The following is a 57,671-nucleotide window of genomic DNA, read 5'->3' as shown; positions in this document are numbered from 1 at the left end:
TTACAGTGTCCCCGCCAACGTGGACCGAATACGTGGCAACATTCATCTCCAACCCATTCAGGGTGCGCACATGGTCGGTGTCGTCGGGGGCACCGGTTTCGGCGCCCGACGGGTTTTCGACCGGCACTGTACCCTGGTGAACCGTGGGGAGCGCCGTGCGCCTGCGCATGATCGCATCAACCCTGGCGCGAAGTTCGCGGGGGCGAAATGGCTTGGTGACATATTCGTCGGCGCCGGATTCCAGACCCAGAACAGTGTCGATCTCATCGGCCCTCGCCGTCAACATGAGGATGTGCGCATCCGAGATCGTGCGGATCCGGCGGGCGGTTTCGAATCCGTCAATGTCCGGCAAGCCGATGTCCAAGGTCACCAGATCGGGATCGTGGAACTCAACCATTTCCACACCCGAAACCCCGGAGTCCGTGGAGTGCACATCAAATCCTGATTGCTGCAGGACGACCTCGAGCAATCCTCGGATGTCGGCGTCATCCTCCACGACAACTGCGGTACGGGGTTTGGTCACCACATTCACCTCTTAAGCTGAGTCCAATCGGCGAATCAGGTGGCTCGCCAAGGGCATATTCGTTAGTCTAACGATTTTCCAGCTTATAGGCGCTGCTTAAACGAAATCGGCCTTGACGAGATTTCTCAAGTCAAGACCGATTCCGTATCCGCGGAGGATGGGGGATTTGAACCCCCGAGGGCGTGAACCCAACACGCGTTCCAGGCGTGCGCCATAGGCCGCTAGGCGAATCCTCCAGCTTGCTCCAAAGAGCAGGTTCCAGCATAGCGGACATTTTCGGTGACAACTAATCGATGCGTGAGGAGCGGATCGATTTAGCCATTCCGTGTCACTGAAGCACTCATCCGCACATCCCTGGGCCAGGGACGCCCCCGATTCACAGGCGGCACTTGACCCGGACCGCCCATGGCTTCGCCGGGCTGTACTTGATTATGGGAAAGTTCGCGGCTCATCAGAGCAATATGGGACCCGAGGGCGGTGGCGTGCCGCAGGCGGGGTTACGCTATTACGCCGGATTGGACGGTGCCTGGACGGCCTGCGTGGAGGGTTTTCTGGAGCGAAATCCACTCATGAGGGCCGTTACGAAGCTCACATCCTCCCAGTGTCCCCGGACCCCGGCGCAGGGACTTGGGCAGCTCCGTGAGCTCGGCCGGATCAGGGCCATGATCGACGGGCTGGAATCGACGCTGTTGGCAGACACCAGCGAAATGGTGCAGCGCGGAATGCCCACCCCGCTTTCGGAGGAAAACCCCACGCTCTTTGACTACAAACGCGAGATCGAGGAGCACGGCTATCCACTCTCCCGGGCGGACCAGGACTTGAACCGCTCCTCATTTGTCGCCGAGGCCGCCTTGGCCACCCGAACCTCCGAGCGCTCGGCGTTCAACCGCCTGACTATCGCCGAGGGCCTGCGGTACGTGCATGAGGAATCCCTCTTCGCCTTGTACGCCGGCAACATCACCTCACGAACCGCGGCCACACTCGTCAAACAGACTCGCGGCATCCCACGCGCGACCGCCCGGCAAATCGAGGCGAGCACGCTGCCCACGGCGACCTCGGCCTCCGATGCCTCGATGGCCTTGCGGATCAAGCGGGCACGGGAGCGACTACACCCCCAACCGGCCGCGGACCGCCGCACGCGGGCCGAAATGGGGCGTTCGCTGATGTGGTGGCCCGAAGAGGACGGGATGGCTGTGTTGCAGGCCTACCTGCCGGCCGAGGACGTGCTGTCGATCTACAACACCGTCTCGGCCCACGCCAACCTGCTGCTTGCCGGCGAACAGGAACGCCCCTTGGGCCAGTTGCGGGCCGATGTCTTCCGGGACTCATTGGTCGACGGCTGGCCGGGGCAAGTCAAGAGGAAGCCCCCGCTCTTTGTGGGGCTGACGATTCCGGCGCTGGAGCTACTGACAAACCCGGAACGCGGCGTTGCCAACCTCGAGGGATACGGCCCGATTCCGTTGGGGATTGCCTTGCGCCTTGCCGCCAAGGCGCCCTCCCTGAAGCCCATTCTCACCGATCCGTGGACGGGTTCGATCCTCGACCTGGGCCGCAGGCGATACAAGCCCTCGAAGGCATTGCGTGATTTTCTGCGGGTGCGTGACGAGCATTGCCGCTTTCCCGGCTGCCGGCGGGCCCCGGAGCTGTCCGAGTTCGACCACATCGACGACTGGGCGGCCGGCGGTGGGACGTCGGTGCAGAACGCGCAGCTACTGTGCAAGAGGCACCAGATCTACAAGCACGTGCTGGGCTGGCAGGCGGTCTACCTGGGCAACGGATCGCTGCAATGGCGCACTCCCCACGGGGTGACCCAGCTGGAATTGCCAGATGGGCTGCTTTACCCACGTCCGCTGGGGCCCAATCCGCCACCGGTCCAGTTGATGCTGCCGGGAACCTCGATCGACGCGCAGACCAAGAGGTTGCTGGGCTGGGACGATTCCGAAGGCGTCCCGGGGTTTCCGGACGATTCACCGAAGCCGTGATCCGGCTAGACGGGCGGACCAAGGGGCGCGGATTTCGGGCCAAGGCCCTACCTCGGGTAGACTACTTGTCGGCCCCTCATGTGGTGTCATCCTGTTGAACTCCCCCAGGACCGGAAGGTAGCAAGGGTAGATGGGCTCTGGCAGGTGCATGAGGGGCCTTTACTATTTGCCCGGGGATCGTTGACCCATTCACCTCGGATCCGGGAGTCGAAAGGGAGTATTCCATGGGTGCCGGTCGGTTCGCCCCAAGCCCCTCGGGGGACCTGCATCTGGGAAATCTGCGCACGGCGATCCTGGCTTGGCTCTTTGCCCGGTCCACCGAGCGGGCGTTCCTCATGCGGATTGAGGACCTTGACCGCGCACGTGCCGGCTCCGAGGAGCTCCAGCTTGCCGACCTCGCCGCCATCGGCCTCTCATGGGACGGCGACGTCGTAAGGCAAAGCGAACGATCCGGACACTACGCCGGCGCGCTTGACGAATTGCGGGCCCGTGAACTGCTCTATGAATGCTTCTGCACCCGGCGCGACATCGCCGAGGCTGCCAGCGCGCCGCACGCCGCCCCCGGGGCCTACCCCGGAACGTGCCGGGATCTCACCGAGGCCGAACGCGCCGCGAAGCGCGAACTGCGCCCCGCGGCGTTGCGGCTCCGGACCGAGGTGGGATCCTTCGCCGTCGCCGACCAGTTGCACGGCACATACACCGGGGCAGTTGACGACTTCGTGGTGCTCCGCAGCGACGGGGTTCCCGCATACAACCTGGCAGTGGTGGTCGACGACGGACTCCAGGGCATCGACCAGGTCGTCCGCGGCGACGATCTGCTCTCCTCTGCCCCGCGGCAGGCGTACCTGGCGCAACTGCTCGGTTACGGCATCCCGGGTTACGCCCATGTCCCGCTTGCCCTGAACTCGCACGGCAAGCGCCTGGCCAAGCGGGACGGCGCGGTCACACTGGCCCAACTTGCGGCCCTGGGCATCGACGCCGATGGGGCGCGCAGCATGATCCTGGCCTCGTTGGGACTGCCCACCGCCTCGCTGGACGCCGCACTGGATGCCTTTGAACCAACATCGCTGCCCACCGACCCGTGGGTATTCACAACTGATCCGAATGCGCTTGGCACCGGAAAAACGATAGGGTGGCCATCGTGAGTACAGCTCTTTACCGTCGCTACCGTCCAGACAATTTTGCGGACGTGATCGGGCAGGAACATGTCACCACACCGCTGATGACGGCCCTGGAAAAGAACAGGGTCAACCATGCCTACCTTTTCTCGGGTCCGCGCGGCTGTGGCAAGACCACATCCGCCCGCATCCTTGCCCGCTGCCTGAACTGTGCCCAGGGACCGACGCCGACCCCGTGCGGCACCTGCCCCAGCTGCATCGAACTGGCCAGCGGCGGCCCGGGTTCCCTTGACGTCATCGAGATTGACGCGGCTTCCCACGGCGGCGTCGACGACGCCCGCGACCTGCGAGAACGCGCGACCTTCGCACCGGTGCGCGACCGCTACAAGATCTTCATCATCGACGAGGCCCACATGGTCACCTCGGCCGGCTTCAACGCCCTGCTGAAGATCGTCGAAGAGCCGCCGGAGCACATCAAGTTCATCTTCGCGACGACCGAGCCGGACAAGGTCATCGGCACGATCCGCTCGCGCACCCACCACTACCCGTTCCGGCTGGTGCCGCCCGAGCCGCTGATCAAGTACCTCGAGTACCTGTGCACCGCCGAGGGCGTCGAGGTGGCACCCGGCGTGCTTTCCCTGGTCATCCGGGCCGGCGGCGGGTCCGTCCGCGATTCGCTGTCCGTGCTCGACCAGCTGATTGCAGGAGCGGGGCCCAACGGCCTGGACTACGAGCTGGCAGTTTCACTGCTCGGCTACACCCATGCCTCGCTGCTTGACGACGTGGTTGACGCCTTGGGCGCCGGCGACGCCGCAACGGTGTTCGCGGCGGTGGACCGCGTGGTGCAGACCGGGCACGACCCGAGACGATTCGTCGAGGACCTGCTTGAGCGCTTCCGCGACCTAATCATCGTGCGCGCGGTGCCCGAAAACGCCTCCCAGATCATTCGCGGCCTGCCCGAGGACCAGCTCCAGCGCATGCACGCCCAGGCAGCGGGGCTTGGCCAGGCCGAGCTCAGCCGCTGGGCGGACGTCACCAATGCCGGACTGACCGAGATGACCGGCGCCACGTCGCCGCGCCTGCACCTCGAGCTGCTCTGCGCCCGCTTGCTGCTTCCGGCATCCGATGCCACCGAGCGCGGGTTCAATGCGCGCATGGACCGGGTCGAGCGTCGTCTGGCCTATGCCGGCGGCGATCTTCCGCCGGCGCCGTCCGGCGACGGCGAATACGCACACGCCGGGGGTTCGCCGGGCGCCTCCGGATTCGAGGGTGAGAACGCCGGTCAAGGTGCGGCGGCAGTGCGCGAGGCGCTGCGTGCGGCCCGGGCCCAAAAGGAGGGCGGCACACCCGAGGCACCGTCCGCACCCGAAGCAGTGCCTGCCGCCTCGACGGTCCACGAGCCGGAGGCCGCCCAGGCATCCGAACCTGCACCGGAACCGGCCTTGGCCGGGCCCGATCTTGCCGAGGCATCCGTCCCGGCCGCCACAGCGCCGTCGACAGCCGTCGAGGAAACCCCCTCCGTGGAGGAATCCACCGGGCACTCCGCCGATTGGGGCGGCACCTGGGGCCCCGTTCCCGACGCCCCGGTCAACCCTGTCACCGAGCCGGTGTCCCCTGCCCAGGGCTCCCCGGTGCAGCCTCCGGCAAATGTTCCGCCGTTCAGCATCCTGCCCGATCGTGCCGCCGAAGCAGAGGTCGAGCCCGCCGCCCCCGCGACCGAGCCGGCACCGATCCAGCAGAACCAGGCCATGGCCGACTTCGCCAGGAAGGTCAAAGAGGAGCAGGCCGCCAAGGAGCGTGCTGCCGCCGAGCAGGCAGCTGCCCAACGCGCGGCGCAGGAAAAGGCGGAAGCCGAACAGCGCGCCGCCCAGGAACGCGCGGCGCAGGAACGTGCCGCAGCCGAACAGCAGGCCGCGCAACAGCAACAACAACAGGCCTCCGCCCGGCCGCAGCATGCGCAGCCATACGCCGCGCAGCAGCAGAACCAGCCACCGCAGCAGCAAGCCCCCGGCCAGCAAGGCCAGCAGCCACCGGTGCAAGCCCGGCAACAGGGGCAGACCCAGGGGCAGATGCCTCCGCAGCAGCAGGCACCACGCCAACAGCAACCACCGGAGGCACAGCTGCAGCAGGGCCAGGCTCCGTCGGCGCACTCCGGCGGCACCGGCTCGGTGGAAATGTTCCGCCGGGCATGGCCCGACATCCTGGAAGAACTGAAGAGCAACAAGAAGTTCGTCTGGATGATGGTCGCGCCAAATGCCTCGGTGACCGGGTTTGACGGCCGCACGTTGACCGTCAGCTTCGCGCACAGCGGCGCACTGACAGCGTTCACGGCGCGGCAGGAAAATGTGGCAATCCTGGGGCAGAGCATCAACAAGGTGCTCGGCGTGAACGTTGAGTTGGCCATCGCAGCGGGAGGTTCCGCACCGGCGGGTGGTTCTGGCCCAAAAGTTGATCGCCGGCCCGAGCCGGCGGTGACCAATGGTCCAGCTGAAACCGCACCACTGCAGCACACCGCCCCCTCCCCCTCCAGTGCGCCCGCTTCCACCCAACCCGGACACGGCAGCGCACCGCTTCCGGCGACCGTGACGGATGCGGCACCGCCTGCCTCCCGACCCGAACCGGTGGCACCGGCACCCCTGGCGGAACCGGCTGCGCCGCGGCCCGCCGCCCCAAGGCCCGTCGTCCACCAAGCCCCGCCGCAGGCGGCCGCGCAGCCCGCGGCCCCAAGACCCGCCGTTCGGCAGGAATCCGCGCGACCGCCGGCCGAAATCGTACGCAGGGAACCTGCGACGGAACCGCCGGTCCAGGTGCCGGCCCCGTCGGACGAGGATCCGGGCTTTGGACCGGAACCCACCTGGGATTCGGAGCCGTGGGACGACGGCGGCGGCGACTGGGATGCTTCCTCGGTCCCCGTGCCCGACTGGGAGGCCGACCTCGGCACCTCCACGGCGGAGCCTGCCCGCGACGCAGGCCCGGCGGCACCCGCCCCCGCGTCCGGCGAAGTCTCGCGCCCGGCCGCCCCGGCCCCGGCCGCCCCCAAGGGCTATGTGGCACCGGCGCCGTCGCTGGGCGCTGCCGATCGTCCGGTGGCCCCGCGCCCCGGCGCGTCGGCCGCAACCTGGGGGATGCCAGTTCCGGAACCCGTGGCCGAAACCGTCGAGGTGTCGGGCGCACCCGCCGGTCCCGTCGCCGGGGCCAACGGCGGAAAGCTCAGCCGCTACCAGCGGCTGATGAACCGTGCCGCGGGGATCACCGGCCAAGGTCCGTCACCCGTGCCCGCCCCCATCGCCACGGACCCGGCTGCCGGGGCGTGGGGCAACCCCGACGACGCCCCGGACTTCGCCCGCCCCCGCCCCGCCGCACCCGAGGAAAATTCGCGCGCCCCGGAACCGGCCAGGGCCGTAGAATTGGATGACACGGAGTTCGTCCCCAGCGACGACGACATCGCGATCGAGGATTCCTCGCTGATCGGGGTCCCCGCCATCGAACGCATCCTCAATGGCCGCATCATCGAGGAACGCGACGCCGCCGGCAACGTGATCGAGCGGCCCAACCGGCCCCGCTGACCGCCGGGCCCGGGCCCGGGCCCGGTATCTAGCGTGGGAGCGGGCGTGTAGTGTCTGGTGCACGCAAACATAGTTGCAGCGAACAGCAAGATTAGGCAGTGTGAATCCAAGTGTACGAAGGCGCAGTCCAGGAACTGATTGACGAGTTGGGAAGGCTTCCGGGCATCGGCCCCAAGTCTGCCCAGCGCATTGCCTTCCACATCCTCGAGGCGGATCCGGAGGACATGAAGCGCCTGGCCACGTCCATCTCCGTGGTCAAGGAGCGGGTGAAGTTCTGCACCGTGTGCTTCAACGTCTCCGAGTCGGAGACCTGCTCGATCTGCCGGGACGAGCGCCGCGGCGATGACATCATCTGCGTGGTCGAGGAGTCCAAGGACGTCATCGCCATCGAGCGCTCCCGCGCCTTCACCGGCAGGTACCACGTGCTGGGCGGGGCCATCAACCCGATCAACGGGATCGGCCCGGAGCAGCTGCACATCCGCGAGCTGATCGCCCGGCTGGGAGATGAGCGCATCACCGAGATCATCCTGGCCACCGACCCCAACCTGGAGGGCGAGGCGACGGCCACCTACCTGGTGCGCACGCTGCGCCCGCTGGGCATCAAGATCAGCCGGCTGGCCTCCGGGTTGCCGGTGGGCGGGGACCTCGAGTACGCCGACGAGGTCACCCTCGCCCGCGCCATCGAGGGCCGCCGCAACACCGCGCCGGCGGCCCCCGCCGCACCCCTGGTGCGCACCGCGCTCCCGGCCCAGGAACCGGTGTCGGCCTCCTAGCCGCGCAGGCGCTCCATCTTCGGATCGAAGAGCGGATCGGCGGCCACCGTCGCGGGAATCCTGCGGCCAAAGTACTCGATCTCCACTTGGTCGCCCTCCACCGTGGAGGCCGGCAGCCAGGCGTAGGCCAGCGGGGTGCGCACCGTGTAGCCGTAGGCCGCCGACGTCACGTAGCCGGCCGGGGCGCCGTCGAGGTACACCGGTTCCTTGCCCAGCACCATTGACTTCCCGTCGTTGACGGTCAGGCAGCGCAGGGCGCGCGTCGAGGGCTTGTTGCGCAGCACGTCCACCGCCTCGGCACCCACAAAGCCCGTCTTGTCCTTGGCGATGGAGAAGCCCAGGCCCGATTCGAACGGGTGGTGCTCCGGGGTCACGTCGGTGCCCCAGAGCCGGTAGCCCTTCTCCAGGCGCAGGGAGTTGAAGGCCCCGCGCCCGGCGGCGATGATCCCGTGCTCCTCACCGGCCGCGAAGAGCACGTCCCAGAGCCGCTGCCCGGTCTCGGCGCTGGCGTAGAGTTCCCAGCCGAGCTCGCCCACGTAGGACAGGCGCATCGCGGTGACCGGGATCCCGCCGATGACCACCTCCTTGCTGCGGAAGTACCTCAGCGACTCGTTGGAGAAGTCGTCCTCGCTGACCTTGGCCATGACCTCGCGGGCCAGCGGCCCCCACAGCCCGATGCAGCAGGTGGACCCGGTGATGTCCGCGACGTGCGCCCACCTCGCCGGGTCTTGTGCCGCCTGCCGGCGCGCTTCCACGGTGAAGTAGTCGAGGTCGATGTTGCCGTTCACGCCCAGCTGGAAGCGGTCCTCCCCCAGCCGCGCAATCGTCACGTCCGAGCGGATCCCGCCGTCGGCGTTCAGCAGCAGGCAGTACGTGACGGCGCCGGGCTTCTTGGCGATGTTTCCGGTGCTCAGCCGCTGCAGCAGCGACAGGGCCCCGGGGCCGGTGATTTCCAGGCGCTTGAGCGGGGTCATGTCGTACATGGCCACCGCGGTGCGGGTCCGGTGGGCCTCCGCCGCGGAAATCTCGGAGTGGAACTGGTTTGACCAGGCGTCGCGCTCCGGGGAACGCCATTGGTCGGGCAGCGACTGGAGCAGGTGCCGGTTGGCCTCGAAGAAGTGCGGACGCTCCCAGCCAGCGGATTCCAGGTAGAAGGCGCCCAGCTCGTCCTGCCGCGCCCGGAACGGGGAGGATCGCACGTCGCGCGGGGAAGTCCGCGGTTCCAGCGGGTGGCGGATGTCGTAGATCTCCACGAAGTTCTGCTGGGAGGTTTCGCTGACGTATTCCCTCGTGGTCTGCACCGCCTCGAAGCGGGTCACCTCGCCCTCGTGCAGCGAGATCGAGGACTGCCCGTCGATGAGCAGCTCGGCCACGGCCCGCGCGATGCCCGCCGAGTGGGTCACCCAGACGGCCTCGGCCAGGTAGAAGCCCTCCAGCTGCGGGGCCGCGCCCACCAGCGGGCCGCCGTCGGGGGTGAACGAGAAGATGCCGTTGAAGCCGTCCTCGATCGACCGCTCCCCCAACGCCGGAAGCAGCGCCTTCGAGTCCTCCCAGGAGGGCAGGAAGTCCCCTTCGGTGAAGTCAAGGCGCGAGGGCATCTCGTGCTCGCTCATCCGATCCGCCGGCACCTTGGCCAGCGTGTCGAGCTCCACGGGCATCGGGCGGTGGGCGTAGGAGCCGATGCCGATCCGCTCGCCGTGCTCGCGGTAGTACAGGTCCTTGTCCTGGTGGCGCAGGATCGGCAGGGAGGCGCCGTTGGGCGCCGGGTTGTGCCCGGCCAGCTCCGGCAGCGCGTCGGTGGTGACGTATTGGTGGGCCAGCGGCAGCAGCGGCACGCGCATCCCGATCATGTCCCCGATGGCGGGGCCCCAGAACCCGGCGCAGGAGACCACGATATCCGCCTCGATGACCGTGTCGTCCCCGATCCGCACCCCGGTGACCTTGCCGGCATCCTGCTCGATCCCGGTCACCGTCGTGTCCCCGAGGAACCGCACCCCGGCGGCGGTCGACTTCTCGATGAGCAGCTGCACGGCCCGCGCAGCGGACGCCAGTCCGTCGGAGGGAACCAGGAAGCCGCCCAGCACCGCATCCTCGTCCAGCAACGGGTAGAGCCGCTTGCATTCGGCGGCATCGACCAATCGCGACTCGAGTCCCCACGAGGTGGCGAATCCGTGGCGGCGCTTGAGCTCCTCCAGGCGTTCGGGGGTCGTGGCGATTTCCAGCCCGCCGACCTGGTTGAAGCAGGAGGTGCCGTCCTTCTGCAGGGAAAGCAGCTTTTCGACGGTGTAGCCGGCGAACTCGGTCATCGACTTCGAGGCGTTGGTCTGGAAGACCAGGCCCGGGGCGTGCGAGGTGGAGCCGCCGGCCAGGTGCAGGGGCCCCTGCTCGATGACGGTGGTGTTTGCCCAGCCGCGGGTCGCCAGCTCGTCGGCAAGGTTCGCGCCGACGATGCCGGCCCCGATGATGACGACGCGGGGTGCTTGGTTCATGGAAATGCTCCTTTTCGGGGGGTGTTTAGCGGAAGACGACGGTGCGGGTGTTGTTGAGCAGGATGCGGTGCTGGCAATGCCAGGTGATGGCACGGGCCAGTGCCTGGGCCTCGGCGTCGCGCCCGATCCGTGCCAGCGCGTCTGCGTCCGGGACGTGGTCGACCCGGAACACCTCCTGTTCGATGATCGGGCCCTCGTCGAGGGACTCGGTGACGTAGTGCGCGGTGGCCCCCACCATCTTCACGCCGCGGGCGTATGCCTGGTGGTAGGGCTTGGCGCCCTTGAAACCGGGCAGGAAGGAGTGGTGGATGTTGATGGCCCGTCCGTGCAGCGCGGCGGTCAGCTCGTTGGAGAGGACCTGCATGTAGCGGGCGAGCACCACCACGTCCGCCCGGTGGTCGGCGATGACGTCCTGGAGCCGGGCCTCGGCGGCGGGCTTGGTGTCGGCGGTGACCGGGATGTGGGTGAAGGGCAGACCGGCGGCCTCGGCCATGGGACGCAGGTCCTCGTGGTTGGACACGACGCCGACCAGTTCGGCACCGAGCGTGCCGGTCCGCCAGCGGTAGATCAGGTCGTTGAGGCAGTGCCCGAACTTCGAGACCATGACCAGCACCCGCTGGGCGCGCCCGTCGTGGAATGCGAAGTCCATGTCGAACTGCCCCGCCAGCTCCCCGAATGCCGCTTCCAGTTCCCCGGCGGTGACGTCCGGGTCCCCTCCGGCCAGCGCGGTGCGCAGGAAGAGCCTGCCTCCGACATGGTCGTCGAATTGCTGGTGCTCGGCGATGTCAAAGCCGGCATCGTCGAGGAATCCGGTCACGGCCCGCACGATGCCGGGCTTGTCGGGGCAGGAGAGGGTGAGGACGAAGCGGACGCTGCGCGGGTGCGTGGCATCGACGGTCACTGGCTGCTCGTGGGTCATGGTGGTCACGGTGTTTGCTCCCTTGGCTCGCTGAAAGGTGGATTGAGATGGGTTGGTGGTGATGTGTGCCTCGCGGAAGAGTGTCACGAGTCGGCGCCCCGGCCCGGACACTGGTCCCCGGAGGCACACGCGTCGGTGCAGTCGTGCCTGGTGACCAGCTCGAATGGCACCCCGCCGTGTTCGTCAACTCCGCTGCGGATGGCCCTCTCGACCACCGAGTCGGCCAGCTTCTTGCGCAGTGCCAGCGGGTCGCGGCGCAGGTCCTTGACCAGGGCGATGCACAGGATGAACATGACGACGGCGAAGGGAAGCGCGGAGACGATCGTGATGTTCTTCAGTCCGTTCAGCGCCTCCCCGGGGTCGTCCCCGCCGGCCAGCAGCATGATGGCTGCAACCGCACCCGTGAGGACTCCCCAGAACACGATCACGCGCTTGGAGGGTTCCAGGCGCCCGTTGGTGCTCAGCGAGCCCATCACGATCGAGGCGGAGTCGGCCCCGGTGACAAAGAAGATGCCGACCAGGACCATGGCCAGGATGGCGATGGCCAGGGTGACGCCCGGGGATGCGCCCAGGTGGTGGATCAGGTCGAACATGGCGCCCTCGAAATCGATGGAGGGTTCCCCGTCGACCATGTCCACCATCGAGCCGGTGGCACCGTTGGAGGCCTCGGCCTTGAGCTGGACGTCGAAGGCGGCACCGCCGAAGATCGAAAACCAGATGACGGAGACCAAGGACGGGACCAGCAGCACGCCGGTGACGAACTGGCGGATGGTACGTCCGCGGCTGATCCGGGCGATGAACATGCCCACAAACGGGGCCCAGGAAACCCACCAGGCCCAGTAGAAGATGGTCCAGCCCGACATCCACTCGCGCACCGCTTCATCGCCGGCTGACTCGGTGCGCGAGGCCATGGAGGGCAGGTCGCGGACGAAGTCGCCGATGGCCGAGGGAACCAGGTTCAGGATCAGCAAGGTCGGACCCAGCACGAAGACAAGCACCGCCAGCAGCAGGGCCAGAACCATGTTGATGTTGGAAAGCCATTGGATTCCGCGGGAGATCCCCGAGACGGCAGAGATCACGAAGCAGGCAGTCAGCACCGCGATGACGCCGACCAGCACCGGCGAGGCGACATGGCCGACCCAGCCGTTGAATTCGATGCCGCTGGCGATTTGCATGGCTCCAAGCCCCAGCGAGGCGGCGGTGCCGAAGAGCGTGGCGAAGATCGCCAGGATGTTCACGATCTTGCCTGCGGGTCCCTCGACGCGCGGGCCGAACAACGAGGTGAAGGCGGAGGAGATCAGCTGCCGGCGCCCCAGCCGGAAAGTCGAGTAGGCCATCGCGATGCCGACCACCGCAAACATCGCCCAGGGGTGGATGCTCCAGTGGAAGATGGACGTCGCCATCGCCGTCTGGATGGCCTCCGGTGTGCTCCCTTCGACGGTTCCCGGCGGCGGCGAAACATAGTGGTAAAGGGGTTCGGCCACCCCGTAGAAAACGAGTCCGATGCCCATGCCGGCGCTGAACATCATGGAGATCCAGGAGACGGTGCGGAACTCGGGCTTTTCCCCGTCGCGCCCCAGCGGGATGTTTCCGAACCGGCCCAGGGCCAGCCAGAGGACAAAGACCACGAAGAACGAGGCCAGCGAGACGAAGAACCACCCGGTGTTCTCGGTGACCCAGGAGAGCGCCACGTTGGAGGCCGCCGAGAGCGAAGCGGTGTTGGCCAGACCCCAGACCACGAACCCCAAGGCGAAGGCCCCGGCAACGCCGAAAGTGACCTTGTCCAGCCCCTCGGGCAGGCGTGCGATCATCCGGGTGGATTTCCGCTCCGACTCGCTGTCCTTCAGCTCCTGCAGGATCGCGGTGTCGTCCGGTGGCTGGTGCAATGCGTCAGGGTCCTCGGCCAGGTAGGTATCCGGCCCCTCCGGTTCTTCGGACAGGGTTTCGTCGGTGTTCACTGCCATGGGGTAGTCCTTTGCCTGGGGGATGCGAATCGTCAGTGGAGCCAGGTGGTGCCGTGGGCCGAGGCGGTGTGCCCCTTGCCGGACGCTATCCGGGGCGGAAGCTGCGCGAGGGAAAGATCCGGCGCCGAGGGCGGATGTCGGGCACTCCCGGCCGCATCCTCGACTTCGAGTCGAACAACGGGAACAGGGCATTCGCGGATGCGCTATCCGGGCGAAGGCCGTCGGCAGGGACCGCATGGCTCAAGGTGCAGGCTTCATGCATCGCGCGTCCATCCCCGTTCGGTGGTTTGTCAGGTGGTCCAGATGACGAAGAGTGTCTCGCAATGATCAACAGACTGCGTCCTGAGCAACAACAGTGGCGCATCTCACTTTGTAAAGTCAAGGGTTTCGTTCACGCGGCCTACCCCTTGAATCACTGCCTTGGGCGCCAAATGGGGCCCCACGACTGCCTTCGGGCCCCCTGCTCCGGGATTAACGCAATGGCGTAATACGTGTGAATTGCGCTAAATGACGCTTGTTGCGTCTAGCGCAATCCAAACCGTTGGCCTCCATTGCAGCGCGTTGCGATTCCTGCGGGATGGTCCAGGCGGACCCGGCCAGGTCCGGAAGTTGGCCGCAACGATCCGGGCGCCTGCCGGATCCGGGGCAGCACAGAAGGTGCGTCGGGGCCCATGCACGGGGGACGCCGGGCACGAATGCCATCGAAGTCAGATCACGCGGTCATGCCGGGCGCACTCGCGACGTCGCACGGGTGGCAACCGGGCCGGAGATTCAGCCGGAGGTGTATCCCAGCGAAGCGCTGACCTCTAGCCCCGCCCTCTTGAGTCCATCGATGAGGCCCTGATCCTTCTCGGGGTCGAAGCGGAACGTCGGGCCCGAGACGCTGAGGGCCCCGACGACCACACCGAGGTGGTTGCGCACCGGCACCGCAATGGAATTGATGCCCATCTCGAATTCCTCGCGGGCCTGGGCATAGCCGTTCTTCACAACCTGCAACAGATCTTTCTCGAGCGCCGCCCGGGTGCGAATGGTGTTGGCGGTGCGCTGGGGAAGCTTGGTGGCCTTCAATATCCGGCCGCGTTCATCGGCGCCGAGGGCCGCCAGCAGGACCTTGCCGCTGGAAGTCGCATGCAGAGGAGTGAGGCTGCCCAGCCAGTCGTAGGTAGCCAGGGTCGAGGGGCCCATGGCCTGGTCGACGTTCACCGCGTATTGCTCGCGCAACACCGCAAGGTTGACCGTCTCCTTGTAATCCTCGGCCAACGACTCGAGGACCGGGCGGGCCGCGCCCACCAGCGAAAGCCGGCCGGGAATGGTGCTGGCCAGCTTCAGGATGCCGAAACCCAACTCGTATTTTCCCCGGTTGGTGTTTTGCAGGACCATGCCGCGGGCCAGCAAAGATGCCAACAGCCTGGAGGCCGTCGACTTGTGGATCTGCAGCTCCTCGGCCACCTCGCCAACTCCGGAACTTCCGTCTCGCCCGAGGATTTCCAGAATCGCCAGAGCCCGGTCCACCGATTGGACACCGCCGGGCACGGTATCGTCGTCGTCCGCTTCCAGGCCGGGCGCTTCATCGACTGACAAGGGGCTTCCAATCTTCGAGTGCTTCTTTGAACTTGCTGGTTTTCCTCCAGCATAGGCGGTGGCCCGGGGCCGGGCCGCCTGCCTGGCCCCGGGCCGCCTCGGTTAGGCGATCCGGGTGCCGGAGGCGAGCTTGCCGGCGGGGGTCTTCAGCCGGTTGCGGCCGGCGGCCAGGATACCGCCGGCCAGCAACGCCTGGATTCCGAGTCCCAGCGGCCACAGGGGGTCGGGGGCCGGCGGCAGCTCGCTGTTCTTGACCCCGTTCAGGCAGGCCACTTGGTAGGCGGGACCCGCCTGCGAATAGCGCACGCCCGTACTGATCCCGCCCATGGGACCGATCCCCGAGATCATCGCTGGATCTTCCGCCACCGGCGCCCGCGGCACGGCGTCGGCCACCACGACGAAGGGGTTCGCCGCCAGAAGCCAGGTGATTCGATCCGTGGCGAAGGTTTCCTGCGGGTAGGTCCGCGCCTCGCAGGTGTAATTGTTCTCGTCCCACTCGACATACGAATTCTCGGACACGTACTCCTCGGGCCAAACCTGGTTGGACACCTGGACTTCGGTCCTCACCAGCTGCATGCTCAGCCCGTAGGCGATCAGGGTGCCGATGCCCAGCATTGCCACCAGCAGGTAGGTGACCATGACGGCGAACAGGGTGCGGTTGGCCAGTGCCGAAACCCCGACACCGAGTGCGCAGACCACGGCCAATTGCAGTGCCAACATACCCAGCATCACCGGGACCGCCGGCAGGTAAACGTCGCCATACGTCATGGCCCACGCGATCAGCGGGATCGTCACGACCAGGAAACCCAGTGACGCCGCCCATGAGGCCAGCCACTTACCCCAAAGCAGCTGCCCCGGAGTGAGCAGTGTGTTCTGCAGGACCGCCAGGGTCCCGTTGGCCCGGTCCCCGGTGACCGAGTTGGCACTCAGTGCCGGAGCGATGAGCATCCCAAAGAACAACACAAACGCGATCACCAGCTCGAACATCACCTGCCCGGGTCCGAATTCGCCCTCCGCGGCGCTCAACGCGGCGAGGCCCACGACCGCGGCAACCACCACAAACCAAATGCCCAGCATGATGTACCAGCCACGATTACGGAGGCGCTGCCGGATTTCCAGTCCGAAAACGGTGCCGATGCCGGCAAAATATCCCAAGACAGGTGCGGGGGCTGCCGTGGGCGTGGGGGTGAAGGTACTCATGGCATTTCATCCTCAAGGCTCAGGTAGGTCTCCTCGAGAAGACCCGACGACGGTGCGAAGGCTGTAATGGGGACGCCGGCGCCGACCAGCAAACCCAGCAGTGCTGCGGCCTGCATTTCCCCGGGGAGCTTTACTTTGGCTAGTCCGCCGGTGTTTTCCATGTTCGGTTCATATGAGGCGTCGAGGCTGTTTGCCTCCAGCCCGCGTCGCAGGGCATCGAGGTCGAGACTCGAAATGGTGTATCCGCGTCCCTGGGGCGAAACCTCGGCGAGCCTCTGGCTGCGCACGGTCCTCCCCTTGGACAGGAACACCGCTGCATCGGCCATTTCATCGAGTTCCACCAGGACGTGGGAGCTAATCACCACTGTCTTTCCGCTGTCGGCGAGCTGACGCAGGAGCGTGCGTAGCTGAACGCGTGCACCGGGGTCCAGCCCACCAGCGGGCTCGTCAAGTAGCAGCACCGCCGGATCATTGATCAGCGCCCGTGCCAGCGAGAGCCGCTGGGCCTGTCCGCGTGAGAGAACTCGGGCCGGGGTGTCCGCCAGTTGCCCGAGGTTCACCACTTCCAACAATTCGGCGGCCCGCATCCTTGCCTGCGTTTTGCCGATGCCGTAGAGCGCTGCGACGGTGGTGAGGATCTCCCTGCTGGACAGGCTCTCCCAAACACCCAGAGTGTCGGGCATCCAGCCCAAAAGGGCGCGCACCGCCCGGGGGTCACCCGCCGGGTCGAGGCCCTGGATCCTGATGGTTCCGGCATCCGGCCGCAAAAGCGATGCCAGCATCAGCAACAAGGTGGTCTTGCCCGAACCGTTGGGTCCGATCAGCGCGGTAACCTCTCCCGGCGCGGCACGGAAGTCGATGCTCTGCACGGCCTGCACGGTTCCAAAGGAGCGGGCAAGGCCCTGCGCGATGATCCCCGTGTCAGATTCTTTTTGCTGCCCCGGCGTCCCGCCCGGGTCCGATATGACGGTATTCATGAGTTCCCCCACCGTAAGTAGTTTCGAAGTCCCCACCCAATGTCTTCACGCTACGTAGCCGACTCACCCGTGTCACGCTTTTATCCAACGTGTTACCAAATAGTATTCTCCCAGTGTCAGTGCTGGCCCCGCGCCCATCCAAGGTGACCTCGACGACACCCAACCGAGCAAATAGACCAGCCAAACCGTTCTTTATGACCTAGAACGGTCACGCATTGGGCTTCCTGTGCATCACAATGGCTAATATGGGTTCGGCGCCAATAGCTGCTGCGCCCATCGAAGTCCCACCTGTTCCCGTCCCATGGAGTGTGCTGACGCATGAGCCTGATTGTCCAGAAATTCGGCGGATCTTCCGTTTCAGATGCCGAAGGCATCAAACGTGTTGCCCGTCGGATTATTGACACCAAGTCCGCCGGCCACGACGTCGTCGTAGTGGTTTCCGCCATGGGCGACACCACCGACGAGTTGCTCGACCTTGCTGGACAGTTGACCGAAGATGCTCCCGCCCGCGAGATGGACATGCTTCTGTCTGCCGGCGAACGCATCTCCATGGCCCTGCTGGCCATGGCCATCGACGGGCTGGGCGCCAAAGCCGCTTCATTCACCGGCTCACAGGCCGGAATGTTGACCGATGCCATCCACGGCAAGGCCCGCATCATTGAGGTTTCCCCGCAGCGCGTGCGCCGCGCCATCGACCGCGGCTACGTTGCCATCGTCGCCGGCTTCCAGGGGATGAGCAAGGAATCCAACGACATCACGACCATGGGTCGCGGCGGTTCGGACACCACCGCAGTGGCGCTGGCCGCCGCCCTGGGCGCCGATGTCTGCGAGATCTACACCGATGTCGATGGCATCTACACCGCCGATCCCCGCGTGGTTCCGGCGGCCCGCAAGATCGATACCATTTCCAGCGAGGAAATGCTGGAGATGGCGGCTTCCGGCGCCAAGATCCTACACCTGCGTTGCGTTGAATATGCGCGTCGTTTTGGGGTTCCGCTTCATGTGCGATCCTCATTCAGCACCAATGAGGGAACCTGGGTCCTGCCCAGCCCCGATGACCAGATCAAGATTCAAGAGGGAGAACCCTTGGAACAGCCCATCATTTCCGGTGTCGCCCACGACCGCTCCGAAGCCAAGGTCACGATTGTCGGCGTGCCCGACATCCCGGGCAAGGCCGCCCAGATCTTCCGTGTCATTGCCGGCGCCCACGCCAACATCGATATGATCGTCCAGAACTTCTCGACTTCCGGCTCCGGCCGCACCGACATTTCCTTCACGCTTCCCATGGTCGATGGAAAGCACGTGAAGGAGGCGCTGCGTTCCGCCCAGGCGGAAATCGGCTTCGAGGACATCTCCTACAACGAGAACGTTGGCAAGCTCTCCCTCATCGGCGCCGGCATGCGTTCGAACCCAGGCGTTTCGTTCACCTTCTTCGAGGCCCTGCACCAGGCAGGCGTGAACGTGGATATGATTTCCACTTCGGAAATCCGCATCTCCATCGTCACCGACGCCAACAAGCTCGACGCCGCGGTGCGTGCGATCCATGCCGCATTCGACCTGGACGCCGAGGACGAGGCTACCGTCTACGGTGGCACCGGCCGCTAGGGCCGACACCCCTTAACGCCACGCGGTCCGTGGCACCGAAGACATGCAGATGCGCGTGTCTTCGGTGCCACGGACCGTTTTTGGTAGTGGGCGTGGTGCCGCGTTGAAAAGCGTGGCGGCACTTAGCCGACGGTGCCGGGCAATGGCGGGGCAGTGGATGTGTATTGGGCCCCGGCGGGGGTAGTGATCAAGATCGTGTGCCGCCCGCCGGTGTCCACCACCTGCTCTTCCCAGCCGTCCTGTTCCTTGGTTTGGTTGCAGCTGGCACATCGCCCTGCCCCATTGGCCTCACTGGTCGGTCCGCCGCGGCTGTGTTGGACCACGTGGTCGAAGTTCTTGATCGGCGCATTGCAGTAGGGGGTGCGGCAATACTGGTCACGGATGCGGATCAGATCCTTGAGCGACTTGGGGAATTGGCGGGACCTTGAATCCATGCCCACCAGGGCCCCTGTGTCAGGGTGGGTGTAGAGCCGCTTCAGCGACACCTGTGCGCGACGGCGTTCCCGGTCCTGCGGGTCGCGTCCGCCGACCATGATCCTGGCCCAAGTGGAAGGAACGGTGCCGTAGCCTTCCAGGAAAGCCGGTTCACTTCCACCCTGGAACAGGGTCCGATCGGTCATCACCACGTGCACCATAAGTCTGGTGCCCTCGGCGCGGGACCTGCCGGTGATCCGGTCCACCGCGACATCTGCCATGATCTGGGATCGTGTTCGTTCGTCGCCGGCCGATTTGAGCCTCTCCACTTCGGCAGTGAGTGCTTGGCGGATCGCCAGCCCGTCCTCAACCGAGAGCATCCCGGCGACCTGCATCATCGCATCCCGGGCCGGGAAAACCGCCAAGTACCGGCGGGATTTGGCTTCCTCCAGGCGCGTCAGCGCGTCGGAACTGTCGTACTCGTAGGCGAGCCGACGGACCCGGTCAATTACTGCACGCACGCATAGGCCCTTCAGACCTTCCGGATCGCGCAGCAAGGCAGCATCGATCTCACCACGCTGCGCCGAGGGCAGGTTCTCGGTTTCACGGTCAATGTTCCGTGCTTGGGCCTCGCCGATTTTGCCGCGAGTCAAGGCGATGAGGGTGAAAGGCAGATCTGCGATCAGGCGGCCGGAGAAGCCAAGGAATGCCCTGCCCTGTTCCGGCGATTCGCGCCGCGCCAGGGCGACTTGTGCCCCGACCCCATAGGACGGGTTGTTTTCCCTCACCCCGGCTTCGGTCCGCCGGGCCACGACGTCCGCCTCGAGCATTGTCGCCGCCATGACCTGGGCCCCGGCCGCAGCGCCCTTGACCTCCTCGGCCAGGGCGATCTTTTCGTGATGCTCCTTGGCGGTGCCACCCGTATCGAGGGCGGCCAATCCGTCGCGCACATATCTCAGGAACGCCAGGTCATCCTCGTGGCTTCGTCCCGGAACCGGCGGGCGACCGCTGCCGGGTAGATTCGGAAAGTATTCGTCGGGAGGTTCGCCTCTGGAAGCTCCACTGGGATATTCATCGAACATACCTCCATTCTACGCTCGAAAACCTTCAAAAAGAAGAGCGAAAAACAAAGACATTTCCTCCAAACGAGCACGTCAACAAGACTTTACGGTTATCCACAATGCTGCGTGGGGGTCTTGACAAAGATCGTTCCATAATTTGGTTTAGTCCGAGAATTAAGGCTTTCCCGGCCAGCCCGGCGATAATGATTGGATGCTCCCTTCCTCGCTAGACTGGCTCCCCGAAGAGCAGTGGCTGCCGCTTGCCGCCGCCCATCAGGCGCGCGCGAAGCACTTTGGCGAGCCGTTCACCGAGCGCCGGATGAAACGCCAGAAGCACCCGATCGAGGACTTCCTCTTTACCTATTACACCCAGAAACCCGGACAGCTTTATCGTTGGCATCCGGGTCCCGGAGTGGTGCTTTCAGGGGACAGCGCCAGGGAGCGCGAGAACTGGAAGTTCTATCGCGAGGTGCTGCATCCCGAGACCGGCCAGCGCGGCTACACGGTCGACCTCGAGGCGTTTGCGCAGGCCCGCACCGAGGCCATCCGCTTCGCCAATGTCATTCTGGCCGGGACGGCCGCCCGAGCCGCCAACTTCGCCTGCTTCGGCCTGCACGAATGGGCAATGGCCTACAAGTCGGCAGACAACGGGATCCGGCACGAATACCTGCCCCTGCGCCTGGGTGCCGCGGGGACCGACGCGGTGGTCGAGGAACACAAGATCCGTTGCACGCACTTCGACGCGTTCAGGTTCTACACGCCGCAGGCCGTGCCGCTCAATGAATTGCAGCCGACCCGCGAGACCCAGCGGGACCTGGAGCAGCCGGGCTGCCTGCACGCCAACATGGACCTGTACAAGTGGGCCTACAAACTCACCCCCGCGGTGCCCAGCGACCTCGTCATGGACTGTTTCGACCTGGCGTGGGACATCCGCACGATGGACATGCAGGCCTCGCCCTACGACCTGTCCGATTGGGGGCACCGGCCCATCGCGATCGAGACACCCTCGGGCAAGGCCGAGTACGTGCGGCTCCAAAAGGACTTTGCCGACCGGGCACAGGTGTTGCGCGAGCGGCTTTTGGCCGTTGCCCAATCCGTGCCGCTGCCACAGACTTAAGGCAGACCGCCGCCAGCAGGCCGCGGCACGGCACCGGATCGGTGGAGCAAGTATGCGGCAACGCAAGAGGTTGATCGTCCCGGCGATGCTGTTTGGCGCGGGCGCCGTCCTCGCCGGATGCGCCGATGCCGGCGGGCCCGGCGGGTCGCCGGGCTCGCCGTCCTCCAGCCAGGCGCCGACCGCCGACCTGCAGATCTCGATCCGGGCCAACGGCACCGATGAAAGCGCGCGCTACCACCTGCTGTGCAACGGACCCTTGGCCCTGGAACAGGGCGAACATCCGCGCGCCGCGGCGGCCTGCGCGCTGCTGGACGCCAGCCCCCAGCTCCTCGTCCCGCCGGCGGCCAACGCCACCCGGATGTGCACCCAGCAATACGGCGGCCCCGCCGTTGCCCAGGTCAGCGGCACCCTTGGCGGCCGCGCCGTGGCACGCAACTTCGACTTGCGCGACGGCTGCGGGATCTCCGACTGGACCGCCGCACTGCCCCTGCTGGTCGACCAGCCGACCGGGTCACTGCAATAGGGCGCCCGGTTCAGTCCTGCGCCAGGTAGCGGTGCTCGGGCCTGCCCCGGCTGCCGTAGGCCAGTTCCAGGCGCAGCGATCCAGCCTGGACCAGGTTGGCCAGGTAGCGCTGGGCGGTGGCGCGGGAAATCCCCACCGCGGTGACCACCTGCATGACGGTCGCGGGCTCCCCCGCGGCCGCGACCGCCGCGAGCACGGCCTGTTCGGTGGGCGTCGCCACTGCGGAACCGGCCTCCTCACCGGCCAGCAGGGTGCGCTGCGCCCGGTCGATGGCCTGCTGGTCCAGTCCGGCGGCGGTGTCCAGCTGCCGGCGGTAGCGGGCATAGGCCCGCAGCCTGGAGGCGAGCACCTTCGGGTCGAAGGGCTTGACCAGGTACCCCAGCGCGCCGCGCCGGATGGCGGTGCGCACCGCGTCGACCTCGGTGGCCGCCGAGAGCACGAAGGCGTCCACGTCGAGACTCGCCAGCAGGTCAAGCCCCGAGCCCTGCGGCAGGTAGACGTCTAGCAGCAGCAGGTCCGGCTTCCCCTCGGCTACCGCGCGGGGCACCATGCGGGCGTCGTGTACCGGAGCCAGCGCGCGGAATCCCGGCACCTCGTCGACGTAGCCGGCATGCAGCGCAGCCACCCGGAAGTCGTCGTCGACGACCAGGACCTTGTAGTCGGCGTTCTCGTTCATCGTGCATTGGTCCTTTCGGGAGATCCCGCATCGGTGGACAGCACCCCGGGCAGGCGGGCGGCAAAGACCGCGCCGGCGGCGGGATGTTCGGTTTCCCCGGGTGCCGCGGCGTCCGCGCGGGCGCCCCCGGGGTCGGCGATCCAGACCTCGCCCCCGCGGGTGCGGGCCAGGCGGCGCACCAGCGGCAGCCCCACGCCCTGGCCGCGTTCCGGGGAACCGGGCAGGGCCCCGGTGCTGACGCCTTCGGCGAAGACGTCGAGCCCGGGCTCGACCCCCGCCCCGGAATCGGCGACCGCAAGGTGAAGCGTGGTGCCCTCGGAGAGCAGGTCGACCTCGACCCAGCGCGGGGCCGGGCCCTGGACCGCGGCACGCAGCGCGTTGTCGATCAGGTTTCCCAGCACCGCGGTGGCGTCCTGTGCGTCGATGAGGCTTCCGTAGAGCGCGCTGGCATCCCCCACCCGCAGCACCACGCCGCGCTCGTACGCCTGGACGCCCTTGGCCCCGAGGAAGGCCCGCAGGTAGGTGTCCTCGATGGCCTCGAGGTTCTGCACCGGCTCGCGCACCGGCCCGGAGGCGATGACCTCGCCGAGGTAGTCCCGGGCCTCGGCCACGTCCCCGTGGTGCAGCAGCCCGGAAATGGTGTGCAGCCGGTTGGCGAACTCGTGGCGCTGGGCGCGCAGGGCCGAGGCCATGGTCTCCACCGCGTCAAGCCGCGAACCGAGGGTCTCGATGGTGGTCACGTCGCGCAGCAGCACCACCTGCCCCAGGTCGATGCCGTCGCGCCGCACCGGGTGCACCGTGGCCACCAGCGCCGCGTGCTCGGTTTCCAGGCGCAGCGTGGCGCCGTCGCAGGTGCCGATGGCCGCAACCAGCGGCGCGGGCAAGCGGGCCTGCGTGTACGGCAGCCCGATGATGTCGGCCGATTCGTGGCGGTGCGGCAGCCCCAGCATGATCCGCGCGGCGCGGTTCCGCACGCTCACCCGGCCGTCGGGGCCGATGCCGATGACGCCGTCGGCCACCCCGTAGAGCACCGCGTCGCGGTCCCGCAGCAGCTGCGCCATTTCGGCCGGTTCCAGTCCCAGGGTCTGGGCCTTGAGCCGGCGCACCAGCCAGCGGGTCGACGCCGCGGAAAGGCCCAGGGCAGCAAGCCCGAGCCCGAACACCCAGATGCCGGCGGTGCGCAGCCGCGCCGCCAGTTCCTGCACCCCGACCCCGACGCTGACCTCCCCGACCACGGTGTCCGCCTCCGGGGCGAAGACCGGCACCTTGGCGCGCACCGATTCGCCCAGCGTCCCGTGCTCGCGGGAAACCGACTCCTGGCCCGAGAGCGCGACGGGATCGGTGGAGACCCGCTGGCCCAGCTGGGAGGGGGTCGGATGCGCCAGCCGGATCCCGCGGTCCTCGGTGACCACGACGAAGAAGGCGCCGGTGCGCACGCGCACCGCCTCCGCCGCCTGCTGCACGTACCCGGCGCGCAACGCCCCGGCGTCCAGCGAGCCGTCTTCGGCGTAGCCCTTGACCTGCGCCCGGATCTCGGGGTCGGCGGCCAGCGTGCGCGCAATGGCCAGGGCGCGCTCCTGGGCCTGCTCGTTGACGCGCTCGACGGTGACCCACATGGCACCGGCCGCGGCGGCGAGGATCATCAATCCCACCACCGCGAACTGCAGGCTCATGATCCTGGCGGCGAAGCCGCGGGAGGGCTTTGGCTCTTGGGGCATGCAAACAGTTTAGGACCCCGGTGGGCTTTATGAGCAAAAAAGGATTTAGGGGAAGAACGGCGCTTTGTGGGCACAACCACACCGGCGTGATGCGCACCACGTAGCGTGTATATCCGCGGTGCATCGGGCGGCCAACGCTTCCGGCCCCCACAGGCACCGACTCCCCTCACTCGCGTAATTCGCAACACCCTAGAAGGAGACCCCCATGCTGGTAGCACTCGGGTTCCTGATGGTCGCCACGTTCATGGCGCTCATCATGACCAAGCGCATGACCCCGTTGTTGGCGCTGATCATCGTGCCAACCGTCTTCGGCCTGTTCGCCGGCGCCGGCCTGGGACTCGGCGACATGGTCATGGACGCCGTGAAGTCCATGTCCGGAACCGCCGCCCTGCTGATGTTCGCCATCATGTACTTCGGCATCATGATCGACGTGGGGCTCTTCGACAAGCTGGTCGACGGCATCCTGAAGCTGGTCGGCAACGACCCGGCCAAGGTCGTCATGGGCACCGCGCTGCTCACCGGCCTGATTTCGCTGGACGGCGACGGCTCCACCACCTTCATCGTGGTCACCGCCGCATTGCTGCCGATCTACCTGCGCCTGGGCATGAGCCCGGTGGTGCTCACCTGTGTGGCCGGGTTGACCAACGGCACGCTGAACATCGTCCCCTGGGGCGGCCCGACCGCCCGCGCCGCCGCCGCCCTGCACGTGGATGCCTCGGACGTGTTCGTCCCGATGATCCCGGCACTGGCAATCGGCCTGGTTGTCGTCTTCGGCTTCGCCTGGGCCATGGGCATCTCCGAGCGCAAGCGCCTGCAGCGCGAGGACCCGCTGCGTTGGGGCCCGGGTTCAGTCATGGCCGGCGGCACGTCCGGCACCGGCGATTCCGCTAGCACCAAGACCCCGGCCGGCGGCCGCGGCGTCGCCCTGCTGGAGAAGGTCGCCGTGCGCGGGACCGGCAGCGAGGCACCCACCATGAACGGCACGGTCCTGGACCCGACCCGCGAGACCCTGCGCCCGAAGCTGTTCATCTTCAACCTCGCGATGACCGTGGCCATCTTCGTGCTGCTGATCCTGGACCTGATGCCGCTGTCCTACCTGTTCATGATCGGCACCGCCGTGGCCCTGCTGGTGAACTTCCCGCGCATTTCCGACCAGGCCAAGATGATTGCATCCCACGCCTCCTCGGTGATCGCCGTGGTCTCCATGGTGCTTGCCGCCGCGGTGCTCACCGGCGTGCTCTCGGGCACCGGCATGGTCGATGCCATGAGCGCCTGGCTGGTCGAGGTCATCCCGACCTCGATGGGCCCCTACCTGGCGATCCTCACCGGCATCATCTCGATCCCGGCCACGTTCTTCATGAGCAACGACGCCTTCTACTTCGGCATCCTGCCGGTGCTCACCGAGGCCGGCGCCCACTACGGCATCCCCGCCGTGGACATGGCCCGCGCCTCGATCACCGGCCAGCCGGTGCACATGCAGTCGCCCTTGGTTCCCGCGATCCTGCTGCTGGTCTCGATGGCCAAGGTCGACCTGGGCGACCACCACAAGAAGGTCCTGTGGCGCGCCCTGGTCGTCTCCCTGGTGATGCTCGCCGTGGGCGTGCTCATCGGCGCCATCGGCATCGGCTAGGAAGCGCGGCACGAGAACAAGGCAACACGCCACACAGGGGGCGGGGGGCCGGGAAACCGGTCCCCGCCCCTTGTGCGTGCGGGCACACACGTGGCGCTTAACCTCGCTGAAACCGAGTTGTGAAAAACTTGGGGCAACACGAAAGAGCGAGGCGACACCCATGGAATTCCTGCTGCTGCTGGTCGGCTTGCTGTTCGGGACGGTGCTGGTGGTCGGGCTGGGCGAGCGCATCCGCCTCCCCTACCCCATCCTGATGCTGCTTTTCTCCGCCGCAGCGGCGTTCCTGCCGTTCATCCCCGAGGTCCACATCGACCCGGAGCTCATTCTTCCGCTCTTCCTGCCGCCGCCGCTCTATGCAGCGGCCCAGCGCAGTTCCTGGTCGATCTTCCGGCTGCGCTGGCGCTCGCTGGTGCTGCTGGCGGTGCTGCTGGTGGTGGCGACCACCGCCGCCGTTGCCGGTGTCGCCTGGCTCATGGTGTCGGCCATGGCCCTGCCGCTGGCCATCGCGCTGGGCGCCATCGTCGCCCCGCCGGACCCCGTCGCGGTGGAGGCCATCGCCAGCAAGGTCAAGATGCGCCGCCGGCTGGTCACCGTGCTGCAGACCGAGGGCCTGTTCAACGACGCCATGGCCATCGTGATCTTCCAGGCCGCCGTCGCCGCGGCCACGAGCGGGGGCGAGGTCGGCTGGGACGTCGTGCCGAAGTTCCTCATCGGCGCGGCCGGCGCCATCGTGCTGGGCCTGGCCATGGCCTGGGGCATCGGCACGCTCAACCGCTTCGTCCCGAACCTGGTGGCCCGCTCGGCCGCCACCCTGGTGGCGCCCTACGCCGTATACCTGCTGGCCGAGCAGGTCCACTTCTCCGGCGTCGTCGCCGTGGTGGTCACCGCGCTCGAGCTCGGGCGCCGGGCGCGCCCGCAGGACTCCGAGGAGCGCCTGACCCGCACCGCCTTCTGGGACGTGGTGGAGTTGCTGACCACCGGCGTCGCCTTCGGCCTGGTCGGCATCGAAATGCGCTACATCATCCAGGACGAGGGCAAGAACCTGCTGACCTTCATCCCGGGCATTGCCGCCATCTGCGCCACCGTCGTGCTGGTGCGCTTCATCTGGATGATGGCGATGTACAAGATCGGCGGAACCGAGCGCCAGTCCAGGACCCCGGGTTCGCTCAAGGAGGTCCTGGTGCTGTCCTGGTGCGGCATGCGCGGCCTGGCGACCCTCGCCCTGGCCCTCGCGCTGCCGACCACCATGGCCGACGGGCAGCCGCTGGAGGGCCGGAACTTCGTCGTGGCCACCGCCTGCGCCGTGCTCATCGTGACCCTGGTGCTCCCGGGGCTGACCCTGCCGGCGCTGATGCGCTCGCTGAAGCTGCCCAACGACCACGCCGCCGAGGAGCGCCGGCAGCGTTCGCTGGCGCGCCGCGCGGAAAAGGTCGCCCTGGAGACCATGAAGCGGTCCCCGGCCGCGGCCAAGCTGCCGCAGAAGCGCCGCGACGCGCTGGCCCGGCGCATCTCCTCCCTGCACACCATCCTCGAGGCGGACTTCGAGGCCGACCCGGAGAAGATGCTGCGCCTGAAGCAGATCCTCACGGTCATGGACGACGTGCAGCGCGAGGCACTGGATGCGGCCCGCGGGGAAATGCTCAGGGCCCGCAACGAGCCGGGCAACGACCCCGAGCTGGTGGACCGGGTGCTGCGCCGCCTGGACCTGCGCACCGTCACCCTGGACCAGTAGACGGGACTCGGCGTCACCGGGCGTCGGGCCAGATCACGATGGCTTGGGCATTCATGGCCCGGGAGGGGTTGCCAGGCCCGCCCCGGGCATGGAAGCCTGAAGCATGGCCTCCCATTCTTCCGGCGCGTTCTCCCGGCGTGCCTTGCTGTTGTCCACGGCGGTCGTCCCCTTGGCCGGGGGCGCGCCGGCGCGGGCATCGACACCGACCTCGCAGGCACCGCCGGGTTCGTTGGACCGTGATTCCGGGTTCAGGGAGCTGGAAAACCGGTATGGTGCACGGCTGGGGATCTACGCCGTGAATTCGCGCACCGCCGCGTCGGTGGCGTTCCGGGCCGATGAGCGCTTTGCATATTGCTCCACGTTCAAGGCGCTGGCCGCCGCCGCCGTGCTCGGCCAACGCAGCGTCCCGGAGTTGGAGGAGGTCGTCCACTACACGCGCGGGGACCTTGTGGAGTACTCCCCCGTCACGGAGAACCACGTCAAAGAGGGAATGACGATGCGGGCGCTGTGTGACGCGGCCGTCCGCCGCTCGGACAACACCGCGGGAAACCTGCTCTTCGACGCCCTGGGCGGGCCGGAGGGGTTGAACCGGAAGCTGCGGGACCTTGGCGATACCGTCACCCGGATGGACCGTGTCGAGACGGCGCTCAACAGCGCCATTCCGGGAGATCCGCGTGACACCAGCACGGCGCGGGCCCTGGCCGGCAGCCTCGGGCGGTACGCCCTCGGGGACGCCCTCCCGGCAGACAAGCAGAGGATCCTGAACAATTGGCTGGCCGGGAACGCAACGGGTGACAAGTTGATCCGCGCGGGCCTTCCCGCAGGGTGGACGGTTGGCGACAAGTCCGGCGCGGGGGCCTATGGCACCCGAAACGACATCGGCATCGTCTACCCGCCGGCGGGCCACCCCATTTGCATGGCAGTTCTCTCCACCCGAGCCACACCGGACGCCGCGCACGATGACACCCTCATTGCCGAGGCAGCACGCATTGCCATTGAACACCTCGTCCCCTCGGCATACCGGGGAACGTAGGCGCGGGCGAACCGGACAAGCCGGGGCTCCGGGGCTAGCTGGTGAACTCCGTCAACACGATCTTGCCGCCCGAGTGTCCCCCAACAGGCCTGCTCAACAAATCATTCTCCGCCGGGTCCTACTCCGCGGCGTCGACGTAGTACCAGCGGCCGGCCTCGCGCACGAATTGACTGACCTCTCGCTGGGAACCCGACTGGTTCAGCAGGCGGTAGTGTGCCTCGAACTCGACGACGCCGCGGGTGTCGAAGGGCCCTCCGGCCTCGGTGCGGATGATGTCCAGGGCACCCCAGACGATCGCTTCGTCCAGTTCCAGCTCGTCCGGACGCGTTTCCGGGTGCCACGTTGCCAGCAGGAATTCGTCAAGGCCCAGGGCGAAGGCGCTGAAGCGCGAGCGCATCAGCGCCACGGCGGTTCCCGGCCACGCGGGGGCGTTCGGATCAGCGAACCCCCGGTGATATCGGCCACAGCAGGATTCGTAGGTTTCCCCGGAATTGCAGGGGCAACGCGTATCTTTTTCCATTGAACAAGCTTAATGGCACTTGGATCGACGGATTAACGGGAGGCAGCCTGCCCTCCAGGGCCGGTGGCAACCCGACACAAAACCAGTGGAAGCACCCCGTGCCGGTAGACTGGGCAGGCAAGCTCGCGGAGCGCCCCCACCCTTGGCGTGAGACGGCACGTCCGCGGGCGATTAACCACCCCTCGCGCACAGGAGAACCCGGATGCCCCGGATCGTTGTTGATGTTATGCCCAAGCCCGAAATCCTTGACCCGCAGGGCAAGGCCATCGTCGGCGCACTTCCCCGCCTTGGCTTCACCGCTTTCAGCCAGGTTCGCCAGGGCAAGCGCTTTGAACTGACCGTTGACGGTGAGGTCACCGAGGAGATTCTGGCCCAGGCCCGCGAAGCGGCCGAAAAGCTGCTCTCGAACCCGGTCATCGAGGACGTTGTCAACGTCGAGGTTGTCGCAGACTAATGAGCGCAACCGAACTTCCCCTGATCGGCGACTATTCGACGCCCGTCGCCGCGCTGTCCGGCGCCCGCATCGGCGTCGTCACCTTCCCGGGCACCCTCGATGACCGCGACGCCGCCCGCGCCGTGCGCCTGGCCGGCGCCGAGGCAGTGTCCCTGTGGCACGCCGATGCCGACCTGGCCGACGTCGACGCCGTGGTCATTCCCGGCGGCTTCTCCTACGGCGACTACCTGCGCGCCGGCGCGATCTCCCGCTTCGCACCGATGATGTCAAAGATCATCGACGCCGCGAACTCGGACGCCAAGCTGCCGGTCCTGGGCATTTGCAACGGCTTCCAGATCCTGACCGAATCGCACCTTTTGCCGGGCTCCATGATCAAGAACGATCACCTGAAGTTCCTGTGCCGCGACCAGGTCCTGCGCGTGGAAAACAACGCCACCGCCTGGACCAACCAGTACGCGAAGGGTGAGGAAATCACCATCGTGCTCAAGAACCAGGACGGCCAGTACGTGGCCGACGAAAAGACCCTTGACGCCCTCGAGGCCGAGGGCCGCGTGGCGTTCAGCTACGTGGGCTGGAACCCCAACGGTTCGCGCCGCAACATCGCAGGCATCACCAATGCCGCGGGCAACGTGGTGGGCCTCATGCCCCACCCGGAGCACGCAGTGGAGGCCGGATTCGGCCCCGACCACACCGGAACCGACGGACTGGGTTTCTTCACCTCCGTCCTGACCCACCTTGTTGGAGGCCAGAAGTGAGCGCCGCAGAGCAGACCACCGAGCAGAAGAAGTTCAACATGGACACCGTGGCCAACGCCGCGGCCACCCCGGAGACCGAACTGCCCTGGGCCGAGCTCGGCCTGAAGCAGAACGAGTTCGAAGAGGTCGTCAAGGTCCTGGGCCGCCGCCCCACCGCCGCGGAACTGGCCATGTACTCGGTCATGTGGTCCGAGCACTGCTCCTACAAGTCCTCCAAGAACCACCTGCGCCAGTTCGGCGACAAGGTCAGCGAGGAAATGAAGAAGGACATGCTCGTGGGCATCGGCGAAAACGCCGGTGTGACCAACCTGGGCGACGGCTGGGCCGTGACCTTCAAGATCGAGTCGCACAACTCCCCCACGATGATCGAGCCGTACCAGGGTGCAGCCACCGGCATCGGCGGCATCGTGCGCGACATCATCTCCATGGGCGCCCGCCCGGTCGCCGTGATGGACCCGTTGCGCTTCGGCGCGATCGACCACCCTGACACCGCGCGCGTGATCCACGGTGCAGTTGCCGGCATCGGCGGCTACGGCAACTCACTCGGCCTGCCGAACATCGGCGGCGAAATGGTCTTCGACTCCGTCTACCAGGGCAACCCGCTGGTCAACGCGCTGGCCGTTGGCGTCATGCGACACGAGGACATCCGCCTGGCCAACGCATCGGGCAAGGGCAACAAGGTCGTGCTCTTCGGCGCCCGCACCGGCGGCGACGGCATCGGCGGCGCCTCGATCCTTTCCTCGGAGTCCTTCGACGACACCAAGCCCTCCAAGCGCCCCGCGGTGCAGGTCGGCGACCCGTTCGCCGAAAAGGTGCTCATCGAGTGCTGCCTCGAGCTCTTCAAGGGTTCCCTCGTCGAGGGCATCCAGGACCTCGGTGCCGCCGGCATCTCCTGCGCCACCTCGGAGCTTGCCTCCAACGGCGACGGCGGCATGGAGGTCGAACTGACCTCCGTCCTGCTGCGCGACCCGACCCTGACCCCGGGCGAGATCCTGATGTCCGAGTCGCAGGAACGCATGATGGCCGTGGTCTCCCCGGAGAACATCGAGGCCTTCGAGGCGACCATGGACAAGTGGGCCGTGGAGTACTCCTGGCTCGGCGAGGTCACCGACACCGGCCGGTTGATCATCAAGTGGGACGGCGAAGTCATCGTCGACGTCGACCCGCGCACCGTGGCACACGACGGTCCGCTCTACGACCGCCCGTACGCCCGCCCCGAGTGGCAGGATGCCCTGCAGGCCGACACCTTCAAGTCCTCGGAGGCCGGCGCCAACCTGCCGGCCACGGGAGATGAGCTGAAGGCCGCCCTGGTTGAGCTGATGGCTTCGCCGAACATGTGCGACAAGTCCTGGATCACCAACCAGTACGACCGCTACGTCGGCGGCAACACCGCGCTGGCAGCCCCGGACGACGCCGGCGTGATCCGCGTTGACGAGGAAACCGGCCTGGGCGTGGCCCTGGCCACCGACGCCAACGGCCGCTACACCTTCCTGGACCCGTACCACGGCGCGCAGCTGGCCCTGGCCGAGTCCTACCGCAACGTCGCCACCTCCGGCGCCGTGCCGATGGCCGTCTCCGACTGCCTGAACTTCGGCTCCCCCGAGGACCCGGATGTCATGTGGCAGCTCGCGGAGGCCATTCGCGGCCTCTCGGATGCCTGCCTTGAGCTCGGCGTCCCGGTCACCGGCGGCAACGTCTCGCTGTACAACCAGACCGGGTCCACCCCGATCCACCCGACCCCGGTCGTGGCGATGCTGGGCAAGTTCGACGACGTCGAGCGCCGCACCCCCTCGGGCTGGCGCGCGGATGCCGACGGCCAGGCCATCTACCTGCTGGGCACCACGCTCGACGAGCTGGACGGCTCGGAGTTCGCCAACATCCGCGGGCACCTCGGCGGCCTGCCGCCGAAGGTCGACCTCGCCGCGGAGAAGACCCTGGGTGCGATCCTGATCAATGCCTCGCGCGACGGCATGATCGACTCGGCCCACGACCTCTCCGAGGGCGGCCTCGGCGCGGCCCTGGGCGAGATGGCGTTGCGCTACGGCGTCGGTGCCCGCGTGGCACTGGATGACCTGTGCGAGCGCGACGGGGTGGATGCGTTCACCGCGCTCTTCTCCGAGTCGCAGGCCCGCGCCATCGTCGCGGTTCCGCGTTCCGAAGAGGTCCGCTTCAACGACATGGCCACCGCACGCCAGTTCCCGGTGGTTCGCCTCGGCGTGGTTGACGCCGCGAGCACCTCGCTGGAAATCCAGGGCCAGTTCGACCTGGACCTGGCCGAGCTGCGCGAGGCCCACGAGGCCACGCTGCCGAAGTACTTCGGCTAGGCACGTCCAAAGGCTGCGGGGCGTCGGGGATTTTTCCCCGGCGCCCCGCAACTGCTTAAGCCCCTTGGCAAGTCCCTGCTCTCGGACCAGTCGAGGTCCGCGAGTCCCCGCGCACCCAACGGTGCGCGGGGTCTTTTGCGTTACCCGCCACCGGCACTTGTGAGCTGCGACGCCTTTGCCGTAGAGTTCTACATCACAGGCCAAAGTTCGACTATAGAATCCAGTGTTCAAATATAGAACACGGTGCGGCGGCCGCAGACAGAACTCGACGAAGTGAGGAAAGCCCGTGCAGTTCCACCACCACGGTTACGTATCCGGTGACCCGCGTATCAAGCCAGCAGCCGGCGTCGGCATCAACCGTCCGGAGGAGCTGCCCGAGAACGTCGACGTGCTCATCGTGGGCTCCGGTCCCGCCGGCATGCTCACCGCCGCCCAGCTCTCCCAGTTCCCGGACATCACCACGCGGCTGGTGGAGCGCCGCGGCGGCCGCCTGGAGATCGGCCAGGCCGACGGCATCCAGGCCCGCAGCGTCGAGACCTTCCAGGCCTTCGGCTTCGCCGAGGCCATCACCGCCGAGGCCTACCGGATCACCGAGATGGCGTTCTGGCGCCCGGACACCGAGAACCCCGAAAACATTGTCCGCGGCGGCCGCGCCCTGGACGACACCGTGGGCATCAGCGAATTCCCGCACCTGATCGTCAACCAGGCCCGCGTGCTCGACTACTTCGCCGAGGTCGCCCACAACTCCCCCACCCGGCTGGTGCCCGACTACGGCTGGGACTTCCAGACGCTCGAGGTCGCCGAGACCGGCGACTACCCGGTCAAGGTCACCCTGGTGCGCAGCGCCGGGCCCGACACCGGCACCACGCGCATCGTGAACGCCAAGTACGTCGTCGGCGCCGACGGCGCCCGCTCCAAGGTCCGCGCGTCGATCGGCTGCACCCTGGCCGGGGACCAGGCCAACCACGCCTGGGGCGTCATGGACGTGGTGGCCTCCACCGACTTCCCGGACATCCGCCTCAAGTGCGCCATCCAGTCCCACGACGGCGGCTCGATCCTGCACATCCCGCGCGAGGGCGGGCACCTCTTCCGCATGTACGTCGATTTGGGCGTCGTGCCCGAGGACGACAACGGCGCGGTCCGCAAGACCACCATCGAACAGGTCATCGCCAAGGCCAACAAGATCCTGCACCCCTACACGGTCGATGTGCGCAACGTGGCCTGGAGCAGCGTGTACGAGGTCGGCCACCGACTCACCGACCGCTTCGACGACGTGCTGCCCGAGGAACGCGGCACCCGCAACCCGCGCGTCTTCATCACCGGGGACGCCTGCCACACGCACAGCGCCAAGGCCGGCCAGGGCATGAACGTCTCGATGCAGGACGGCTTCAACATCGGCTGGAAGCTCGCCCACGTGCTCGAGGGCCGCAGCCCCGAGTCCCTGCTGTCCACCTACTCGGCCGAGCGCCAGGTCGTGGCGAAGAACCTCATCGACTTCGACAAGGAATGGTCCACGATGATGGCCAAGAAGCCGGAGGACTTCGAGAACCCCTCGGACCTCGAGGACTTCTACGTGCGAACCGCCGAGTTCCCGGCCGGGTTCATGACCGAGTACGCGCCCTCCATGCTGACCGGCGAGGCCACTCACCAGAAGCTGGCCGCCGGCTTCCCGGTGGGCAAGCGCTTCAAGTCGGCCATGGCCTCGCGCGTCTGCGACACCAACCCGATGCAGCTGGGCCACCACGCGACCGCCGACGGCCGCTGGCGCATCTACGTCTTCGCCGATCCCGCCGCCCCCGGGGCCGATTCCCCGGTGGCGGAGCTGGCCCAGTGGCTGTCCACCGCGCCGCAGTCGCCGCTGGCCGCGACCCCCGAGGGCCTCGATTCCGACGCATGGTTCGACGTGAAGGTCATCTACCAGCAGAAGCACGAGGACATCGACATCAACGCCGTCCCCGCGGTCTTCAAGCCCGAGGTCGGCCCGTTCAGTCTCACCGACTACGAAAAGGTCTACGGCACGGTTCCCGGCGCCGACATCTTCGACGAGCGCGGCCTGTCCCGCGAGGGCGTGATGGTGGTCGTGCGCCCGGACCAGTACGTGGCCAACGTGCTCCCGCTGGGGGCCACCGAGGAGCTCGCAGCGTTCTTCGAACAGATCCACTCCGGGGCGCCCAAGACCGCCACGGCCTGACCCAAACCCGTACCGGCCGATCGTCCCGGGACGGCCTCCCGGTGCAGTTCCCGCAACCCATGACCGCGGGAACTGCACCTTGGCCGGGCGTGAATTTCTTCGGATACCGCATAGACCTGTCGCAAGGGAATCTTCCGGCAGGTCTATGCGTTTGCATGTATATGGGCGGTTATCCCCGCCAGATCCACCGAAAGGAATACCCAAATGCAAAGGTTCGAGGAAAAGACAGTCATCATCACCGGCGCAGGCTCGGGCCTGGGCCGGGCGGCCGCCATCCAGATCGCCAAGGAAAAGGGCAGGTTGGCCCTGGTCGACCTGAACGCCGCCGGACTGCAGGAAACCGAAAAGGAAATCCGCGCGGTTGCCCCGGACACGGAGATCCTCTCCCTGACGGCAAACGTCGCCAACGAACCCGAGGTCCAGGACTACGTCGCCGCAACACTGGCGCGCTTCGGCTCGATCGACGGCTTCTTCAACAACGCCGGCATCGAAGGCAAGCAGAACCCCACCGAGGACTTCGGCTCGGAGGAGTTCGGCAAGGTCGTGGGAATCAACCTCACCGGCGTCTTCTACGGGCTCAAGCACGTCCTGAAGGCCATGCGCGAACAGGGCTCCGGCGCAGTGGTGAACACCGCATCGGTCGGCGGCATCCGCGGCGTGGGCAACCAGTCCGGCTATGCCGCGGCCAAGCACGGCGTGGTGGGCCTGACCCGCAACTCCGCCATCGAATACGGCCAGCACGGCATCCAGATCAACGCCATCGCGCCGGGCGCCATCATGACCCCCATGGTCGAGGGGTCACTTAAGCAGATCGACCCCGAAAACTGGGAACAGGTCGGCCAGGCGTTCGTCGAGCCCAACCCGATGAAGCGCTTCGGCAAGCCCGAGGAGGTCGGCCAGCTGGTCGCCTTCCTGCTTTCCGGCGATGCCGGCTTCATCAACGCGGCCGTCATCCCGATCGACGGCGGCCAGTCCTACAAGTACTGAGTCCGGCGGCCGGGTCCGCCGGATGACGGCCCCGCGGTGGTTTCACCGCGGGGCCTTGCCTTGTCCGCGGTCCCACAACCCGTGCTCGAGCGCGAAGAGCGTGGCCGACACGCGATTTGATGCCCCGATCTTCAGGTAGATGTGTTCAACATGGTTGCGCGCGGTCTTCGGGGCGATGACCAGCGCCGCGGCAATCTGCCGGTTGTCCATGCCGCGGCAGAGCAGGCGCAACACCTCGATTTCCCGACCGGTCAGACCCTCCGGGCCGGCGGAGCGCCGCCGGCGTGCCAATGGCGTGCCGGCGGCGGCGAGCACCGCATCAACGGCCGACGCATCGAGCCTGCCTGCCGCGGCCTCGGAGCGGAGCCGCTCGCCTGCCGCCCGCGGGCCCAACGCCTCCCGGTGCGGCCGCGGCTCGAGGTAGGTCTGGTGGGCCTCGGCGGCGGCGAGCAGGCGCTGGGCCGGATCCAGCTCCGCCCCGGTTCTCCCCTGCGGGTAGCCCGAGCCGTCGAGCCGTTCCCGGTGGGCGCCGGCAACCTCGGCCACCCGGCGCATGCCGGGCACCCGCGCCAGGATCCGTTCGGTGAGGAACGGGTACATGGCCAGGTGCTCCAGGTCTACCGCCGAGAGCGGACCCGGTTTGTCCCACACCGCGTTGGACACCCCCATCCGGCCCAGGTCGTGGACCCAGCCGGCTCGGCGCAGCACCACGGTCTCCGCCGGGCCCAGGCCAAGGCGGCCGGCGGCCCCGGCGGCGAGCGTGGCCACCGCCCGCGAGTGCCCCGTCGTCCACGGGGATTTCAGGTCGGCAAAATCTCCCATGGCCTCCAGCACTGAATCGAGCCCGGCGACATCCAGCGGCGCATCGGCCGGGGCGGAGGCCAGCACGGCGGGCCAGGGATCGGAGAGCATCAGGCCCCGGGACAGTTCCGGGGCCCGTGCGCAAAAGAGATCGGCGATCTCCGGGTCGAACTGGGTGCCGCGGCGGGCGGCAACCATGGCCACCGCCGCATCGATGCCGCCGGTGCGCAGGAAGACCTCGGCCGCGTCGGCGAGCTGCGCGATGCGCATCTCCAGCGGGATCTGCGCCCCGGATCTCCCCGCGGGAAGGCCCAGGCCGTCCCAGCGCTCAAAGGTGTGCGCGAGGATCGAGGGCAGGTTCCCGTCCAGCCCCACCCGCGCCGCCAGCTGGCCGGCCGAGGTGCAGTGCGAGGCAATGAGGTCCCTGACCGCGGTCTTCGCCCCGATCGCGAACCGCGCACGATCCAATGCCCGCTGCGCGCCGGCATGTCGGGAACCGGTGTGGCGCAGCATCAGCGAGAGCATGGGCAGGCCGTGTGCATCGATGAGGTAGTAGTCGGAACGGAAGGCGATGTCGTCCTCGAAGAGCGCGGCAAGTTCGAAGGAATCCGCGTGGCAGCCGATCCAGGCCAAAAGGTTCGCGTGGTAGATGCGCTCGCGCGTGCTCTTGTCGACGCCGAGCAGTTCCGCGATCCGCAAGCCCAGCAGCGTCGCGCGCATCATGTGTTCCATGGGCTGGCCGAGCCCCAGGTCGATGGCCAGCGAGAGTGCGGCGAGCAGTTCGCTGCGGCGCGGGGCGCCCGCCCCGGCCCGCGGACCCGAACCCGCGGACCCCGGGCCCGCGGGAATCCGGTCGAAGGTGCCCGCTCCCGAGTTCGCCACGCCTTCATTCTACGGCGGCCCCCGTCCGCGGCGGAGGGTTCAGGACCTGCTGCCGTGCCCGGCCGCGGCCGCGAGGACCTCGGGCGCCGTGGAGGGGTATTCGATGCCCAGGTCGGCCACGAACACGCCGCGCTGCGGCAGCCAGAAGTCGGCCAGGTGCCCTTGCACCGGGAGCGCCTGCGGGGACCCCGCGTCCACCCCGTCAATGGTTGCCTCGGCCGAACGCACCATCCACACGCGTTGCGGGTGCGCCCTGAAGGACTGTCCGTTGGGGACCTTCCCGGCCAGCCGCATGGTCCCAGAACGCAACATCGGGCCCATCGCCCGGCCCATCGCCTCGAGCATGCGGTCGCTGCGCCATACGGCGGCGGGCATCTTCCTGGCCATGGCGCCCAATGCGGCCGTGGCCGGGGAGGTCTCCAGCCGAACCTGCCACGTCAGGGTCCCCGGGACCGTGACCACGAGGTCGAACGGGCCGCTGAAGGCACCGGTGACCGGCGCATAGGCGGCCTCGCTGAACGCCGCCCCGAAGTAGCGCGCGCAGCTGACCTCCGGCGGGACATCCGCGTAGACGCTCCAGCGCCCGTCGGGGCGGCGCAGCCACACCGCGTGGTATCCCGGACCGATGGAGCTGGCGGGGAACCGCCGGTAGGCCAGGTAGTGGCCGGTGCCAAAGGGCATGCCCATGAGCGCATAGCCGGAAAACCGTTCCGCGGTGCCCGGCGGCACTACGGCAGTGGCCTCCGAGATGCTGGCGCATTCCTGCGGTGTCTTCGTTCTCATGACCCACTCCCTTGCCTCATGAAACGAGCATAGGAGCGGTTTCGCCTTCGGGCATGGGGCCACTGCCCCATGTTTTGCGGGCGCTCAGCCTTCCTTGCGGCGAACCATCTCGTTGATCCAGGCCGGCGCGAAGGGCGAGGTGCAGTTCGGCGGCGTCGGGTAGTCCTTGAGCACCTCGAGGCGTTCGCCGATCTGAAGCGCCCGGGCACGGAGCACTGGATGCTCGATCCCGATCGTGGCCAGGGCCTGGTTCATGGCCCACTGCAGCCGTTCCGGGGCGTCCTTCATCTGCGCCTCGATGACATCCAGCAGCCCCGGCAGGTCAAGGCCCCCGGGCTTCTTCGCGATCCGCTCGCTGGTCAGCGCCCAGCCGGCGCTTGCCACCACGGGATCGGCGTCGGCCATCCAGGCCGTGCGCAGCTCCTCAGCGTGGGGGCTCTTCTTCACCACGTAGTTCACGAGCCAGTCGTGGACCTTCGGGGCGCCTGCCTCGCGCAGCATGGTGTCCAGCGTCTCGCGGCCGAAGGCCCTGGGCCGGCAGATGAGCAGCGCCAGCAGCCGCGCCGCCGTCTCATCCGTTGCCCAGAGTTCCACGGCCAGCTCCTGCTGGGTCTTCAGCCGCTTGGCCACGGCCCGCAGCTTGGACAGGTTCACCCCGTGGTCGTCGCCGCGCTTCTCGTTCACCGCGCGCATCTTCGGGTCCTCGAGCGCCGCCAGCTCGGCCAGCAGCCCGTCCACCGTCGTTTCCGACATCCCAACCTCCAGCTGTTCAAATGTGTGGCTTCCAGTCTACGAAAGTTGTTCCGCCCGCCGCGTCTGTGCCGGCCGTCCGAAACCCGGGCAGGCTTGCTCAGTTGCCGCCGGCGAGCCTCCGGGCCGCCGCCACGTAGCGGTCCGTGACCATCGCCTGGGCGGCCGCCGTCACCGGGGATCCCAGGCGGTAGATCCCCGGCGAGGGCCGGGAGACGGCTTTGAGCTCCAGGTACACCGCGCCGTCGGGCTCCAGCACCGCGGCGAAGGATTCCTCCCCCGTCTCCGGGTGCCCGGCCAGTGTGCCGTAGGCGAATCCGCGCCGGGTCCCGGACTCGATCAGCCGCACGACGCGGCAGGGAGCCTCGATGCGCACCGGCCCGAGGCCGACGCCGAGGCGGACGCGGCTGGCCGGCTGGACGGACGGGGTGTCGGCGCGCACGCGCAGCCCCGCGCCCTCGTGCAGCTTCCAGGACATGATCCCCGCGGCCAGCGCATCGAAGGCCGCCGCGCCCTGCCCCACGCGCTCGCGCACTTGAAGCGTCCGGTAGCCGGCGGGTGCCGGGACGGAGTCGGTGATGCCGGGATCCGGATAGCTCAGGTCATTGAGAACGCCGAGGCGGAAAAGCCTGCGGCGTGCCGCCAGTTCCGCCGGGCCATGCTTGGCCAGCGCCAGGCCCGCCATCCCGAGCGCCGCCTTTCCGCCGAGGCGGGCCGGCAGTTGCACCGGTCCCACGGACGGCCGCCGCAGCCCCAGCATCCGCAGGTGGTTTTCGGGCAGGGTGGCAACGACCGCGGCGAAGAGCAACTTGTAGCCGGGCAGCACGGCGGGATCCAGCGGCGGGCTCTTCAGGAAGGAGACGACCTGCTCGACCCTGGGCCCGCCGGCCAGTTCGCCGCGGTCCTCGTATCCGGCAATGGCCTCGCGCAGTTCGGCTTCGCTGCGCGGCGGGTTGGCCACGCCCATGAGTTCACCTGCCTTGGCCCACTCGCGTACATAGGAGTCGGCGCCCTGCGGGACGGGGCCGGAAAAGATCTCGTGGCTGCGCAGGAAGGCGTCGGCGAAGGCCAGGTGCACCCAGGCCGCAAGCCCCGGGTCGTTGGCCGCGTACTCGCGTTCCTCCCCGGTGCCGGCGGTGTACCTGCCGGTGACTGGTTCGTGGCGGCGGGCCACCCAGGCGCAGGCGGCATCGGCCGCAACGGTGTCGCCGTAGGTGAGGGTGAAGATCCACCGGATGGTGCCGGCAAGCCGGGCCAGCGGATCGCTTTGGTAGTTCGAGTGCTCGGCCACCCCTGCCAGCGCCCCCGGGTGGAGGGCCTGGGTGAGCAGTGCCCGGATTCCGGCGGCGATCGGGCTCATCCCGCCGTGCACCACCCAGACCGCGGAGTCGTGCGGGAAGTATCCCGCATCGTCCCCGCGGTCCAGCTCGCGTTCCCACACCGGATCGTAGTGTTCCTGGGCGGAGAAGGTCTGCTGCAGCTTGCGCCTCAGTGGTTCGAACAAGGCGGGAGCTAGCCGATCTGCAATTCGCCCATTTCGCCCCAGGAGTCGCCCTCGACCTTGCGCGAGACGATCTTCGGGGTGGCGACCAGGGCAGGGCGCATGGCTTCGAGTCCGGCCTTGAAGTGCGCGGAGTTCACATGGGTGCCGGCCGCCTCATCGTCCAGGAACGCCTCGACGAGGACGAACTCGCTGGAATCCTCGACGCTGCGGGACCAGTCGAACCAGAGGTTCCCGGGCTCCTTGCGGGTGGCTTCGGTGAACGGGGTCACCAAATCCATGAATTGGTCGGTGTAGTCGGGCTTGGTCTGGAATTTTACGACGATGAAGTACATGCTTCCGAGCCTACCCAACCGCCGGATTAGCCGCGACCGACCAGGCCCTTCCAGTTGAGAACCTCACGTTCCCCGCGCGGCAGCGAGGCGACGACCAGGTCGTAGGAATCCTCGATCATCGCCAGCATGGTTTCGGCATCCAGGCCCGGCACCACGGTGTTCCAGTGCTTTTTGTTCATGTGGTAACCGGGGGTGATCTGCTCGTTGGCTGCGCGCAGCTGCTCGGCGAGCGCCGGGTCGCACTTGAGGTTCAGGCTGGTCGTCCCGCCGCGGTGCATCAGCAGCCCGAACATCTTGGCACGGTTGCGGTCCCTGCCGGCGACCTTGAACACCGCTGCGTCCTCGCCGAAGGGGAAGTCCTCGAAGGCCCCGGGCATCGAGAGCAGCATCGAACGCCATGATTCGTATTCCACGCTGCCCATCCTAAGCCCGGCGGGCGGAAAAAATGGCCGGTCCCGCCCGCTGGGGGGTATGGCAAGACCGGCCGGTCCATGGGGGTTCGCGGCCGGCCACTCTCCCCCAAGTAGCGAGCGGCCGACCGCGAACGTCATTGTTTCCTGTGGTTAGTTCCCCTCGCCCTTGCGGCGGCGCGCCACTGCCACGAATGCCGCGCCGAGGAGCATGAGCAGGGCCCCGGATCCCAGGACCCACAGGGTGGAGTCGGGGGCGCCGGTGTCGGCCAGCGTCGCCACCGGCCTGCGCGGTGGCAGCACGGCTGCAGGCCGGACCGGGACGGGGGTCTGGATGACCTGCACCGGGTTCCGTGGCGAGGGGTTGGACTGCTTGACCAGTACCGGAGTCCGGTGCGTGGTCTTCGATTCCGGGACGTCCCCGCTGCCGGTGGCCACGTTCACCAGGACCGCGTCCCAGGCCCCGTCGTTCACGGTGACGGAGTAGGAAAGCGTCTTGGCCTCCCCGACGGCCAGGTCCCCGACGGTCCAGAGAAGCCGGCTGCCCTCGAGGGCGAACTCGCCGCCACTGGCCTTCAGGCTGCCTTCGTTCAGGGTTGCCGCCTGCTGCCAGCCGGCCATCTGGTCGGTGACCACAGCCCCGGTGTACACGAACTCGCCGGTGTTGCGCACCGTGAGGGTGTAGGTGATGGTGTCACCGGGCCAGACCACGGCGCCGCTGGCCGGATCGGCGGTCTTCACCAGCGAGTAGCTGCGCGGGTTCTTCACCGGTTCCACGCAGTCCCGGGAATGGCTGGTCTTGCCGTTGGCGCTCAGCGTGGCCTCGTTCAGGAAGCCGCCGTCGGCGTTCCCCTCCGCGGACGGGCAGCTGTCCGCGGCCGATCCGATCACGCCGTCCCGCAGGGTCGCGAGAACATGCACCCGGTAGGTGTGGGAGTCGCGGGCCTCCAGGGTGCGGTCCGCGGCGAGCACCGTGCCCGGTTCGCTGCCGGGGTCCGCCCAGCTGCCCCTCTCATCCGTGCCGTCCATGCTCCAATCGGCGCCGGTGGCGGTGAGCCCCTCGCCGAAGCGCAGCGTGTCGGTGAGGTCGTAGCGGGTTGCCACGTCCGAGGTGTTGTTCACGACGACCGTGTAGTTCACGTCCCAGCTGCCGTCCGCGTTTTCCACGGCGCTTTCGGCGGTCTTGACGACGTTGCTGCCCGGCACCGGGATGTCCAGGCATGCCTGCCCGGTGGCGGATTCGTTGCCGGAACCCACTTCGCCGGTGTTCAACAGGCCGTGCCCGCCCTCGCCGCAGGTGCGGTCCGCGTCGGTGATGGCGGAGGTGAGGCGGAGATTCAGCACCACCGTGAAGGTGTGGACTTCGCCGGCCTCCAGCACCTGGCCGGAGCCCACCACGTCATCTGCGGGGTCCGTGCCGTTCCAGCCCGCATTGACCGCCACGTCCTCGGACCCAACCGTGCGGTCGTTGACGAGCACGCCGTCCGCGAAGGCCGGGGTGTCGGAGAGCGAGTAGAACACGTCCTGCCCGTGCGTGCCCGGATTGCTGACGGTGAGCTTGTAGCTCGCGTCCCAGGTGCCGTCCCAGTTTCCGTCTGCGTCCTCATGCTGGATGAGGTCAACGGCCTGCTTGTCGAACGTCGGGGCGACCGGTGCGGCACAGGCCGCGACCTCGGTGTCCCGGCCGTTGGTGGTGAGGGTCGCAGTGTTCAGGAACCCTGTGCCGTCCTCGCCCTCGGCGAGCTCGCAGTCCCCTGCCGCGGACCCGATGACCCCGGTGGCCACGTTTGCGGTGGCGCTGACCAGGTAGGTGTGGGTCTCCTTCGCGTCGATCGGCGCGTTGGTGGCCAGGACCTCGGTGTGGTTCGTTGTCTCCAGGTCCCATGCATCGCCGTCACCGGCCTCCGGGCCGGTCCACGAGGCGTCGGCGACCTCGATGCCGCCGCCGAAGGACAGGGTGTCGCTCAGCGAGTAGCGGCCCTGGAATGCGTCGTTGTTGGTGACCTCCAGCTTGTAGGTGATCTCCCAGCTGCCGTCCGCATTCTGCCGGGTGCCGGTGACGGTCTTGGCGACCGTCGGGGCGCCGACCCTCACACAGACCTCGACCGATGCGCTTGCATCGTCGGTCGCAACGCTGGTTGCAGTGTTCTCATGTGTGGTGCAGGTGCCGTCCAGGGCATCCGGGTTCGGGTTGCGGTAGATCACCTGGTAGGTGAACTCGGTGGGCACCGAATCGGCGTTCCAGTCGGCGGTGCCCAGCTTCACGGGCTGCGGAACCGTTGCGGCCTTGTCGTCGAAGACCTCAAGGTCGGCATTCGCGGAACCCACATGCTCGTAGAGCACCTCGGCCGAGGCCGTGGCGGAGGCGTCCCCGCCCTGGACGGTTGCCCAGGTGGCGGTGACGGTGTGCTCGCCCGCATGGTCCCCGTTTTCCGGGGTCCCGGTGCAGGTGTATGCAAGGGTCACGGTGTTGGCCGTGCCGTTGGCGCCGGCGGGCACCAGGACCTGGAACCCGTCGGTGTCCGGGTCGGCGTCGGTGGCATCGATGGCACAGGTGACGCCGGCAATGTCGACCCCGCCGGTGAGCGTGGCGGTGATGTCGCCGCCGGCAAACTGGTTGGGGTTGCCCAGCGTGATCGTGCCGGCCACCTGGTGGTTTGAATCCACGTAGCCGTCGGGCGTCGCGGTGACCGTGTAGTCGAACGTCGCCGTTGAGTCCAGGCCGATGTCGGCCCCGGCGCGGTCAACGTCCTTGTCCAGCTTCCACAGGTATTCGCGGTCGAAGGTGGCTTCGGCGGGGTCGGAAACCTCCAGTCCGGCCTTGGCGCACACTTCCACGTCCGCCGAGGCGGTGTTGTCGGCCTCGTCGGTCCCCGTGGTTTCCCCCAGGACCGCGCTGTTGGTGTAGGTGGTGCATTCTCCGGCCTTGCCCGCCAGCTCCACCTGGTAGGTGAATTCCTGCGGCGGCTGGCCCGCGGATGCCGTTCCCAGCTCGTGGACCGCGCCGGGTACCGTCTTGTCGTCGCGCACCGTCACTTCCCCGTCGATGTCCTTGGCCCGGTCCCGGGTGAACAGGACGTCGGCGACGAACTCGGCGCTGCGGTCCTTGCCGTCCGCGCCGCTCCAGGTGACGAGGGCGGTGTTGGTGTGGCCTTCGTAGTCGTCCTCGGTAAGCGGCTCGGCCAGCACGCAGTCGTAGCCGACCGTGGCCTTGCCGCTGGTCACGACGCCGTCAACGACGGTTGCCGCCGGGACCACGACGTCCGTGCCCCCGCCGGCCACGGTGCAAGTGGCGCCGGGAACGGTGGTGACATCGGCGATGTCGACGCTCAGCTCGCCCTGCCGGTTCGGGTTGAACACGTCGATCGATCCGGACATCGTCCAGTCCTGGTCTTCGTGTCCCGCCTGCGTCGCGGTGACCCTGTAGTTGGCGGTCGCCTTGCCGTTTTCATCGACGGTGAACTTGGCCTGGTCCGCCGTCTTGTCGAGGTTCCAGTCGTAGTCGCGGGTGAATGCGGCTTCGACGGTCTTGACCACGGTCAGGCCCTTTTCAACGCACACCTCGATATCGGCGGATGATTCGTTGCCCGCGGGGTGGTTCGCGTCGCCGTCGATCACGGCGGTGTTGGTGAAGGTGGTGCACTTGCCTGCGGCAGCCTCCCAGTCGACGTCGTAACTGAAGGTCTTTGGCGACTCGTCCAACGTCACCGTCCCCAAAACATGCCCGTTCCCCGTGTACCTGTCATCGGTCACCGTGATGTGGGTGTCGGTTTCCGTGGCCATCTTGAAATCGGCGGCAACCGGGCCGCTCGAGGCACTGCGGCCTTCACCCCAGGTGGCCGTTGCGGTGTTCGTGATGGCGCCGGTGTAGTCGGACTCGTCCACTCCCGCCGCTACGTCACAACCGTAGCCGAGCTCCAACGTGTCCCCCGCGGCGATCTCTACGTCCTTGCCGTCCGCAATGGTGCACAGCACGCCGTCAAGGTCCAGGGTGTCCTCGACGTGGGCCGTGATGGAACCGAAGTCGTTGGGGTTGTGCACGGCGATGGTTCCACCGAGTTGCCAACCCGAATCCGTGTGCCCGATCTTGGTGGCGACCACCTTGTAGCCCGCCGTGACCTTTCCGTCACCCTCGACGTTGAAGGAAGCCTTGTCGGCGTCTTTCTCGATCTTCCAGTCGTAGTCGCGGTCAAAGCTCGCGGTGACGTCCTGGGTGACCTGCAGGTCCTGCTCAACACAGAGAGTGACCTTCCGGCTGGCCGAATCCAGGGTCGCCTGGTTCCAACCGTCTTCGGTGACAATCGCCGTATTCGTGTACTCCGCGCATGTTCCGGGGGTTCCCGTGTACGTCAGGTCGTAGGTGAACTCCGTCGGGTCCTTGTCCTCGTTCCATGCTGCCTTGCCCAACAGCTCCGGGTATTCCGTCTCGAAGACCTTGTCATCAAAGACCAAGACGTTTTTGTCGTACTCGGTGTCCAGCACGTACTCGACCTTGGCCGAGGCCGTGGCGGTCCGGTTGGTGCCGGTGGCGTCCTTCCACGTGGCATCAACGGTGTTGGTGCCCGTGTAGGTTGCGGGGACACCGGTGCATTCGTAGTCCAGGACCGCGCTGCCCGGGTTGCCGCCGGTGCCCGCGGGCACCCGGACCTGGAGGCCTGCCCTGTTCGGGTCGATGTCCGTGGCCCGGATCTCACAGCTCAACCCGGCGATGTCCACCGTGTCGGTGAGGGTTGCGGTGATCGCCCCGGCCTCGAATTGGTTGGGGTTCGTCAAAGTGATCTTGCCGTCCAAGGTTTCGCCAAAGTCCTCAAAGCCGTTTGGCACTGCCGTGACGGTGTAGTTGAAGACGGCCGGCCCCTCCGGTGCAACCGTCTGCTCCGTTCTGTCGACGTCCTTGGTGGCGTTCCACTTGTACAGGCGGTCGAAGGAAGCGTTGGCCGTCTTGGAAACCTGCAGCCCGGCCTGGTCGCAGACCGTGACTGTGGCTTCGGCAGACGGATTCGTCCCGTCGCCACCGAGTTCGACCCAGGCCTTGTTGGTGAATGGGGTGCATTCGCCAAGCGTTGCCGCATGGGTGATCTCGTCCTTGAACGTCTTGGACCAGGTGGCCCAGTCGCCGTTCGGGATGTCGGACCACGAAACCGTGCCCAGGTTCCTGGGCGTTGAATCCGGATCGATCAACTGGTCGAGGACCTCGACCGTTTCGTCCGTGGCTCCCTTGAGCGCGAAGGCGATGTCGACGGGTTGGCTGCTGGCCTGGCCACCGTTCCAGGTGATGGTTGCGGTGTTCTTTTGGCCGGTGTAGTTGGCCTCGGTCACTGAACCGGCATCGCAGTTGTAGGCGACCTTCTTCTTGCCATTGACCCAAACTTCTCCGGACACGGTGGCCTGCGGAACGAGGACCTGGACGCCGTCGGCATCCGGGTTGGTATCGGCCGCTTGATCCACGGTGCAGGCAACGTCCGCGAGCGTGGTGGTGTCCCCCACGGTGACCTCGACGTCGCCACCGAACGTGTTCGGGTTGGTCACGGTGATCTCGCCGTTCAGCGTCTTGGCATCATCCTTGTACCCCTTGCTGGTGGCGGTGATGTCGTAGTCGACCACGGCCGTGTGGTCGGCCCCGGTGTTGAGCGTGTCGGGACCGACCGCCGTCTTGGCAATGTCCCAGAGGTAGGTGCGGTCGTATCCCGCATCGACGGTCTTCTTGACACTGAGACCGGCCGGGCGGCACGCCTTGATGGTGGCTTTGTCCGAGACGGCGAAATCATGGGCGCCGGCAGCGGTTGCGGTGTTGGTGAACGGCATGCATTTGCCGGCAGAGGTTTCCGGAACTGTCCACTTGGCCGTGTAATCGCGGGTCTGTGCGCCCATCCCTTCGGTCCATGTGATGGTCCATGCCGGATCGAAGGCGTGGTGGTCATCCTTCACTGTCACCACGTTGTTCAGGGGCGTCTGCGTCCAGGTGCCCATGGTCACCTCGGCGGTCCCCGTGGATTCCGCTTGGGCTGTGGAGGCCTTCACGGCGTCCCACGTGGCCTTGGCGGTGTTGGTGCCCTCGTAGCTTGGGAGGGATTCGAAGGTACAACTGTAGGCGAACGCCTGAACCGAGTCCCTGGGGATGACTGCCTGGAACCCTTCGGTGTTCGGATCTGCGTCTCCTGCGGGATTCGGCCCCGCCGCACCGGTCACGGTGCATACGGCGCCGCCGCCGACATCCACGGTGTCGCTCAGGGTGGCGGTGATGTCCTGCCATTTGTTCGGGTTCCTCACCGTCATGTCTCCCGACATGGCCCAGGCACTGTCCGCCGGGTCCTTCGGCTTGACCGTTACCTTGTAGTCAACGAGGACGTCTCCGTTGGCATCGGTGGTGTACGGGCCGGCACCATTCACCGGAGTCTTGTCGATCTCCCACAGGTAGGAACGGTTGAAGCTCGCGACAACGTTCTTGGTGACGACCAGGTCCGCGCCGAGGCAGACATCGACGGTGGCGGTATCGCTTGCCGTTCCGCCGTCGCTCTCGGTGTATTTTGCCGTGTTGTCATGGGTCGTGCATTCGCCCGCAATGCCTGGCCAGGCAATGGCGTAGTCAAACGTCCTTGGCGCCTGCCCGGCCGCGACGACGTTGCCGCCGGGCAGCGTGGAGAGGTTGAACTTGCTGTCGGTGACGGTCACCGAGTCATCTGTCACCGTGGGCTGCACGCCCGCGAAGGTGAAGGCCTTGGTGGCGCCGGCGCTGCCATCGGTCCCGTAGTAGGAGGCTGCGTTCCAAGTCGCGGTGACGGTGTTGGTTCCCGTGGAGGCCTCGGTGGTTCCGGCCGGCATCTCGCAGGTGTAGTTGAACGTCGTGGTTCCGGCAGGGACGGAGACGGGGCCCGTTGCTGCAGTGCCCGCGGAGGTTTCGATGGCACAGACGGCCCCGGGGATGCTGGCGGCCAGCGTCACTCCACCGATGGCGCTGTCGTTTCCGTTCACCACTGTCATGACACCGTCAACGGCGAAGTTGCTGTCCTGCGGGGCGCTGGCATCGACCAGCACGCTGTAGTTGACGGCAACGTTACCGGTGGACGACTTGACGGTGGCGGGCTGGCCAGCGGCCAGGTTCTTCTCGATGCTCCAGTCGTAGTCGCGGTCGAACGTGGCCGCTGCGGTCGTGGTGACTTCGAGGTCCTTGTACGTCGTCTTGCCGTTGGTGAAGGTGCAAGTGACCTGGGCGTTGTCGGCCAGCATGAAAGACGCGTTGCGTGCCGAGGTGTCGATCGACGGTGTGACACCGGTACAGGCCAGGTTTGTGAGGTTCCATCCCGCCGGAAGTGCGTTCTCGGAAACCGTTACCCCGCCCGGCGCGACCGTGTAGGTCAGGCGGTCGGGAAGGTCCGCGCCTGTGTTGGAACCGGCGCTGTCATCCAACTGGAAATTCACGGAATCTTCCGTCGTGCCGGATCTCAGTGTGAAGTCGAAGTCGGTGCCGTCGGCCGGGGTGGCGTCCTTGATGATGGTCACGGAACCGGCCTGGACGTCGCTTGCCGAGACCTGGTTCGCACGGTTCCCCGCGGTCGCGCAATTCAACGACACCAAGGTCACGTGATATGAGGATCCGCTGATGGCGGAGGCTCCCGCGCCCGGCCCATGGTCCAGTTCGGAGGCTACATGGACACTGAAGTAAAGGGTGACAGAGGAGGCCGTCGCATCAAACGTGAGCTTGACGGTGTCCTCGCGGTCACTGCCCGATCCCTCGATCACCTCGGTCTTGGTGATCGTTCCGCCTCTCATTGAGTACTGGTCGATGAAGTCATAGGCCCATTTGCCGGCAGTGCGCACCCGGTAGTTGAAGACGAATTCGTTCTCGCCCGGCTGCATGTTGCCCATCTGCACACGTTGGTCAACATAGCCGCCCTCGTAGATGCCCGAGGAAAGGTTGCCGTTGGCGAAGGGCGCGTCGCCGGCCCGCTGCATAAACGAGTCGACTTTGCCCTTGCCGATATTCGTGTCGCAAACGCCTGCCACCGCCGCAACGACGGGCTCGTCCTTGGCCACGGCAGAATTCGGCTCACTTGCCGACGCTTCCGCTGGTTCCCCGGTGGTTTTCTCTTCGGACTTCGTAGGGGCTTCGGCACTCGGGGTCGCCGGCTTCCTTGAATCATTCGACTTGCTCGTCGACGGAGCTTCTGACGTGGGGGCCGCCGACTCCTGTGCCGCTTCAAGCTCTTCGTCCTCGGACGGTTCGGTGCCCTGGAGAGGTGCTTCGGCGGCCACTTCTTCCGGAGTTGCGGTCTTCGCCTTCGCCGTGTTCGATCCGGCGCTCGCTTCGCTGCCCTCAACAGCATCCAGCAGCGCCTGCTCCACACCGGTGTCTTTGTTGTCCGACGGTGATGCCGCGGCGGGATTGAATCCACCGCCGCTAAACATCATCGTCGCGACGAGCGCTGTCGTCGCGCTGGCAGCCACGCTTGAACGGACAATTCCGTTCCTCCAAATGGCTTCCAAAAAGGAGTTTCGGCGCGCAAAGCGACGACCTCTTAATTGATTCCGTGCAGCATTAACCCCAATTTTGCCGAACACTTTAGCTACCCCAATTACCCCAAGGGGGCACGGCAACCACGCAATAAGCGCTGTTTACGAATCGGTCCCACCCGATCCGTCAGTTCAGTTCAAACCCCAAGTTCGAACCACCCCCAGCAATTATTGGGGCCCCAGCACCCAATTTGTATTGCTTGTAATGCGGTCAGTTTAGCCACAGGTCGTGAACCGCGTCCATACCGGACGGTGAAATAGTTTTGGGCGTTCAGCGTCTACCGGTAGGGGTACTCAATTTTCGGACAGGTGTCCATGACAACGTCCAGCCCGGCGTCCTTGGCCCGTCTGGCTGCAGCCTCGTCGATGACACCGAGTTGCAGCCAGACGGCGTCAGCACCGACGGCAATGGCCTGGTCGACAATGTCACCGACTTTTTGCGAGTTCACAAAACAGTCCACGACGTCGATGTGTCCGGGGATTTCGGCCAGGAGCTTGTACCCGTCGTTGCCCAGAACGCTTTCGCCACTCAGGGACACCGGAACGATCTCCATGCCCAGCTGGTCCTGGAGGAACCGTGAGACCCCCGGTGCCACGCGGCCGGGATTGTTGGTCAGTCCCACCACTGCCCACCGTGCAGGGGTTTGCAGGAGTCGGCGGATCACTGCCGGGTCGTTCACGTGGCGTTGGCCATGTTCGGAGCTCATACCCACACGCTACCGCCACAATCCGGGGCTTGTCCTGAAAACCGCGTTGGCTGAGCAAGGACCCGGGGAGACGAGGCATCATTTGACCCTTCGACTCCCCGACACGTCGGTGCCGACCTGTGGCCGGCCAATCTAGAGTGCGCGCTCCAGCGCCTCTTCGGTGTTGGCCGCCGAGTACTCCGTGAAGGCCCCGCGGAAGCGCGCCGCCGGGTGGGTCTCTTCGAGACGGGCCCCGCGCCCGAACACCTTTTCGCGCAGGGACCCCGGGGCATATTCGGTCTGCGCAAGCCCGCGGGCGCGCAACTCGGGCAGGATTCCGTCGATGAAGTCCGTGTAGGAGCCCGGCAGGACCTGGTTCATGATGTTGAGTCCATCCATTCCGGCGTCCTGCCAGCGCTCGATCTCGTCAACGATCTGCTCGGGGGTTCCCACGATCTGCTGGGCCTTGGCTCGGTAGCGGGCCAGGTCGCCGATGGTTGGCTTCCCTCCGGGCACCGACGCGATGGCCGCTTCGAGGACGCCTCGGGCGCCCTCGGTCTGGACGTCGCCCAAGGGCGTGTCCAGGTCCAGTCCGCCCAGATCGATCCCGATCCCGCCACCGATGTGGGCGATGATCGCATCCAGGTCCAGATATTCGTCGTAGTCGGCTTCCTTGGCCTTGGCTTCGGCCTCGGTGCTTCCCACGACAAATGACAGGCCTGCAAAGACCTTGACGTCTCCCTTGGCGCGTCCTGCGGCGGCCTCCAGCTCGCGGATCTTGCCCACCTGCTTGGCCACATACTCCGGGTGGGGAGCAAAAAGGAAAGTTGCCTCCGCATGTTCCGCGGCAAACTGGCGCCCGCGGGCGGACGATCCGGCCTGGAACAGGAACGGCGTGCGTTGCGGGCTCGGCAAGGCAAGGTGCGGGCCCTCGATGGAATACCGTTTTCCCTGGTGGTGGATCTTGTTGACCTTGGCAGGGTCGGCAAAGACGCCGGTTTCCTTGTTGGCCAGAACCGCGTCATCCTCCCAGGAACCTTCCCACAACTTGTACGTCGCCTCGACGTATTCCTCGGCCCAGTCATAGCGGTCGTCGTGGGCGGTCAGGCCGGCCGCACCAAAGTTTCGGTGCGAGTTCTCCAGGACGCTGGTCACGATGTTCCATGCGACGCGGCCGTTGGAAAGGTGGTCCAGCGTGGAGAGCTGGCGCGCAAACTGGAACGGAGCGGCCTGCACCACGGAACTGGTCATGGCCAGTCCGATGTCGCTGGTGGTTGCTGCAAGGGCCGAGAGCAGCACGAGCGGGTCGTGGGACGGAACCTGCATGCCCTTGCGGACCATCGAGGCCCAGCCTCCCTCGTGGTTGCCGTAAAGCCCCACGACGTCGGCAAAGAACAGGTTGTCGAATTTGGCGTCCTCAAGCTGCTTGGCCAGGTCGACCCACAGTTGCAGCTCATTGAAGCGGTGCTGCTGCGCTTTAGGGTGGCGCCATTGGCCACCCAGGATGTGGCTGGAGGTGTTCATCAGGAATGCGCTCAGCAGGAGGCGCGGACGAACGTCAAAAGTACCCATTTACTTGCTCTCCGATTTCGTGTCCGTGGCTTCACCGATCGAGTGCAATCCGGTGGGAATGGTGCCATTGATGTAGTAGTCGCCCACCGAACGGGCCTTGAAGGCGACCGGGTTGTGGGTCGCGACGGTGCGGGCGTTGCGCCAGTGCCGGTCAAGGGATTTTCCGCGTGAAACGGACGAGGCGCCGGTGACGTCGAAGAGTTCGCTGGTTGCATCCAGCACCAGCTTCGGGACCGTCACGTGGGCCTGCTGCACGGCAATTTCCGCGCGGATGAAGGCAGCGGTCGGGTCCAGGCCCAGGGACTGGTCCACCGCGGCATCCAGGTCGCGGGCGGCGGCAGTAACGATCGAATCCGCCGCGTAGACGGCCGCTGCGATGCGGCCTACCTTTTCCTGGATCAGCGGGTCGTTCCGGAAGAGTTCACCTGATCCGGTGTTGAAGGTTCGGGTGCGGGTGCGCACCAATTCGGCGGCGTCTGCCAGTGCCGCACGCCCGATGCCGGCAAGGACGCTCAGGAGGGCCATCTGGAAGAAGGCCGGCTCGAGGGTGGAGGAGACCTTGCGCTGGATGATGTCTTCGAACGGGACCACAACATCGTCGAAGATTGCGGTGCCGGTACCGGTCAGCGGCTGGCCAAAGCCATCCCAGTCGTCAAGGATCCGTACCCGTGCGTCATCGGCGCGCACGATGGCGTACTGCCGGCCTTCGACGCCCTCGGTGCTGGCCATGACAACCACCCAGTCGGCGAAGATGGAGCCGGTTGTGTAGTACTTTTCCCCGTTCAGCAGCCACTGCCCGGATTCCTCGCGAAGCTTGGTGTTGGTGGTGCCCAACGCATTGCCGCCCCGTTCGGTGGCCGCGTTGCCGAAGATCTCGCCGGCGAGCACCCGCGGGAACCAACGGAGCTGGAATTCCTCCGGTTGCAGGGCGATGGTTTCGACAAAGGCGAAGTGGGAGCGGAGCAAGTGGCCGACGTTGGAATCCGCGGCGGAAAGTTCCACGATCAACCGGAAGAGATGTTCATGGCTGACCGGGTCCCCGCCATGCGCGGCCGGGACGCGCAGCGTGGTGAAGCCGGCTTCCTTGAGCCATTTCACGGGTTCGAAGGGCAACACATGGTTGTTTTCCCTCTCCACGGTGCCTTCGGCGATCCGGCCGAACACCGGTGCAAAGCGTGCACTCAATTCCGCGTAACGGGCTTCTTCGGTTCGTTCCTGCACGTGCGTTGCACTCATTTTTCTTCCTTTGCGTCCATGAGTTTCAAAAAGTTTGTTGGCGGGATTTAGCGGTTTGCCATCTCGCGCAGCAGCTGTCCGGGGTTCGAGTCCAAAAGCAATTTGGTGTACTCGCTGGCGGGGTTCCCGAAGACCTGTGAGGCCGGGCCCACTTCGACGAGCGTCCCCTGCCGCATGACTCCCACGTCGTGTGAAATGCGCTCGACGACGTGCAGGTCGTGGGAAATGAAGAGGTATGACAGCCTCTGGTTGACCTGGAGGTCTTCCAGCAGCGCCAGAATCTGCGCCTGGGTCAAGACATCGAGTGCGGAAAGGGCCTCATCCAGCACCAACGTCTTGGCGCCGAGGGCCAGGGCCCTGGCGATTGCCACGCGTTGCCGTTGTCCTCCGGAAAGTTCCTTCGCGCCGAGGGAGGCCATGCGCGCGGGCAGGTTGACAGCGTCCAACAGCTCGGCCACCCTGATCTTGCGTTCGTTCCTTGACCCGACCTTGTAGTTCTCCAGCGGTTCGCTGATGATCCGGGACACCGAATAACGCGGATCCAGTGCCGAATCCGGGTTTTGGTACACCAGTTGCAGGCTGCGCCAGAGGTCGCGCTTGCCGGCTCCGCGCACGTGGGTGACATCTTGTCCGTGGATCTTTACCGTCCCGGCGCTGGGCTCAAGCAGGCGCATGACCATGCGCGCGGTCGTGGATTTTCCGGAGCCGGACTCCCCGACCAATGAGAAAGTGGTTCCGGGGCGGACTGCGAAGGAAACGTTGTCCACCGCTGCTCGTTCAGCTTTTCCGTTGCCATAGATCTTTGTCAGGCCACGGACCTCAATGGCCGGCAACTCGATGGCGCCTTCAGGCCCGGTGGTTTGTGCGCCCTTGCCCGTGGCAGTGGCCTCGGTAAGCAGCATCTGGGTATAGGCATCTTCCGGGGCATGCAGGATTTCACGCACCGGGCGATCCTCGCGAATCCGGCCGTGCTGCATGACCACGATGCGGTCGGCGATGTCCGTGGCCACGGCCAAGTCATGGGTCACAAAAATGACTGCGGTTCCGAGTTCCCGGGCGAGCTTGGTAAATACCTCGAGCACCGTCTGTTGGACCGTGACATCCAATGCGGATGTTGGCTCATCGGCAATCAGCAGCTCGGGTTCCAGGGCAAAGGCTATGGCAATGAGCACCCGCTGCTTCAGCCCGCCCGAGAGCTCATGAGGGTACTGTCCCAGGCGCTGTTCCGGGCGATCGATCCCGACCAGTTCCAGCAGCCTGAGGACTTCCCGGCGCAACTCTGCCTTGGTGCGCTTGCGCCCTTGCGGGTGCAGGCGGAAAACCTCGGATACCTGGGACCCCACGGTCTTCACCGGATCGAGGGAGGCTCCGGGATCCTGCGGCACCATGCCGATGCGCCGTCCGCGGATGGCTTCCAGTTCCTTGGCCGAATGGTTCAGGAGGTTGTCGCCGGCAAGGTCGATCGTTCCGCCCAGGACCTTTGCCGATTCCGGCAGCAATCCGATGATGGCCTTTGCCAGCGTGGACTTGCCGGAGCCGGATTCGCCAACCAGTGCAACGATTTCGCCGGTCTTGAGCGCGATGTCGAGGTGGTCTGCGGCGATGACCGATTCATCGCCGGTGCCGTATTGAATGCTTAGCCCACGAATGTCCAGCAATGTGGGTGCCGAGTCGATGGTGCTCATGCTGTTCCCCTGACTAGAAACGGAAGATCTTGTGAAGCTGTCGGCCAAGACCGGCGAGCAGGATGACCACGACGACGATGACCACGCCCGGCAGGGTCGTGAGCCACCATGCCGAAGCGAGGTACTGCCGTCCCTCGGAAATGAGCAGACCCCATTCAGGGGTCGGAGGCGGAGAGCCGAATCCGAGGAAGCCGAGGCCCGAAATCGCGAGGATCGCCACGCCGAGGTCCACCGCCAGAAGGGCCAGAACGGGGCCGCAGGAGTTGGGCAGGATGTGCTTGAAAACGACAGACCAATACGTGCCGCCGTTCATGAAGGCGGCTTCCACGTAGTCCAGGCTGCGAACGCGCAGGACCTCGGAACGCACCACGCGTGCAAACGACGCAATGGAGGCGATGCCCACGCCGATTCCCAGGGAAATCGGACCGGGGGCAAATGCCGTGACGATGATCAGCGAGACCAGGAAGCCCGGGACAGCGAGCAAGACATCGATCAGGCGCATGGTGACGGCGTCGGCCGCCCGGCCTGCGGTTGCCGCCAGCAGCCCCAGCCCGGTCCCCGCGACGAGCCCGATCGTCACCGCCAGTCCCGCGGTCAACAGCGTTTGGCTGGTGCCGTGAACCACCCGGGCAAACACGTCGCGGCCCAAGTGGTCGGTGCCAAACCAGTGGGCGAACCCGGGCGCCTGGAATTTCTCGGCCGGGACGCCGCTAATGGGGTCCAGTCCGCTAAACAGCGAAGGGACCAACGCCCACCCCAGGACCATGATCAGCGGGGCGCAGGTCAGCCAGAATACGGGCGAACTAAGCGCTCCCGATTTCTTCTTGGAAGATGGCACGATCTCCACCGGCGCAAGAGTGCCGGCCGGGGCGGACTGCTGCACGGCAACCTTCGTCAACGGTTCCTCTAGCTTGATGCTCATGGATTCTTCTCCGTTCGTTCCTAGGCCACGAGTGCGCGCGGTGCCCCGTGCGTTCCACTCTTGAGGATCCGTGGATCCAATAGCGGGTAAAGCAGGTCAACAACCAGGTTCACGACAACGAAGGCCGTGGCGGTGATCAGCACGAGTCCCTGGACCAGCGCCACGTCCTGCGCGGTGACCGACTGAAGCACCACCTGGCCCAGGCCGGACCGGGCAAACACCGTCTCGGTGATGACCGAGCCGGCCAACAGCGTTCCCACGGTTATCCCGCTGATGGTCATGGCCGGTGCCGCAGCGTTTTTGAGGGTGTGGCGAAAGAAAATCCATGACGGCGAAGCGCCCTTGGCACGCAACACGTCCACGAATGGCTGGGCGTAAACGTTGTCCACACTCTTGAGCAGCACCTGGGCAATCGGGGCAGAGACGTGGACGGCCAGGACCAGGACGGGGACGGCAATCGAGGCGAACGAACCATCCGGGAAAAGCGACATGACTCCGAGTTGGATGGAGAGCAGCTGCAGGAGCACCAGGCCCAGCCAGAACACGGGAACTGCCGCGAAGAGCGGCGGCAGGTTGATGATGAGCCGCTTCAACCACGTCCGACGTGCCAACGTGGCCGAAGCGACCAGCAGAACCGCAAACACCACGGCAGTCACGAAGGCACTGGAAGCCAGCACCAAGGTCGACCCGGCCACTGCACCGATGCGTTCTGCAACGGGCTGGCCCGAGGCCAGCGAATACCCGAAATCACCCCGGAAGAGACCGGCCAATTGGCTGAAATACTGAATCAACAGCGGCTGGTCGTATCCGTATTGCGCCTTCATGGCCGCGATGGTTTCCGGATTGGCCGCAGCATCCGCTGACAGGAAGATCGTCACTGGGTCATTCGGGAGCAGCTGCACGGCCAGGAAGACCAGGGTGTAGGCAAGCCAAATGACCAGCAAAGCTTGTCCGATGCGTCGCGCGATGTAAGCGGCCATGGGGTTGCTACTTTCCGGTCTTCCAGGCGCCCTGGAAAATCGGGGCGGTGCCGGAGGTGAATTCCACGTGCGCATCCGAGTTGCCGCCGTAGACCTGGACTTCGTCCCAAAGGACCAGGGACAGCGCCTTTTCGCTGACCAGCTGGCGCTGTTCCTCGGCAACCAGTTCCTTGTGCTCCGCCTCGCTGGTGGCCGAACGTTCCTTGGCGAACAGCGCGTTGAGCTCGCTGTCGGCGTTCAGGGTCTGGGTGTTGTTTTCCGGGCCGAAGACCGGTCCCAGTCCGCCGTAGGCAAATTGGCGGGTTCCGAAGAACTCGATGTTGGGATCGATCATGGCCGTGGTCAGGAACGTGTTGTCGGCCGCACGGTTGATGAGCTTGACGCCGATTTCCCGCCATTGCTGCTCGATGAGTTCAAAGGCCGGTTTGATGACCACGGAGTTGTTGGAGCTGGTGATGGTGATTTCCAGCTTCTGCCCACCCTTTTCGCGTACTCCGTCGGCTCCGACAACCCAGCCTGCCTCGTCGAGCAACGCCTTGGATTTCTCCGGGTTGTAGCCCAGATCCGCGGACAGGTCGATGAACCCGGGGGCCGCGTGGTTCAGCACGGAGTCGGCGATGACGTAGCTGTCCGACAGCACCGTGTCCTTGATGGATTGGCGGTCGATGCCGACCTGGAGCGCCTGACGCACCTTGGTGTCGGCGAGCTTGCCACTGCCGATGCGCACTGCCGCCATGTTGGTGGTCAGGTCAATTCCCTTGGCCGGCAGCACCTGGTCGCCGCTG

At 66.5% G+C, this 57,671-nt stretch carries 41 protein-coding genes, 1 tRNA gene, 1 other RNA gene and 1 pseudogene (2 of these 44 cut by a window edge); 17 read left to right on the top strand and 27 right to left on the bottom strand.

Annotated features, from left to right (window positions below; all coding sequences use genetic code 11):
* Both AC6CHY_RS10515 and AC6CHY_RS10510 read right to left on the bottom strand, forming a co-directional pair.
* A protein-coding gene (locus AC6CHY_RS10515; RefSeq protein WP_498226672.1) for a response regulator transcription factor crosses the window boundary here: on the bottom strand, nt 1-523 show its 5' portion. The gene continues 254 nt to the left of window position 1, outside the view; 523 of the gene's 777 nt are visible here — the first part of the coding sequence; the start codon lies at nt 521-523; its stop codon lies off the left edge, out of view.
* Nucleotides 524-674: 151 nt separating this feature from the next.
* Nucleotides 675-759, bottom strand: a tRNA-Ser gene (locus AC6CHY_RS10510).
* Between the two features lie 333 nt (nt 760-1,092).
* Here AC6CHY_RS10510 and AC6CHY_RS10505 point away from each other — a divergent pair.
* The 5 genes from AC6CHY_RS10505 to recR all read left to right on the top strand — a co-directional run bounded on the left by AC6CHY_RS10505 (nt 1,093) and on the right by recR (nt 7,962).
* Nucleotides 1,093-2,505 (top strand): HNH endonuclease signature motif containing protein, encoded by a 1,413-nt coding sequence (locus AC6CHY_RS10505; RefSeq protein WP_498226671.1) that lies wholly within the window; start codon nt 1,093-1,095, stop codon nt 2,503-2,505.
* 67 nt (nt 2,506-2,572) lie between these two features.
* An RNA gene (ffs, locus tag AC6CHY_RS10500) (signal recognition particle sRNA small type) lies at nt 2,573-2,669 on the top strand.
* 60 nt (nt 2,670-2,729) lie between these two features.
* Entirely contained in the window at nt 2,730-3,650 is a 921-nt protein-coding gene (gene gluQRS / locus AC6CHY_RS10495; protein WP_498226670.1) for a tRNA glutamyl-Q(34) synthetase GluQRS, read from the top strand.
* Nucleotides 3,647-7,189 carry a DNA polymerase III subunit gamma and tau gene (locus AC6CHY_RS10490; protein ID WP_498226669.1) on the top strand — a complete coding sequence of 1,181 codons (3,543 nt, stop codon included), beginning with the start codon at nt 3,647-3,649 and terminating at the stop codon, nt 7,187-7,189. The genes gluQRS and AC6CHY_RS10490 overlap by 4 nt, the downstream gene beginning before the upstream one ends.
* Before the next feature lie 110 nt (nt 7,190-7,299).
* Nucleotides 7,300-7,962: a recombination mediator RecR gene (gene recR / locus AC6CHY_RS10485; RefSeq protein WP_264269865.1), complete on the top strand. Its 663-nt coding sequence runs from the start codon at nt 7,300-7,302 to the stop codon at nt 7,960-7,962.
* Here recR and AC6CHY_RS10480 read toward each other — a convergent pair.
* The 6 genes from AC6CHY_RS10480 to AC6CHY_RS10455 all read right to left on the bottom strand — a co-directional run bounded on the left by AC6CHY_RS10480 (nt 7,959) and on the right by AC6CHY_RS10455 (nt 17,092).
* The gene (locus AC6CHY_RS10480; RefSeq protein ID WP_498226668.1) at nt 7,959-10,451 is read right to left on the bottom strand and encodes a GcvT family protein; all 2,493 of its coding nucleotides are present in this window, start codon (nt 10,449-10,451) and stop codon (nt 7,959-7,961) included. The genes recR and AC6CHY_RS10480 overlap by 4 nt on opposite strands.
* Nucleotides 10,452-10,476: 25 nt before the next feature.
* Entirely contained in the window at nt 10,477-11,370 is an 894-nt protein-coding gene (purU, locus tag AC6CHY_RS10475) for a formyltetrahydrofolate deformylase (RefSeq protein ID WP_498226752.1), read from the bottom strand.
* Between the two features lie 83 nt (nt 11,371-11,453).
* Complete coding sequence (locus tag AC6CHY_RS10470) at nt 11,454-13,334, bottom strand: BCCT family transporter (protein ID WP_498226667.1); 1,881 nt, start codon at nt 13,332-13,334, stop codon at nt 11,454-11,456.
* A gap of 771 nt (nt 13,335-14,105) precedes the next feature.
* Complete coding sequence (locus tag AC6CHY_RS10465; RefSeq protein ID WP_217388823.1) at nt 14,106-14,915, bottom strand: IclR family transcriptional regulator; 810 nt, start codon at nt 14,913-14,915, stop codon at nt 14,106-14,108.
* Between the two features lie 102 nt (nt 14,916-15,017).
* Nucleotides 15,018-16,115 (bottom strand): ABC transporter permease, encoded by a 1,098-nt coding sequence (locus AC6CHY_RS10460; protein WP_498226666.1) that lies wholly within the window; start codon nt 16,113-16,115, stop codon nt 15,018-15,020.
* The gene (locus AC6CHY_RS10455; RefSeq protein ID WP_498226665.1) at nt 16,112-17,092 is read right to left on the bottom strand and encodes an ABC transporter ATP-binding protein; all 981 of its coding nucleotides are present in this window, start codon (nt 17,090-17,092) and stop codon (nt 16,112-16,114) included. Before AC6CHY_RS10455 ends, AC6CHY_RS10460 begins: the two co-directional genes overlap by 4 nt.
* Before the next feature lie 318 nt (nt 17,093-17,410).
* On the opposite strand from AC6CHY_RS10455, the gene AC6CHY_RS10450 reads away from it, so the two are divergent.
* Nucleotides 17,411-18,697, top strand: coding sequence for an aspartate kinase (locus AC6CHY_RS10450; RefSeq protein ID WP_217388826.1), 1,287 nt, complete (start codon nt 17,411-17,413; stop codon nt 18,695-18,697).
* A gap of 122 nt (nt 18,698-18,819) precedes the next feature.
* Here AC6CHY_RS10450 and AC6CHY_RS10445 read toward each other — a convergent pair whose 3' ends face one another.
* Entirely contained in the window at nt 18,820-20,193 is a 1,374-nt protein-coding gene (locus AC6CHY_RS10445) for an HNH endonuclease (protein WP_498226664.1), read from the bottom strand.
* Nucleotides 20,194-20,383: 190 nt separating this feature from the next.
* Here AC6CHY_RS10445 and AC6CHY_RS10440 point away from each other — a divergent pair, with 190 nt between their 5' ends.
* Both AC6CHY_RS10440 and AC6CHY_RS10435 read left to right on the top strand, forming a co-directional pair.
* Nucleotides 20,384-21,289, top strand: coding sequence for a 3-methyladenine DNA glycosylase (locus AC6CHY_RS10440; protein ID WP_498226663.1), 906 nt, complete (start codon nt 20,384-20,386; stop codon nt 21,287-21,289).
* A 52-nt stretch (nt 21,290-21,341) separates the two neighbouring features.
* The gene (locus AC6CHY_RS10435; protein WP_217388829.1) at nt 21,342-21,812 is read left to right on the top strand and encodes an SSI family serine proteinase inhibitor; all 471 of its coding nucleotides are present in this window, start codon (nt 21,342-21,344) and stop codon (nt 21,810-21,812) included.
* A 10-nt stretch (nt 21,813-21,822) separates the two neighbouring features.
* Here AC6CHY_RS10435 and AC6CHY_RS10430 read toward each other — a convergent pair whose 3' ends face one another.
* Nucleotides 21,823-22,488 (bottom strand): response regulator transcription factor, encoded by a 666-nt coding sequence (locus tag AC6CHY_RS10430; protein WP_217388830.1) that lies wholly within the window; start codon nt 22,486-22,488, stop codon nt 21,823-21,825.
* On the bottom strand, nt 22,485-24,206 hold the full coding sequence (locus tag AC6CHY_RS10425) for a sensor histidine kinase (protein ID WP_498226662.1): 1,722 nt from the start codon (nt 24,204-24,206) through the stop codon (nt 22,485-22,487). Before AC6CHY_RS10425 ends, AC6CHY_RS10430 begins: the two co-directional genes overlap by 4 nt.
* A 205-nt stretch (nt 24,207-24,411) precedes the next feature.
* On the opposite strand from AC6CHY_RS10425, the gene AC6CHY_RS10420 reads away from it, so the two are divergent.
* The 3 genes from AC6CHY_RS10420 to bla all read left to right on the top strand — a co-directional run bounded on the left by AC6CHY_RS10420 (nt 24,412) and on the right by bla (nt 28,601).
* Nucleotides 24,412-25,836 carry a CitMHS family transporter gene (locus tag AC6CHY_RS10420; RefSeq protein ID WP_498226661.1) on the top strand — a complete coding sequence of 475 codons (1,425 nt, stop codon included), beginning with the start codon at nt 24,412-24,414 and terminating at the stop codon, nt 25,834-25,836.
* A 160-nt stretch (nt 25,837-25,996) separates the two neighbouring features.
* Complete coding sequence (locus AC6CHY_RS10415) at nt 25,997-27,568, top strand: Na+/H+ antiporter (protein WP_498226660.1); 1,572 nt, start codon at nt 25,997-25,999, stop codon at nt 27,566-27,568.
* A gap of 103 nt (nt 27,569-27,671) precedes the next feature.
* Entirely contained in the window at nt 27,672-28,601 is a 930-nt protein-coding gene (gene bla / locus AC6CHY_RS10410; protein ID WP_498226659.1) for a class A beta-lactamase, read from the top strand.
* A 118-nt stretch (nt 28,602-28,719) separates the two neighbouring features.
* Here bla and AC6CHY_RS10405 read toward each other — a convergent pair whose 3' ends face one another.
* Nucleotides 28,720-29,007 (bottom strand): YchJ family protein, encoded by a 288-nt coding sequence (locus tag AC6CHY_RS10405; protein WP_336245091.1) that lies wholly within the window; start codon nt 29,005-29,007, stop codon nt 28,720-28,722.
* 51 nt (nt 29,008-29,058) lie between these two features.
* Nucleotides 29,059-29,121: pseudogene (locus tag AC6CHY_RS10400) on the bottom strand (SEC-C metal-binding domain-containing protein); the annotation flags it as partial.
* Between the two features lie 202 nt (nt 29,122-29,323).
* Here AC6CHY_RS10400 and purS point away from each other — a divergent pair.
* The 5 genes from purS to AC6CHY_RS10375 all read left to right on the top strand — a co-directional run bounded on the left by purS (nt 29,324) and on the right by AC6CHY_RS10375 (nt 35,832).
* Nucleotides 29,324-29,575 carry a phosphoribosylformylglycinamidine synthase subunit PurS gene (gene purS, locus AC6CHY_RS10395; protein ID WP_168151981.1) on the top strand — a complete coding sequence of 84 codons (252 nt, stop codon included), beginning with the start codon at nt 29,324-29,326 and terminating at the stop codon, nt 29,573-29,575.
* Nucleotides 29,575-30,330, top strand: a complete 756-nt coding sequence (gene purQ / locus AC6CHY_RS10390; RefSeq protein WP_217388836.1) for a phosphoribosylformylglycinamidine synthase subunit PurQ — start codon at nt 29,575-29,577, stop codon at nt 30,328-30,330. Before purS ends, purQ begins: the two co-directional genes overlap by 1 nt.
* A gap of 38 nt (nt 30,331-30,368) precedes the next feature.
* On the top strand, nt 30,369-32,654 hold the full coding sequence (purL, locus tag AC6CHY_RS10385) for a phosphoribosylformylglycinamidine synthase subunit PurL (RefSeq protein WP_498226751.1): 2,286 nt from the start codon (nt 30,369-30,371) through the stop codon (nt 32,652-32,654).
* A 286-nt stretch (nt 32,655-32,940) separates the two neighbouring features.
* A complete protein-coding gene (locus AC6CHY_RS10380) occupies nt 32,941-34,845 on the top strand; it encodes an FAD-binding monooxygenase (RefSeq protein ID WP_498226658.1) in 1,905 nt (634 codons plus the stop codon).
* Between the two features lie 204 nt (nt 34,846-35,049).
* Entirely contained in the window at nt 35,050-35,832 is a 783-nt protein-coding gene (locus tag AC6CHY_RS10375; RefSeq protein ID WP_217388838.1) for an SDR family oxidoreductase, read from the top strand.
* A 42-nt stretch (nt 35,833-35,874) separates the two neighbouring features.
* Here AC6CHY_RS10375 and AC6CHY_RS10370 read toward each other — a convergent pair whose 3' ends face one another.
* The 7 genes from AC6CHY_RS10370 to AC6CHY_RS10340 all read right to left on the bottom strand — a co-directional run bounded on the left by AC6CHY_RS10370 (nt 35,875) and on the right by AC6CHY_RS10340 (nt 49,328).
* Complete coding sequence (locus AC6CHY_RS10370) at nt 35,875-37,515, bottom strand: HD domain-containing phosphohydrolase (protein WP_498226657.1); 1,641 nt, start codon at nt 37,513-37,515, stop codon at nt 35,875-35,877.
* 39 nt (nt 37,516-37,554) lie between these two features.
* On the bottom strand, nt 37,555-38,298 hold the full coding sequence (locus AC6CHY_RS10365; protein ID WP_498226656.1) for a hypothetical protein: 744 nt from the start codon (nt 38,296-38,298) through the stop codon (nt 37,555-37,557).
* An 84-nt stretch (nt 38,299-38,382) separates the two neighbouring features.
* Entirely contained in the window at nt 38,383-39,051 is a 669-nt protein-coding gene (locus AC6CHY_RS10360) for a DNA alkylation repair protein (protein WP_498226655.1), read from the bottom strand.
* 97 nt (nt 39,052-39,148) lie between these two features.
* Nucleotides 39,149-40,552 carry a DUF1990 family protein gene (locus tag AC6CHY_RS10355; RefSeq protein WP_498226654.1) on the bottom strand — a complete coding sequence of 468 codons (1,404 nt, stop codon included), beginning with the start codon at nt 40,550-40,552 and terminating at the stop codon, nt 39,149-39,151.
* Between the two features lie 8 nt (nt 40,553-40,560).
* Entirely contained in the window at nt 40,561-40,884 is a 324-nt protein-coding gene (locus tag AC6CHY_RS10350; protein ID WP_498226653.1) for a putative quinol monooxygenase, read from the bottom strand.
* Nucleotides 40,885-40,910: 26 nt separating this feature from the next.
* Nucleotides 40,911-41,306, bottom strand: a complete 396-nt coding sequence (locus tag AC6CHY_RS10345) for an MmcQ/YjbR family DNA-binding protein (protein ID WP_498226652.1) — start codon at nt 41,304-41,306, stop codon at nt 40,911-40,913.
* A gap of 141 nt (nt 41,307-41,447) precedes the next feature.
* Nucleotides 41,448-49,328: a DUF7927 domain-containing protein gene (locus tag AC6CHY_RS10340; protein ID WP_498226651.1), complete on the bottom strand. Its 7,881-nt coding sequence runs from the start codon at nt 49,326-49,328 to the stop codon at nt 41,448-41,450.
* Between AC6CHY_RS10340 and AC6CHY_RS10335 the strand changes: the two genes are divergently transcribed.
* Nucleotides 49,321-49,818: a hypothetical protein gene (locus AC6CHY_RS10335; RefSeq protein ID WP_498226650.1), complete on the top strand. Its 498-nt coding sequence runs from the start codon at nt 49,321-49,323 to the stop codon at nt 49,816-49,818. The genes AC6CHY_RS10340 and AC6CHY_RS10335 overlap by 8 nt on opposite strands.
* A 265-nt stretch (nt 49,819-50,083) precedes the next feature.
* On the opposite strand, the gene AC6CHY_RS10330 is transcribed toward AC6CHY_RS10335, so the two are convergent.
* From AC6CHY_RS10330 to AC6CHY_RS10300, 7 genes are all read right to left on the bottom strand, one after another.
* A complete protein-coding gene (locus AC6CHY_RS10330; RefSeq protein ID WP_498226649.1) occupies nt 50,084-50,512 on the bottom strand; it encodes a CoA-binding protein in 429 nt (142 codons plus the stop codon).
* Between the two features lie 132 nt (nt 50,513-50,644).
* The gene (locus tag AC6CHY_RS10325) at nt 50,645-52,063 is read right to left on the bottom strand and encodes an LLM class flavin-dependent oxidoreductase (protein ID WP_498226648.1); all 1,419 of its coding nucleotides are present in this window, start codon (nt 52,061-52,063) and stop codon (nt 50,645-50,647) included.
* Nucleotides 52,064-53,299: an acyl-CoA dehydrogenase family protein gene (locus AC6CHY_RS10320; protein ID WP_498226647.1), complete on the bottom strand. Its 1,236-nt coding sequence runs from the start codon at nt 53,297-53,299 to the stop codon at nt 52,064-52,066.
* Nucleotides 53,300-53,346: 47 nt separating this feature from the next.
* A complete protein-coding gene (locus AC6CHY_RS10315; protein WP_498226646.1) occupies nt 53,347-54,984 on the bottom strand; it encodes a dipeptide ABC transporter ATP-binding protein in 1,638 nt (545 codons plus the stop codon).
* 13 nt (nt 54,985-54,997) lie between these two features.
* Entirely contained in the window at nt 54,998-55,906 is a 909-nt protein-coding gene (locus AC6CHY_RS10310) for an ABC transporter permease (RefSeq protein ID WP_217388848.1), read from the bottom strand.
* A 20-nt stretch (nt 55,907-55,926) separates the two neighbouring features.
* A complete protein-coding gene (locus AC6CHY_RS10305) occupies nt 55,927-56,886 on the bottom strand; it encodes an ABC transporter permease (protein WP_217388849.1) in 960 nt (319 codons plus the stop codon).
* A gap of 7 nt (nt 56,887-56,893) precedes the next feature.
* Nucleotides 56,894-57,671: the 3' end of an ABC transporter substrate-binding protein gene (locus AC6CHY_RS10300; protein ID WP_498226645.1), read on the bottom strand. 881 nt of this gene lie beyond the right edge of the window; 778 of the gene's 1,659 nt are visible here — the last part of the coding sequence; its start codon lies off the right edge, out of view; its stop codon occupies nt 56,894-56,896.

Source organism: Paeniglutamicibacter sp. GQ140, from assembly GCF_059759235.1.
This window is presented reverse-complemented; position numbering and strand designations above follow the sequence as displayed.

What these genes read in the sequence shown, in the direction of transcription:
- AC6CHY_RS10505 (WP_498226671.1), top strand. Translation starts at nt 1,093, where the DNA reads ATGAGGGCCGTTACGAAGCTCACATCCTCCCAGTGTCCCCGGACCCCG.
- gluQRS (WP_498226670.1), top strand. Translation starts at nt 2,730, where the DNA reads ATGGGTGCCGGTCGGTTCGCCCCAAGCCCCTCGGGGGACCTGCATCTG.
- AC6CHY_RS10480 (WP_498226668.1), bottom strand. Translation starts at nt 10,451, where the DNA reads ATGAACCAAGCACCCCGCGTCGTCATCATCGGGGCCGGCATCGTCGGC.
- purU (WP_498226752.1), bottom strand. Translation starts at nt 11,370, where the DNA reads ATGACCCACGAGCAGCCAGTGACCGTCGATGCCACGCACCCGCGCAGC.
- AC6CHY_RS10470 (WP_498226667.1), bottom strand. Translation starts at nt 13,334, where the DNA reads ATGGCAGTGAACACCGACGAAACCCTGTCCGAAGAACCGGAGGGGCCG.
- AC6CHY_RS10460 (WP_498226666.1), bottom strand. Translation starts at nt 16,115, where the DNA reads ATGAGTACCTTCACCCCCACGCCCACGGCAGCCCCCGCACCTGTCTTG.
- AC6CHY_RS10455 (WP_498226665.1), bottom strand. Translation starts at nt 17,092, where the DNA reads ATGAATACCGTCATATCGGACCCGGGCGGGACGCCGGGGCAGCAAAAA.
- AC6CHY_RS10450 (WP_217388826.1), top strand. Translation starts at nt 17,411, where the DNA reads ATGAGCCTGATTGTCCAGAAATTCGGCGGATCTTCCGTTTCAGATGCC.
- AC6CHY_RS10445 (WP_498226664.1), bottom strand. Translation starts at nt 20,193, where the DNA reads ATGTTCGATGAATATCCCAGTGGAGCTTCCAGAGGCGAACCTCCCGAC.
- AC6CHY_RS10440 (WP_498226663.1), top strand. Translation starts at nt 20,384, where the DNA reads ATGCTCCCTTCCTCGCTAGACTGGCTCCCCGAAGAGCAGTGGCTGCCG.
- AC6CHY_RS10435 (WP_217388829.1), top strand. Translation starts at nt 21,342, where the DNA reads ATGCGGCAACGCAAGAGGTTGATCGTCCCGGCGATGCTGTTTGGCGCG.
- AC6CHY_RS10430 (WP_217388830.1), bottom strand. Translation starts at nt 22,488, where the DNA reads ATGAACGAGAACGCCGACTACAAGGTCCTGGTCGTCGACGACGACTTC.
- AC6CHY_RS10425 (WP_498226662.1), bottom strand. Translation starts at nt 24,206, where the DNA reads ATGCCCCAAGAGCCAAAGCCCTCCCGCGGCTTCGCCGCCAGGATCATG.
- AC6CHY_RS10420 (WP_498226661.1), top strand. Translation starts at nt 24,412, where the DNA reads ATGCTGGTAGCACTCGGGTTCCTGATGGTCGCCACGTTCATGGCGCTC.
- AC6CHY_RS10415 (WP_498226660.1), top strand. Translation starts at nt 25,997, where the DNA reads ATGGAATTCCTGCTGCTGCTGGTCGGCTTGCTGTTCGGGACGGTGCTG.
- bla (WP_498226659.1), top strand. Translation starts at nt 27,672, where the DNA reads ATGGCCTCCCATTCTTCCGGCGCGTTCTCCCGGCGTGCCTTGCTGTTG.
- purS (WP_168151981.1), top strand. Translation starts at nt 29,324, where the DNA reads ATGCCCCGGATCGTTGTTGATGTTATGCCCAAGCCCGAAATCCTTGAC.
- purQ (WP_217388836.1), top strand. Translation starts at nt 29,575, where the DNA reads ATGAGCGCAACCGAACTTCCCCTGATCGGCGACTATTCGACGCCCGTC.
- purL (WP_498226751.1), top strand. Translation starts at nt 30,369, where the DNA reads ATGGACACCGTGGCCAACGCCGCGGCCACCCCGGAGACCGAACTGCCC.
- AC6CHY_RS10375 (WP_217388838.1), top strand. Translation starts at nt 35,050, where the DNA reads ATGCAAAGGTTCGAGGAAAAGACAGTCATCATCACCGGCGCAGGCTCG.
- AC6CHY_RS10365 (WP_498226656.1), bottom strand. Translation starts at nt 38,298, where the DNA reads ATGAGAACGAAGACACCGCAGGAATGCGCCAGCATCTCGGAGGCCACT.
- AC6CHY_RS10360 (WP_498226655.1), bottom strand. Translation starts at nt 39,051, where the DNA reads ATGTCGGAAACGACGGTGGACGGGCTGCTGGCCGAGCTGGCGGCGCTC.
- AC6CHY_RS10350 (WP_498226653.1), bottom strand. Translation starts at nt 40,884, where the DNA reads ATGTACTTCATCGTCGTAAAATTCCAGACCAAGCCCGACTACACCGAC.
- AC6CHY_RS10345 (WP_498226652.1), bottom strand. Translation starts at nt 41,306, where the DNA reads ATGGGCAGCGTGGAATACGAATCATGGCGTTCGATGCTGCTCTCGATG.
- AC6CHY_RS10330 (WP_498226649.1), bottom strand. Translation starts at nt 50,512, where the DNA reads ATGAGCTCCGAACATGGCCAACGCCACGTGAACGACCCGGCAGTGATC.
- AC6CHY_RS10325 (WP_498226648.1), bottom strand. Translation starts at nt 52,063, where the DNA reads ATGGGTACTTTTGACGTTCGTCCGCGCCTCCTGCTGAGCGCATTCCTG.
- AC6CHY_RS10320 (WP_498226647.1), bottom strand. Translation starts at nt 53,299, where the DNA reads ATGAGTGCAACGCACGTGCAGGAACGAACCGAAGAAGCCCGTTACGCG.
- AC6CHY_RS10315 (WP_498226646.1), bottom strand. Translation starts at nt 54,984, where the DNA reads ATGAGCACCATCGACTCGGCACCCACATTGCTGGACATTCGTGGGCTA.
- AC6CHY_RS10310 (WP_217388848.1), bottom strand. Translation starts at nt 55,906, where the DNA reads ATGAGCATCAAGCTAGAGGAACCGTTGACGAAGGTTGCCGTGCAGCAG.
- AC6CHY_RS10305 (WP_217388849.1), bottom strand. Translation starts at nt 56,886, where the DNA reads ATGGCCGCTTACATCGCGCGACGCATCGGACAAGCTTTGCTGGTCATT.